This window comes from Methanosarcina spelaei (assembly GCF_002287235.1).
GTDB lineage: Archaea > Halobacteriota > Methanosarcinia > Methanosarcinales > Methanosarcinaceae > Methanosarcina > Methanosarcina spelaei.
Genome location: NZ_LMVP01000035.1, coordinates 1 through 49618, shown reverse-complemented (window position 1 = coordinate 49618; position 49618 = coordinate 1). Strand labels below are relative to the sequence as shown.

Annotated in this window: 37 protein-coding genes and 2 pseudogenes; 15 read left to right on the top strand and 24 right to left on the bottom strand. The window is 39.2% G+C overall.

From position 1 onward, the window contains the following. The 4 genes and pseudogenes from tnpC to ASJ81_RS03120 form a co-directional block, all read left to right on the top strand. Positions 1–709: IS66 family transposase (tnpC, locus tag ASJ81_RS03135; RefSeq protein WP_141241575.1), on the top strand; the 709-nt coding region annotated here is incomplete at its 5' end. A gap of 19 nt (positions 710–728) precedes the next feature. Continuing rightward, positions 729–1235: pseudogene (locus ASJ81_RS03130) on the top strand (ABC transporter substrate-binding protein); the annotation flags it as partial. A 16-nt stretch (positions 1236–1251) separates the two neighbouring features. Beyond that, the gene (locus ASJ81_RS03125; protein WP_095643204.1) at positions 1252–1980 is read left to right on the top strand and encodes a GTP-binding protein; all 729 of its coding nucleotides are present in this window, start codon (positions 1252–1254) and stop codon (positions 1978–1980) included. A 149-nt stretch (positions 1981–2129) separates the two neighbouring features. Beyond that, positions 2130–2960, top strand: a complete 831-nt coding sequence (locus tag ASJ81_RS03120; RefSeq protein ID WP_245859750.1) for an ATP-binding cassette domain-containing protein — start codon at positions 2130–2132, stop codon at positions 2958–2960. A gap of 315 nt (positions 2961–3275) precedes the next feature. On the opposite strand, the gene ASJ81_RS03115 is transcribed toward ASJ81_RS03120, so the two are convergent. From ASJ81_RS03115 to nifH, 11 genes are all read right to left on the bottom strand, one after another. Beyond that, complete coding sequence (locus tag ASJ81_RS03115; protein ID WP_095643205.1) at positions 3276–3821, bottom strand: LeuD/DmdB family oxidoreductase small subunit; 546 nt, start codon at positions 3819–3821, stop codon at positions 3276–3278. Positions 3822–4140: 319 nt separating this feature from the next. Further along, positions 4141–5280 (bottom strand): ABC transporter substrate-binding protein, encoded by a 1140-nt coding sequence (locus tag ASJ81_RS03110; RefSeq protein WP_095643203.1) that lies wholly within the window; start codon positions 5278–5280, stop codon positions 4141–4143. A gap of 184 nt (positions 5281–5464) precedes the next feature. Beyond that, positions 5465–5869: a NifB/NifX family molybdenum-iron cluster-binding protein gene (locus ASJ81_RS03105; protein WP_095643202.1), complete on the bottom strand. Its 405-nt coding sequence runs from the start codon at positions 5867–5869 to the stop codon at positions 5465–5467. Between the two features lies 1 nt (position 5870). Then, positions 5871–7235, bottom strand: a complete 1365-nt coding sequence (locus ASJ81_RS03100) for a nitrogenase component 1 (protein ID WP_095643201.1) — start codon at positions 7233–7235, stop codon at positions 5871–5873. Continuing rightward, positions 7220–8749 (bottom strand): nitrogenase component 1, encoded by a 1530-nt coding sequence (locus ASJ81_RS03095; RefSeq protein WP_095643200.1) that lies wholly within the window; start codon positions 8747–8749, stop codon positions 7220–7222. The genes ASJ81_RS03100 and ASJ81_RS03095 overlap by 16 nt, the downstream gene beginning before the upstream one ends. A 273-nt stretch (positions 8750–9022) precedes the next feature. Continuing rightward, positions 9023–10408, bottom strand: a complete 1386-nt coding sequence (vnfK, locus tag ASJ81_RS03090; protein ID WP_095643199.1) for a V-containing nitrogenase subunit beta — start codon at positions 10406–10408, stop codon at positions 9023–9025. A gap of 19 nt (positions 10409–10427) precedes the next feature. Beyond that, positions 10428–10766 carry a V-containing nitrogenase subunit delta gene (gene vnfG, locus ASJ81_RS03085; protein ID WP_095643198.1) on the bottom strand — a complete coding sequence of 113 codons (339 nt, stop codon included), beginning with the start codon at positions 10764–10766 and terminating at the stop codon, positions 10428–10430. Continuing rightward, positions 10763–12205 (bottom strand): nitrogenase vanadium-iron protein, alpha chain, encoded by a 1443-nt coding sequence (vnfD, locus tag ASJ81_RS03080; RefSeq protein WP_095643197.1) that lies wholly within the window; start codon positions 12203–12205, stop codon positions 10763–10765. Before vnfD ends, vnfG begins: the two co-directional genes overlap by 4 nt. A gap of 19 nt (positions 12206–12224) precedes the next feature. Continuing rightward, positions 12225–12596 carry a P-II family nitrogen regulator gene (locus ASJ81_RS03075; protein ID WP_095643196.1) on the bottom strand — a complete coding sequence of 124 codons (372 nt, stop codon included), beginning with the start codon at positions 12594–12596 and terminating at the stop codon, positions 12225–12227. A 47-nt stretch (positions 12597–12643) separates the two neighbouring features. Then, a complete protein-coding gene (locus ASJ81_RS03070) occupies positions 12644–12961 on the bottom strand; it encodes a P-II family nitrogen regulator (protein WP_095643195.1) in 318 nt (105 codons plus the stop codon). An 18-nt stretch (positions 12962–12979) separates the two neighbouring features. Continuing rightward, positions 12980–13807 (bottom strand): nitrogenase iron protein, encoded by an 828-nt coding sequence (gene nifH / locus ASJ81_RS03065; protein ID WP_095643194.1) that lies wholly within the window; start codon positions 13805–13807, stop codon positions 12980–12982. 938 nt (positions 13808–14745) lie between these two features. Here nifH and ASJ81_RS03060 point away from each other — a divergent pair. Next, the gene (locus ASJ81_RS03060; protein WP_095643193.1) at positions 14746–16650 is read left to right on the top strand and encodes a radical SAM protein; all 1905 of its coding nucleotides are present in this window, start codon (positions 14746–14748) and stop codon (positions 16648–16650) included. Between the two features lie 408 nt (positions 16651–17058). Here the strand turns inward: ASJ81_RS03060 and ASJ81_RS03055 are convergent, their stop codons facing one another. Continuing rightward, the gene (locus ASJ81_RS03055) at positions 17059–17610 is read right to left on the bottom strand and encodes a thioredoxin family protein (RefSeq protein WP_095643192.1); all 552 of its coding nucleotides are present in this window, start codon (positions 17608–17610) and stop codon (positions 17059–17061) included. Positions 17611–17943: 333 nt separating this feature from the next. Continuing rightward, a complete protein-coding gene (gene ilvD, locus ASJ81_RS03050; protein ID WP_095643191.1) occupies positions 17944–19605 on the bottom strand; it encodes a dihydroxy-acid dehydratase in 1662 nt (553 codons plus the stop codon). A 230-nt stretch (positions 19606–19835) separates the two neighbouring features. On the opposite strand from ilvD, the gene ASJ81_RS03045 reads away from it, so the two are divergent. The 4 genes from ASJ81_RS03045 to ASJ81_RS03025 all read left to right on the top strand — a co-directional run bounded on the left by ASJ81_RS03045 (position 19836) and on the right by ASJ81_RS03025 (position 23814). After that, the gene (locus tag ASJ81_RS03045; protein ID WP_095643190.1) at positions 19836–20117 is read left to right on the top strand and encodes a MarR family transcriptional regulator; all 282 of its coding nucleotides are present in this window, start codon (positions 19836–19838) and stop codon (positions 20115–20117) included. Between the two features lie 1003 nt (positions 20118–21120). After that, the gene (gene purS / locus ASJ81_RS03035) at positions 21121–21372 is read left to right on the top strand and encodes a phosphoribosylformylglycinamidine synthase subunit PurS (protein ID WP_048106981.1); all 252 of its coding nucleotides are present in this window, start codon (positions 21121–21123) and stop codon (positions 21370–21372) included. A gap of 64 nt (positions 21373–21436) precedes the next feature. Beyond that, positions 21437–22135, top strand: a complete 699-nt coding sequence (gene purQ / locus ASJ81_RS03030; protein ID WP_095643189.1) for a phosphoribosylformylglycinamidine synthase I — start codon at positions 21437–21439, stop codon at positions 22133–22135. 638 nt (positions 22136–22773) lie between these two features. Beyond that, positions 22774–23814 carry a right-handed parallel beta-helix repeat-containing protein gene (locus tag ASJ81_RS03025; RefSeq protein ID WP_095643188.1) on the top strand — a complete coding sequence of 347 codons (1041 nt, stop codon included), beginning with the start codon at positions 22774–22776 and terminating at the stop codon, positions 23812–23814. A 350-nt stretch (positions 23815–24164) separates the two neighbouring features. Here ASJ81_RS03025 and rnhB read toward each other — a convergent pair whose 3' ends face one another. Both rnhB and ASJ81_RS03015 read right to left on the bottom strand, forming a co-directional pair. Next, positions 24165–24836, bottom strand: a complete 672-nt coding sequence (gene rnhB, locus ASJ81_RS03020) for a ribonuclease HII (protein ID WP_095643187.1) — start codon at positions 24834–24836, stop codon at positions 24165–24167. Between the two features lie 398 nt (positions 24837–25234). After that, positions 25235–26455, bottom strand: a complete 1221-nt coding sequence (locus ASJ81_RS03015) for a DUF4214 domain-containing protein (protein WP_095643186.1) — start codon at positions 26453–26455, stop codon at positions 25235–25237. Between the two features lie 958 nt (positions 26456–27413). On the opposite strand from ASJ81_RS03015, the gene pheT reads away from it, so the two are divergent. Further along, positions 27414–29042 (top strand): phenylalanine--tRNA ligase subunit beta, encoded by a 1629-nt coding sequence (gene pheT, locus ASJ81_RS03010; RefSeq protein ID WP_095643185.1) that lies wholly within the window; start codon positions 27414–27416, stop codon positions 29040–29042. A gap of 386 nt (positions 29043–29428) precedes the next feature. Here the strand turns inward: pheT and ASJ81_RS03005 are convergent, their stop codons facing one another. Together ASJ81_RS03005 and ASJ81_RS03000 are read right to left on the bottom strand one after the other, a co-directional pair. Next, entirely contained in the window at positions 29429–30055 is a 627-nt protein-coding gene (locus tag ASJ81_RS03005) for a restriction endonuclease (RefSeq protein ID WP_095643184.1), read from the bottom strand. Between the two features lie 40 nt (positions 30056–30095). Beyond that, the gene (locus tag ASJ81_RS03000) at positions 30096–30893 is read right to left on the bottom strand and encodes a helix-turn-helix transcriptional regulator (RefSeq protein ID WP_095643183.1); all 798 of its coding nucleotides are present in this window, start codon (positions 30891–30893) and stop codon (positions 30096–30098) included. 360 nt (positions 30894–31253) lie between these two features. Between ASJ81_RS03000 and ASJ81_RS02995 the strand changes: the two genes are divergently transcribed. Beyond that, a complete protein-coding gene (locus tag ASJ81_RS02995) occupies positions 31254–32270 on the top strand; it encodes a formylglycine-generating enzyme family protein (RefSeq protein ID WP_095643182.1) in 1017 nt (338 codons plus the stop codon). Positions 32271–32497: 227 nt separating this feature from the next. Here ASJ81_RS02995 and ASJ81_RS02990 read toward each other — a convergent pair whose 3' ends face one another. The 4 genes from ASJ81_RS02990 to ASJ81_RS02975 form a co-directional block, all read right to left on the bottom strand. Beyond that, entirely contained in the window at positions 32498–34042 is a 1545-nt protein-coding gene (locus tag ASJ81_RS02990; protein ID WP_095643181.1) for an aminotransferase class V-fold PLP-dependent enzyme, read from the bottom strand. A gap of 160 nt (positions 34043–34202) precedes the next feature. After that, positions 34203–36662: an Orn/Lys/Arg family decarboxylase gene (locus tag ASJ81_RS02985; protein ID WP_095643180.1), complete on the bottom strand. Its 2460-nt coding sequence runs from the start codon at positions 36660–36662 to the stop codon at positions 34203–34205. A 93-nt stretch (positions 36663–36755) separates the two neighbouring features. After that, complete coding sequence (locus tag ASJ81_RS02980) at positions 36756–38162, bottom strand: glutamate decarboxylase (protein WP_095643179.1); 1407 nt, start codon at positions 38160–38162, stop codon at positions 36756–36758. 111 nt (positions 38163–38273) lie between these two features. Further along, a complete protein-coding gene (locus ASJ81_RS02975; protein WP_095643178.1) occupies positions 38274–39881 on the bottom strand; it encodes a M20/M25/M40 family metallo-hydrolase in 1608 nt (535 codons plus the stop codon). Between the two features lie 1362 nt (positions 39882–41243). Here ASJ81_RS02975 and ASJ81_RS22030 point away from each other — a divergent pair. After that, the gene (locus tag ASJ81_RS22030; RefSeq protein WP_170943167.1) at positions 41244–41585 is read left to right on the top strand and encodes a hypothetical protein; all 342 of its coding nucleotides are present in this window, start codon (positions 41244–41246) and stop codon (positions 41583–41585) included. Between the two features lie 143 nt (positions 41586–41728). On the opposite strand, the gene ASJ81_RS02960 is transcribed toward ASJ81_RS22030, so the two are convergent. Continuing rightward, complete coding sequence (locus ASJ81_RS02960) at positions 41729–42574, bottom strand: class I SAM-dependent methyltransferase (RefSeq protein ID WP_095643175.1); 846 nt, start codon at positions 42572–42574, stop codon at positions 41729–41731. Between the two features lie 503 nt (positions 42575–43077). Here ASJ81_RS02960 and ASJ81_RS23555 point away from each other — a divergent pair. Then, positions 43078–43707, top strand: a complete 630-nt coding sequence (locus ASJ81_RS23555; protein ID WP_245859749.1) for a tetratricopeptide repeat protein — start codon at positions 43078–43080, stop codon at positions 43705–43707. Positions 43708–43722: 15 nt separating this feature from the next. Further along, positions 43723–44337 (top strand): annotated as a pseudogene (locus ASJ81_RS23550) (tetratricopeptide repeat protein); the annotation flags it as partial. Positions 44338–44613: 276 nt separating this feature from the next. Here ASJ81_RS23550 and ASJ81_RS02950 read toward each other — a convergent pair. Beyond that, the gene (locus tag ASJ81_RS02950; RefSeq protein ID WP_095643174.1) at positions 44614–47436 is read right to left on the bottom strand and encodes a PAS domain S-box protein; all 2823 of its coding nucleotides are present in this window, start codon (positions 47434–47436) and stop codon (positions 44614–44616) included. A gap of 534 nt (positions 47437–47970) precedes the next feature. Here ASJ81_RS02950 and ASJ81_RS02945 point away from each other — a divergent pair. Beyond that, on the top strand, positions 47971–48189 hold the full coding sequence (locus tag ASJ81_RS02945) for an SHOCT domain-containing protein (protein WP_095643173.1): 219 nt from the start codon (positions 47971–47973) through the stop codon (positions 48187–48189). Between the two features lie 333 nt (positions 48190–48522). Here the strand turns inward: ASJ81_RS02945 and ASJ81_RS22025 are convergent, their stop codons facing one another. Beyond that, complete coding sequence (locus ASJ81_RS22025; RefSeq protein ID WP_141241572.1) at positions 48523–48708, bottom strand: hypothetical protein; 186 nt, start codon at positions 48706–48708, stop codon at positions 48523–48525. Positions 48709–49618: the final 910 nt, after the last annotated feature.

Sequence of the window (49618 nt, the reverse complement as noted above, 5' to 3'; positions counted from 1 at the left end):
AGGAAAAAGACATTGGCTTCATGTAGCTTCTACTGACAAATACACCTGTTATTTTACTCATGCAAAAAGAGGATCCGAAGCTATTGATGCTATGGGAATTCTTCCAGAGTTTAAAGGGGTAGCAGTTCACGATGGATGGAAACCTTACAACAGTTATAATTGTGATCATGCTCTTTGCAATGTTCATCTCCAGAGAGAACTTACTGGAATTGAAGAGAATTATAAACAGCAATGGGCTAAAGATATGAATGAGCTGTTGTCTGAAATGAAAAAGTATGCTGATGAGTGTAAAGAGCAGGTCAAAAATCTAGATTTTGAACAAGTTAAGGCATTAGAAAAAAGGTTCAATGCTGTAGTCGCGAAAGGAATTGAAGAAAATCCACCTTCTTTAAATCCTGAAAAACGAGGAAAACGTGGTAAGAATCCAAAAACCAAAGCAAGGAATCTGCTTGATAGGTTTATAGAACATAAAGACAAGATTCTGAGATTCCTGACAGACTTGAAAGTTCCGTTTGAGAATAATCAAGCAGAAAGAGATGTCAGGATGATGAAGCTACAGCAGAAAATATCAGGAACTTTCAGAACTGCACGAGGAGCGGAAGCTTTCTGCAGAATTAGAGCATATATTTCAACAATAAGAAAGAATGGTTTACCTGTTTTAGAGGGTATTCTCGCGGCGCTCAAAGGAGCGCCGCTAACTATACCCTGAATAGTTACTTTTATTTTTAACTTTATATAAGGACTATGGAATTCAGAGCCTAAAATATTTAGCGTATAATATAAAAAACATGCTGCATTATGTTCATATGTCGAGAATTGAAGGTTCTAATAGTGAGCTTGGCGCAGCCATATATGTTATCCCCTGGTTTCTGGCTGATATTTGTCCGAGGCGTGAAAATACTTCTGTAATATGGCCGGAAGATGGTGCTCTGGCGTTTCCGTTCTATATTTTAGCCAAGAAATCAAAGCTGGATAAATTGGACGTGTTGATAAAATACGCTACAGGCAGAGAGTTAGGATAGTATCTGGCTGATAATTGTTATCCCTCACTAAATCCCGAAGTTAACTACAGATATCCGGACAATGCAAAACTGAAATGGTTTGGGTGGGACTATGTGCGCTCCAATGATACCATGGAATTAATTCGGCTAACGTCAAAGATATTTTTTGAAATGTGGCAGGTCACTCCTTTACAAAAATCTGATATTTATGAGATAAACAGAGTACTAAAATAGGAAGGAGATACGTGAGATGAAATTAGTTACGGTGGCAGGGCCGCCTTCAGTTGGGAAGACTTCAGTCATACTGAAGACTGTTGAACACTTTGAAAAAGAATGTAAAAAAATAGGCATAATAAAATTTGATTCACTTTATACAAAAGACGACCTTGCCTATAAAAAAATAGGATTGCCGTTTATGGTTGGACTCTCGGGAAATTTATGCCCTGATCATTTCTTTGTGAGTAACATTGATGAATGCCTTACCTGGGGAAGAGAAAATAAACTGGATCTACTTATTACCAAGAGTGCCGGTTTATGCAGCAGATGTTCCCCGCACATCAAAGAAGTACTTGGGGTGTGTGTCATTGATAACCTTTCAGGAGTTTATACACCAAAAAAAATAGGCCCAATGTTGAAATTAGCTGATGTTATCGTCATTACAAAAAGCGATATCGTATCTCAAGCAGAAAGGGAGGTTTTTGCTTTCAATGTAAGATTGGCAAATCCGAAAGCCGAAATTATATTTGTCAATGGGTTTACTGGCCAGGGAGCTTTTGATCTAAGTTATTATTTGAGCAGGGCAGTAGAAGTAGGCGGACTTGAGGGGAAGAAATTACGCTTTTCCATGCCATCAGCGGTATGTCCTTACTGTGTGGGAGAAATGGTAATTAGTAAAGATTACCAGCGTGGAAATGCAAAAAAAATGGTTTTTAAGGAGGGGCATGAAAGTGGACGGTCATCTGTTAACTTCATCGATTAAAGATATTTTGAATTTTCATCCCTTTGTTGCAGACTTTTTTTACATCTCTCGGATTAAAAGAGCTTCCTTTATCCTTATCCTTGCAGGATTGGCTTTCAGGACTGACCGATGAATTCCTGAGGGATTCAGGAATGGATTGAAAACAGATATTGAACCATATCGAAGCAATAATCCAAATAAATATAATTCCCGAAAAGCAACATCAAATAAATTCCCTTACGGTAATTGGGGGAAAAGACAAGTCCGGGAATCCAGAGAATGCAGGCATTACTTTGAAACCCGGTGAGATAGTTTGTATTGTTGGTCCCACTGGTTCCGGAAAAAGCCGGCTGCTGGCAGATATTGAATGTATGGCACAGAAAGATACACCTACAGGAAGGCAGATTCTAATAAACGGACTTGTACCTGAAGCAAAGAAACGCTTTTCGATGGACCAAAAGATAGTGGCGCAGTTGTCTCAAAACATGAATTTCGTTGTAGACCTTACAGTAAAAGAATTCATTACTATGCATGCTGAATGCCGTATGATTTCCAAGAAGGATGAAACGGTTAATAATATAATTTATACTGCAAATGAACTGATAGGAGAGAAGTTTAGTGATGATATTTCAATTACCCAACTTAGTGGGGGTCAGACACGCTCACTAATGATTGCAGATACAGCTTTGTTGAGCTCTTCTCCTGTCGTCTTGATTGATGAGATCGAGAATGCAGGAGTTAACAGGAGAAAAGCGCTGGAACTTCTGGTTAATAAAGAAAAAATAGTGCTCATATCTACCCATGATCCACTGCTAGCTTTAATGGGTGATCGCAGGATAGTAATCAAGAATGGTGCAATGTCCAGTATTATTGAGACCAGTCAACAGGAAAGAAAGAATCTGATGTACATGGAATATCTGGATTGCAAAATGATGGAACTGCGTGACATGTTGAGAAATGGAGAGAGGATTGACACTGAGATCAATTGGTGTTCAGGATAATGAGTACTTGAAACAGACCTTCCGAACTTTTAGATATCTACCTTGTGAATTAACGCAGATTTTGTTTATTCACTTAATCAAATGCATTCCACTCCAACTGAAGTTAAATGTCGGGAGAAAAATTGAACTGAAGGAAAATCTCAAAATTTCGATTGTAAATTTACAATAAATGAGATATTACACCTTGGATTTAATGATCCTGAAAATTTTAAGTTTAATCCGTCTGTTTTGAAGAAATATTCACTGAATGTGGCAGATGTTTCTTTAAACAACTCAGAAATAAATATGACAAAGTAATATAAAAAATGACCATGTTTAGAACTGACGGCCTTTTATTCTTTCTTTTGATGGCTCTAGTAAAATTTTTTTGTTTTGCTCTCTAGTTACTTTTTTTCTATGAGCTACAAGTCCGCCATCATTAAGTATCTCAAGCAGAAAATCCGGCAATTTATTCCCGTTAAATATATCTCTCTCTGAAACTGTAACTTCACCTCTGGCCAGATCAACTTTAACTTTATCTCTTTCCTTACAATTAATATCAACCTCTATGAGAGGTAGCCCAATATTGATTGCATTTCTAAAAAAGATCCTGGCAAAAGACTTCGCTATAACACATGATACTCCTGCATATTTCAAAGCAAGAGGAGCCTGTTCTCTTGAAGACCCACAACCGAAATTGGTACCTGCAACAATGATATCTCCAATCCTGAACTTTTTTGTGAACTCTGGATCAATTCCTTCCATTGCATGAGCTGCAAAGATCTGCACATCTTTGCTCCGCAAATATTTACCAGGGATAATTTCATCAGTATTAACGTTGTCTCCGAATTTCCAGACTCGACCTACAATAAGACTCACAATCACACCTTACCTGAAAAGTAATTTTCTCTAAAAGTAATTTCCTTTAAAAGCAACTTTGTTTAAGTATAATTTCCCTCAATAGCACATAATTTTATACACACAATTTAGTAACTGTGCACTTGTTTTCTTATTCTGCTATTTCGAGTGAAAAGCTACTTAGAACTGTGTATTTATTTCTCAATTTTTCATTTACTATACAGGTACTGTCCTTTTTCCTTGATAGTTGTGTAAAAAAAGCTGCTGTCATTTTATTTATCTCAGCAGCCTCACAAAACAACATTCAATCTTTAAATACTAAAATTCTCAATGAAGTCTCTGATTAATCCGGCATCATCTGTGAATTCAAAATTTTTTGAACATCCTCATCTGTAAGCTCATAATCAAAAAAGGTTTTGTAGAACCATTTTGTTTCATTATTTATATCAATGGATTGAAACATGTCCGGGTTGATGGTTTTTGCAGCCCATTGGATCTGAAGCGCTTCTTCTGCTCCAGCCCTACTCCATATAAACGCTCCTTCAGGATTTAGATATACCCTGTTATTCTTAACTGCTTTAACTTTTTTCCAGGACTCGCTATTCATTATCTGTTCTTTCTCTTCGGATTTGGCGTTCACACTAAGAATAATCACGTCAGGATTCCACTTTAATATTTGTTCCATTGAGACTTCCTGCATAATGCCGCCTTTTACTTCTTCAGCTGCATTGACACCTCCTGCAGCTTCAATCCAATCACTGATGATATTTCCGCCGCCATCTACACACAAAGGTGATAGTGATACGAGATGGAGAACTTTTGGTCTTTCTTCGTAAGGTGTTTTGGATGAGATATTTCTTACCGATTCTAATTTGCTATCCAGATATGCATTATATTTCTGTGAACGTTCCAAAGCTTCTTCGTCTCCCAATACATTCGCAGTATCTGAAAAACATTTTTTCATAGAAGCAAAATCTGTAAAATTTACCTCTACAACAGGAACTCCAAGATTTGAAACTTTCTCGATATTTTTATCCCTGCTTGGCATGAAAACAACATCCGGCTTGGTGGCAAGCAAAGCTTCGACATCATATGTTGGGCTGAGTGTTACAGCGTTATAGTAGGCCGGACAAACTTTGTACGCCCATGGTCTTGTTTTTGGGCTGAACATTGTTGCAACAATCCTGTCATCAGCTCCAAGCATAGCCAGCACTTCATTATGTCCCATCCAGGTATCTGCAACTCTTTTCACCTTTAAAGGAACCTGAACTTGTCTACCTGCCGAATCAGTAACAACTCTGGTTTCCCCACTTTTATCGTTTGAAAATACGTTTGTCGTATTTTCCACATTATTATTGTTTGAAGTTGGTATGTTTGCCGTATTATCATGCGTTGTCGAATTGAGATTTTCTTCGATACAACCTGACAAAAATAATACTGACAGCATTGAGACAAATAGGATAACTATTGTTCTATTGTTCATCCAGATACCTCTTTTATGAGCTAGCATCCAGCATTATTTTTAGAACTAAATATTCTGGCAAGGGTACTCTTGACATAGCATCCGCTATCATCAAAAATATACTTCTAATAATATATGGCAACTTATTACTACTGTCTGGAATCAGAAAAAATTATTGATTCAAAATAATGCTACAGGATGTAAGCTAATTTTTTTCACTTTTTTTACTTCTCATTATTTGCAAATACTTTAGTCCCCTCTCAACGGTGTAACAATATTCAACGCAGTCGATTCCGAATTCTCCAAGCTTTTTTTGTGCACCCAACCCGATTTTCATAGAAAGTAAAGCATCACAGTCAGAGATCGTTTCTATTGCTTCTTTCCTCCTATGGTATCCATTGTTAAGCTCATTACCTCCATTGCAGTACTTCTTTGTCGAGCGTGTCTCGAGAAACTTGTAATCCCCACCAGTAATCTCAAAAATCATAAAATCGGTTGTTTGCCCAAAATGCTGGTCGACAAGTTTTCCATTTTTTGAAGTAACTGCCACCTTAAAGGTCTCAGAGCTCTGTTTTGCTACTTCATTTAAAATTGTGCATTCAGTGTCCATATTATAAGCTCCATTTTTGAGTCAGTTCCGAATACTCTTCCCAGTTAATCTGCTTTGAACGAAGAGCCCGTTCCCAGTCATTTGCAACATTTTCTAAAAAGTTCAGCATGCCTTCGTATCCGAAATATGCCCTATTCAGGTAGTTCTGCCGGTTTGTAGGGTTGAAAACATCAAACGCAAACTTTATCCCCAGTTCTTCAGCCAGATAATACTCCCACGAAGAACAGAATACAGCATCTATACAGCTTTCCATCAAAGATTTTTTTATCTGATATCCGTCAGCCGAAAAAACAACCTTCGGGGAAATTCCCATATTGTTAAGCTCATTTTCCAACAGCAACTGAGAATCAGACACGGAAGATCTGAACAGCAACAGATCCGGAATCATTTCCAGTTCTTCAAATAACATTCTGGTCAGCCCTATTCCCATGGTCGCATCCGCCGAAACAGCTACTCTGCAGTTGCGGTACCTGGGGATCATCATCAACCCTCTGCGTCTCAGAACATCAATGGCCATAGCTTCCCCGTCTTTTATCATTGCCTCAACTTTTTCTTCGACGCCAAAGTATTTTCCTATTGCACGAAGCCATCTTGCAGTATTTTTAAGTCCTATTGGGAGTGGAATGTCCGATAGTATAAGCGGTATATTATGTACTTCCTGCATTTTTAACCCAAATTGATACCCAGCATCGTGACTGAGAAGTATATTTGCCGATGCTAGCCCGGCATTATTTAGTTCTTCCAGAGACGTATCGTGAGGAAGCACAGCCTGAACTTTAATTCCTATTTTTTCAAGGGTTTCACGTATCCATTTCAAATCCGCCCACCATGTAGGGTTCAGGTTTGCTTGAGGCGCTATTAAGTTCACAGTGTTTGGAATTTTTTCCTTCTGCTTTTTTATAAACGGAAGCAATGCATTCAGTCCCAGTTCAATACCATCATAGAGGTTTCCTCGAAACCCTCCTGCCATCAAGGGAATAAGCTTTGCATCAGTTTGCGGCTGGATATTTCGGCATAAGCCCTCAATATCCTCACCAATGATATCAGCTGCACATGTACCAACTACGAATATCACCCTGGTTTTAAATTTCGAATCAGCTTCTTTGATTAAGTTTTTCAGCTTGCTTGAAGCTCCCATTATCACGTCTGTTTCAAAAAGCCTGGTGCATGCAACTTTTCTTTTCGTAAAATCGATTTCATGGATGTCATAGGCTGCCGAAACCGTTGAAGAACAGCCTTGAGGGGAATGTATGACAATACTAATGTCTTTGATTCCTGCCAGTACTCCGGTGGCACCTTCAAGAGCACATCCGACCATAGGGTCCCTGCTATGGTTGCAGTTATCGAATCTCAACTCATCATACATTTGTCTCTCTCCTTTCCTGCATAAACTGTGCAATCCGGCAAATCCTGAGCCAGCTTCGGTGTGAGGGACTGGGCTGAACACAACCCTGAGTTTTCAGAGAACACCATTTTTTTCATTACCCAGCTGCGAGGTCTGAAAGAATACTCAAGAGCAGTGCAAACGCATTTAGCTACCTTTAAAGCTCCCCTATAACCAAATCTGGGGCGGTTTAATATGGAATTTAAATCAACTACAGGAATATTCGGAAAACTCATTGATGACCCAAAATACACGGTTGTCTCAGGATTCAGATCTCCCAAATATTCCATAAGCTCATTTTCAGTCTGAACCATTGCCTCATATTTTCCAAAGGCAAGAGTACCCTTTGTGATCAGTATTTCAGGATCAATCCCGGTCTCTAAGAGGTAATCAATACTTGTTTCTCTTGCCTGCGTGCTCCAGGGATGAAAATTATATATAACCACCCTCATACCAAAATCACGTTCAAGCATGTGAGCGATTGACAGAGACTTTATCGCATCATGCCCTTCAACAATTGCCAGCTTTCCTGATAGGCATTTTTTCGCCTCTTCAAATTCGACGCTTATGGCTTCATATTCTCTTTTGATCAGCTCTTCAGCCTCAGTTTCGAGATGTAAATGCCTGGCTGCTCCTCTCAGCCACTTCTCGGTTGCGCTTATACCACACGGCAGAATCGTAGAGTTTAAAGGAGTGTCAAACCGGTCAAGCATCTCTCTTCCTATCGCATAGCCCATAACAAGGCATAGGGTACAATTTACCGCTACACTGGGAGCCTGTTTTATTTTTTCCAGTGAACAATTGCCTGCTATTACCGCATTCACACTTGCACCCATGCTTTCTATTAACCGCCTCAATTCTTTAACATCAGTTTCAATCTCCGTCCTTTCTGGACCCATTTTGCCCCCTACGATATTAACGGATTTTGCAAGCTTTGATCTGCTCTCTGGATCAGGCTTATCCATAAGCTGAACAATCTGCCTGAAGACCAGGTCAAACCCACTCCTGTACTCTCCCGCAAAACCTTCGCAATGAATGGCCATGATTTCGGCGTTAATTTTGGGCTTAACTTTGTTCACTATGGCATCTACATAATCCCCAATTATTCCGGTGGCACAGCTTGTTGCTACGAAAATAACGTCAGGCTTATATTTGTTATCTACCTCGAGTATGGCGCCCTTCAGTTCCTTTTCGCCACCGTATACAATGGCTTTTTCATCAATATTTGTAGTAATAATGGATTCGTATGGGGAACCGCTATTTCTGCAATTTGTTAGCTTATAAGCCTGTTTTACTCCAATCGCGCAGCCACTTGGACCATGAGCAATAACAACAGTATTTTTAATGCCGCTTAAGATTTTCATAGCCGTCCAGAATTTACAGGGACGGGTATGGCTGCCCTGTAGTTTTGTGTCAATTTTTCCTTCTTTCGCTAATTGATAAAGCTCGCTTAAATGTCCAAAAAACACTACACTTTCGTTAGCAATGCCGACCATATTACCCTCATTATTGAAACCGGTTACAATCAAAAAACAAAAACTTCTTGATTGCGTTTAGCTGCAGCTTTATGCTATCAAACAGGATACTCAGGCAGTTACGGCTCCGAAAACCGCTATAGAAGGTGATCTTATTATATAACCGCCATAGAAGATGATCTCGTTATGTAACCACCATAGAAGATGATCTCGTTATGTAACCGCCATAGAAGATGATCTCGTTATGTTCATCATGTACCTTTGGTTGTCATCGATTTTTTTGCCTCCTTTCATTTACCAGACATTAATTATCCATTCTCTGTCATGCTTGCTTTCCATGGATGCAAAAATCGTATTGGCAATTGTTTCAGCTAACCATTCCGCTCCTTTGTATCCGATTACAGGATATTTCCACAGCCCTGCTCTATCAAAGGTTGGGAACCCTACTCTGACCATGGGGATATCATTGTCTATAGCAATGTATCGGCCTTTTGAATGCCCCAAAATCAAATCGATGTCTATGGATTTGTCTTTGACACGACTTTCCAGCTCCCATAAATCAGCGTTCCAGATAGTTTTTATATCGCAGTTTGCCTTCTCTTCAAGTGCTTTGAGCCTTGGATCAATTTTATACAGTGTATTATCATCGCCCAAAAGTAAAAGCACAGGTTCAAGTTCACATTCCAGACAAAATTGCGCAAGACCGAAGACAAGATCCGGATTCCCGAATATGGCTACTTTCTTATTTGCGAAAAACATGTGAGCAAGGTCTACAATCGCATCTATCGCTTTTCCGCGTTCAATAATCAGTGATTCGGGTATGGGCTTGCCGGTAAGTTTGCTGATATTTTCAAGAAAGATATCGGTGTTGTTTATGCCTATAGGTGTTGGAGTAACAATTGAAGGCACGCCGAATTTATCTGTTAAATATTTTGCAGCATTTGCTCCCTCATAACGGCTTAATGCAATTGACCCAATAGCATTGGCAGAATCAACGATTTCCTCAATGGTTGTATTTCCGTATGCGAATGCCGATTTGTCAGGCATAATAGGGGCATCAAAAGTTTCGGTATCCATAAGTATATTTCCGTCAACCTGCATCTCAGATAACACATGCTTAATTTCAGAAACATCTCCTGGATTTACCCATCCGGTGAATATGTTTAACTTTTCAGAAGGTTCATCTTTTTTTGCAAGAGCTTTTACAATCGCGCTAATTGCATTATCGTAGCCTGTTACCTGGCTACCGCTGTAGCTTGGCGTATGCACAGCTATAAGCTTCACATCTCTGTCAGGATGCTTTTCTTCAATTTTCTTATTTACTTTCCGGATTATACCTTCAATATCGTCACCAATAGTTTCAGTTGAACAGGTCGTTATAATAGGTATAATCCTCAGGTGAGGATATCTAACAATAAGAGTCTCAACAGCTTCTTCTACCCTTATTGAGCCGCCGAAAACAGCAGCGCTTTCATGCAGAGATGAAGACGCAATGTCAAAATTTTCTTTGAAATGCTGAGCAAACAACAATCTAACAAACATGCTGCAACCCTGACCGCCATGTACAAGCGGAATGCAATCCTTTATACCAATTCCTGCAAATTGGGCACCTGCAGGCTGACATGTATAAATCGGATTAATTATTCCTGTTCGCTCTTTCAACACCAGCTCACACGACATCTTTTTTACCGCCTTTTATTCAGTAATTTGACAAGTTCAGTTCGCAGTTACGTGACTTTTTTACAGTAATATAGAGCAATCTATTTTTGACGCCTTCAACTAATTCTAATATTCCTGATTTGTCGAGTTCAGAGATCCAGGGCATTTTTTTCTGAATATCAGCAGCCAGGAATTTTGCGTCGGAATAAAACGCTTTATCTACCGGCGTTACAAGATTTATTTTATCTCCATTGAGAATTTTACCGGTCATTGTCATAATACCTTCAATGTTTTCCTCTCTATCCCAGCTTCTTGAAAAGAACTGCCACAAACACTGTTCCTGGATAAGAGCCGTAACTTCCTCTATTTTTTCTTTCATAACTCCTGCACCACACTAGGATCTTTTCCAGCTAAACTCCACATCGGAGAATCCACCACTCTCGGATCTTTTCCAGCTAAACTCCACATCGGAGAATAAATCGCGTTATACATATCTCTAGCCATGTTCACTGCGCCTTCAAAGCCCATGTATGGACCGTTGTGATATGCATGTCCGTTAATGTATGGAATGTGCAGTTTTTTGACCAGGTCTCCAACTCTTGGTCCGGTTAAAATCAGATCCGTATGGATACTTTCCAGTACTTCGAAAAACTCAAGTTCATTTCCATCATCAATATAAATCGTCCCGACCCGCCCCCTGGCGATAACCTTCTCAAAGTCCTCCTGATGGCCGAACTTAGATGACATGGCGACAACTTCCATGCCCAGATCGTCTTCAAGGGCCTTTGTCCAGTGCCACAGTCTTGGTCCCCCAGTCCAGATACAGATCTGTTTTCCTTTGAGCCGCTCCTTATACCAGGCAAGCTTTCCTTCGTATTTTGCAACCTCTTCTGAAATCACTTCTTCAGCTTTATCCTCCAGTCCAAAAAAAGCTCCTATCTTTCTCAATGCTACCTTAACGTACTCAAAACCCCAGGTATCGACATCCATTCTTGGAATATCATATACTCTCTTAAGTTCGTTGGCTATATATCCTGCAGAACGGGCACAGTTGACCACATTCAGCTTTGCCCTATGCATGCAACGCAATTGATCATAGGTTACGTTTCCGGTAAAATGAGCAATGACCTGTATGCCCATTTTATCTAAATATTTTTGTAATACGTAAGTATCTCCCTGAATATTGTAGTCACCGATGACATTAATTGTATATTTGCTCGTAATTTCAGGTTCAAGCGTTCCGACTTTATCCCTCATCCAGCCGATATTCAGTTCATGATGTCCTTTTGACTGGCTTACCCCAGCAAATCCTGGACATTCGACAACGAATATATCGACATCTCCAAGTTCTTCCTCAATCTCACGACATACTGCTTTGGGGTTATCTCCTATCAGTGCGGTTGTACAGGTCGTGTAGACAAACATTCTCTTGATTTCTGGAAATTCTTTGAAGGCTTCCTTAATCGCTTTTTTGAGCTGTTTTTCAGCGCCGAAAATAATATGCTTTTCTTTTGTGTCCGAAGACCAGATATATTTCAATTGAAAGTTGTCATTATCACTGGGATACCTTTTCGTGTGCCAGGTATCATACGCACATCCTACCGGTCCATGTATCATTTGAATACAGTCTTTAATTACTCCACCAATAACGAGTTTTGCTCCGCAATAGCTGCAACCCCTTTCTGATAATGACCCGGGTATTGTTTCTATATTTGAGAGTGGGAGAAACTGAGTTGTGTCTTCCCCTTCTTCTTTTACGTAAACATGGTTTTGGCGCTCCGGTATGCATTCATCGCAACAGAATAGTTTTAATGGCATTTACAGGCCTCGTATCTGTTTATTTTAAAGCTAGTTCTCCTTTTTCGCCAGTCCTTATCCGAATAACCTCGTCAATGGACTCAACAAAAATCTTTCCATCACCAATCTGAGCAGTCTGATTAACTGAGATAATGGTTTTAACTACCAGATCCACATCTTCATCATTTACAATTACACTCAGAAGTCTTTTGGGTATGTACTTCATGCCTGTACTGTATCTTTTTGCAAGCAGTCTTGGTTGTATGTAAAAGTTAAGCTCCCCTGAGATGCCTCTTTGCTTGCCTTTCCCTAATACCGGAATTGCTGTCATGGCAGAAAAGCCAATTTTATCCAATGCGTCTTTAGTAGCAGACATTTTGTTAGGTCTGACAATCGCAGTAATTTCTTTCATGTGGAAACATCTCGGTTTTCAAAATATTATGCCTTTTAGATTGTTTCTCATAATCCCCTTTCACCCGAGCTAATTGTGTATGCATCTTCAATCGTGTTCACAAAGATTTTCCCGTCTCCCATGTTACCAGTGTATGCTTTTCCGGAAATTATTTTTATTATCTCGTCAACAGCCTCGTCTTCTACAGCCATCATGATCATTGTTTTTGCGAGCTCATCATAATGCATATCACCAACAGTGATACCTTTTTGTTTGCCTCTTCCAAAGACGTTTATTTTTGTAAGGGAATAATAACCGGCTTCTGAAAGGCCATCGGTTACTTCTTCAGTCCATTCAGGACGTAGTATGGCACGGATCATTTTCATTGCTGATATCTCCTTTAATTAATCCATAAGACCATATTTTTCAACCATTTTTTCCAGCTGATTCATACTTAATGGTTTAGGGATCACGAACATATCATTCTCCAGGATTTTCTTGGCGAGTGTTTTGTATTCAAGAGCTTGATTGCATTTCGGGTCGTACTCTATAACCGTCTTTTTATTGAACTCCGCTTTTTGAACAATATTGTCACGCGGTACAAAATGTATCAGCTGCGTTCCCAGTGCAGAAACAAATTCTTCCATCATTTCAAGCTCATTATCGACCTTACGGCTATTGCAAATAATTCCCCCCAGCCTGACACCACTTTGTTCGGCATATTTCAACAGGCCCTTACAGATGTTATTTGCTGCATAAGTAGCCATCATTTCTCCAGATGCAACTATGTATACTTCCTGGGCTTTTCCTTCTCGAATAGGCATTGCGAAACCGCCGCAGACAACATCACCCAGTACGTCAAAGTGAATAAAATCCAGATCATCAGAATAAGCTCCCATTTCCTCCATGAGATTAATTGCAGTGATAACTCCCCGACCAGCACAGCCAACGCCAGGCTCTGGACCACCGGACTCAACGCATTTGATTCCATCAAAGCCGGCACTGATGACAGTTTCAGCTGTCACGGCCTCCTCACCAAGTTCTCTTAGAGTATCCATTATCGTAGTTTGAGCTACCCCACCGAGTATCAGACGAGTACAATCCGCTTTTGGGTCACAACCGTGAATAAAAATTTTTTTGCCATGATAATATGCCATAGCAGCTGCAGTATTTTGTTGAGTGGTAGACTTTCCGATTCCACCTTTTCCATAAAAAGCAATTTTTCTTGTCATTTTACACCCCTTCAGTGTTTACGCAAACTTTGCCCAGAAACCCATTCGCTTCTTTGAACTTCGTATCTTGAACATCCCTTTGAATTTTTAAGCAAAATTACTGGATTTCTTATGTTGTCTGTCCCAATTCATACATTACCTATTATTTTGATATGAAATATGTTTTCTTTTGCATATCACTCCTTTTTCTCCAGTTTTCTTGTATTGTTTACTCCACCTCATACATTCCATAATATTTTTACACTCATTATGTTTATCTGGACATAACGGTCTCTTGTGTGGCGGAATACAGATGCTTACTTCCTATCTAATACTATATATAAGTATTCATTCCCCGAATATTTAGTACATTGATTGAGAAATACACTTGTTTATAAATTATTAAAAAGGTTATTATTGTAAAAACAATATCATTTACCATTCATTTTTCATCCAATGGAAAAAAAGTTTCAATTTAAAGGCAAAATAAGGTTATCTCTATGAATGTTTAGTACTGTCTTATACCCATATTTTGTTAGGTTTGAGAAGTCACGTATAACAATAGAAAACTCTGAACCGTTATGTATAAATAGGCATAACGGTCAAACCATTAAATCATAGAAACATAGTGTTTTAACATGAAAAATGAAAGAACACTAAGTTGTTAAGTTTCGGTACACAACCATCTTGATAAAAATATATTATGCCAATATGTATGAATATACATAACGCTTAAAACTTAAAAACGGATAGCAATGGTGTTTTGAGTACAAAAGAAACTAACGTATGAAATTTATAATTAAATAAATACAGTTATTCCAGAACGGAGTGTTAACTCAAAAAAGCCTGAGTTAGAAAAACTTCAAATTATACGCGAAACTGGAAAACGAAAAGATATTTCCTGCCATATAATTCAGGATGACTCCGGCTTCATTGTGGTATTATTTGGGGGAGGTTAAATGCGATGCAATGTATGCGAAGTCAGATGCGAAATCAATAAGCATGGTATGGGCAGATGTGGTACTTATGTAAATGCTGGCAATACTATAATCCAGTACCCGGGCATGGGATATCTTGGGGCACATCCGGTTTCAATAGAAGCAGTTCCTTTACTTCATTTCCATCCTTCAGGTAAGTTCCTGCAAATTTTCAGTACAGGATGTAATTTCCAGTGTCCCGGTTGTATGGCACGGATGCCAGCATCAAGCAGGCCTTCTACCCAGCAAGCTTCACTCAGCCCGTCCGAGGTAGTGAAAAGAGCCTTAAAGCAGGAGTGTCTGGGTGTAGTTTCAGCAATAAACGATCCTGTTGCTAATTACTATCTTTTTAGGGATCTTGCAGCTCAGGCACGGGAAAAAAGTTTACTTGTAGGTTGTTCAACCAACTGCTATTTCACGAGCGAGACTTTAGAAGAATTTGGACAGTTCGTGAACTTTGTGAATGTAGGAATCAAAGGTTATTCTGGCAGAAGTTACAAAAATTGTGGGGCAAAGTCATCAGCTCCTGTTTTTCGCAATATTTCCAGGCTTTATGACATGGGAGTACATATTGAAACTTCAGTCGTTTATTCAAAGGGAAATGAGGATGATGTTATAAAGGTCGCAGAGAAAGTGTCTGACATCTCTTCTACTATTCCATTGCATGTCATGAGGTTCCTTCCCTTAGGCTATGCTCCGATAGAACTGGAACCATCAGTAGGAGAAGCGGAAAAAATATGTTCTGCCTTGCGCAGATATTTGGATTTTGTTTACCTCTTTAATTCTCCAGGCACGGAACTATTAAACACATACTGTCCTGAATGTGGAAGTCTCCTAATAGAACGGGAATTTCACATGCCTTTTGGCTCCAGACTTGTAAAACCATGGGTAAGTCAAAAATGTAGTTGCGGTAGCAGCATTCCAGTGCAGGGGAGAGCTACCAATGAAGGTTTTAGTGAAGCAGGTTTCATGGACAGTTATAGTATTATAAGTCAGGATTTCAGTATGGTTCATGCAGTACTTACATGTTTGGGAGTGCTGGACGATTATAAACTAATGGATATCTGGGGTGAGGATAAATTAATGGATGTCTGGAGTAAGGTATCAGATCCTAAAACCCTTACGCAAATACATAACATGATACGGCAGCCATACTCTTATCTGGAGTTTATCAAATTTATTGCTGAAAAAGCTAATATGTCGGAAAAAGGAGAAGAACTTGTTTCTTTCATTCATAAACGTTTAAAAATTGTCCAGAACCTTGCAGCAGGAAAAAGTAGTTATAATGTGTATTATTGCATGGGATCTCCTCTCTTTGCTCTGAATGCCGGGAGAATGGAAAATAACCTTGTGACATTCTCCGGAGGTGTTAGTATCAATAAGCAGCTTCAAAAGGAAGGTAAACTGGGTGTAAGTGTTTCTCCTTCCTTCATCAATGAGCACGACCCTGGGGTTATCTTCGTCTCCGGTTTCCTTTCTCGTCCTCTTGATGAGTTCTATACCCTGTGTCAAAAATATGGGATACATGCCAGGGCTGTGACACAACAGCAGGTCTATGAAATTCCACCTTCCTGGGATTTCGGAAGTCCCCGCTGGATATTGGGGCTATTGTATATAGCAGACAAACTGCATCCAGGAAAACTTGGAGTTGACCTGAGAAAGGAAGCAGATGATTTTTATTTGAAGTTTTATGGTATGCGGTTTAAGGAAGCCAGACCCAACAGATCTTTCCACAGGCCTTCATCCGGTATTTGGCCACACAAGCAAACATTCTATAATTACGTCGAAATGGAGGTGCCAAAGCAGGGTTCTACTAAAAATTTCGGCAGTGAGATTACTCAACCTTTTAACATGCTACCGGCTTGTAAACTCAAGTTCAAAGGATGATAGGAGAGGACAAAGTATTACAGGAATTCTTCGTCTTCCAGCTTATTTATAACAAAGAAGTAGTCAGCGAAATCATGAGACTAAACAGATGTTAAACAGAAAGTCACTAAAACGAGGTGAAGGGCCAAGCCACAGTAACAGTAAAAATTTAAAAAGTAATTACTATACCTGACTCAACAAGAAGTCTGGCTCAGATTATTATTTTGAGTTAATTCCAAACCTCTATATTACTTTCGGAATGTCGGAATCCAAGCGAGTTTTTGATAATGAAATGAGAGTTCCAAAGCTTTGTGAGTTTGGGAGCAAAAATTATACTAGAATACTAACAGATGACGTTTCTGAAATTAGTTTTGATCCTCTACGCTATGTTTAAAAAGGAAAGAAGAATGTATTTTTGGCTGTAAAATCTTAATTAGATTTGACTTTTTCTTTCTGGAGAGCTAGATCCAGAACATTTTCGTATACTTCTTTACCCTCTATTTTTAGAATCTTAGCCGTTGATCTTTCAGTGGTAACGTTTCCATCCTCCTGCATATAAACATATTTTCCATTTTCAATTCCTACGATTACAGACGAGTCAGGAATTACGTATATTCCAAAATAATCAGCAAGTTTCGGACTCTTATCTATATCTACAGTCACAACCGTGGCTCTACCTGCATAATCTGTTGCAACCTGAGTTAAAACAGGGTTTAACTCCTGACACTCTTCACACCACTCAGCTCCGAGTTTCAAAAGAACAGGTCCTTTTTTGAGAGATGTGTTTATCTGATCCAGTTGGGTAATCTCTATAACACTGCTGTTTTCCTGTATTTTCTGAGGATTTTCCTGGGTTTCCTGAGAATTTATAGAGTTTTCCTGGGTTTCCTGAGAATTTGTGAGAGTTGTTTTGCTATTAATACAGCCAGCTGTTAAGATCACAGCTGCAAAGAGAATCAATAGTATAACCAATTTACTCATATTTGTCGTCTACTATATTACCGATTTTTTTAAGGCCCTGAAAATGATATAAGTATACTATTCACACTGTTACATATGTATTTATATCAATTGTTTATTTAAACTATTTGGGTTACCGTTATCTGTGCATCCTAAAATATGTATTAAATAAGAACCTTGACATTTATTGCGTATTTCAAATAACTAAAGTTCACGCCATAGACTCAGCGGTTGAATGACAAAGGAAAATATTAAAATATATCTCAAAAACATTTGAAATAACAAACGATTAAAGAAAGTAATGGAGAAAAAAGCTCTCCAAACATATAATAATTCAAAACATAACTGGACAATTTAGTCAACTATTCCACCTGTGTTTGCGGAATGAACGGAACGCTGATACCTGGCAAGGTAACCTGTAATTTCTGTTTTTGGTGGCACAAAGGCAGCTTTCCGCTGTTTAAGCTCTTCTTCTGAAATCTTAATATTTAGAGTTCTTTCAGGAATATTGATTTCGATCATCTCTCCATCTTTTACAAGAGCGATTGGCCCTCCTTCCGTGGCTTCAGGTGAGACATGCCCTATGCAGGGTCCACGAGTACCTCCAGAAAAGCGTCCGTCAGTTATCAAAGCAACCGACTCTAAAAGGCCCATACCTCCGAGTGCAGCTGTCACTGCAAGCATTTCCCTCATCCCAGGACCGCCTTTAGGACCTTCATATCGTATAATTACAACGTCTCCAGGTTTCACATTGCCTGCAAGGATACTTTCCATAGCAGCTTTTTCACCGTCATAAACGCGCGCAGGGCCTGTATGAACATGCATTCCTGGATCAACTGCTGCCTGTTTTATAACCGCGCCTTCAGGAGCAAGGCTACCTTTAAGGACTGCAATTCCTCCCTGAGCATGAATTGGATTTTCAAGAGTTCCTATAATCTCTTTATTAAGCTTGGGATTAACAATGTCCAGTTCTTTCAGGTTTTCCCCGATAGTCTTGCCGTTAACAGTACGTTGTTCCAGATATAGTTTAGGGGAAAGCCTCTGCATAATTGCCTGAACTCCACCTGCTCTGTCAAAGTGCAACATAACATTTGACCCTCCCGGACGAAGCGAGATCAAATGAGGGGTTGTTCTGCTCAGTTCGTCAAATTTCTCAAGAGAGAGATGCAGCCCGAATTCATGAGCAAGGGCAGGAAGATGCAGGGTGGTATTTGTGCTTCCCCCAACTGCCATGTCTACCATTATGGCGTTCTCAAAAGATTTATAAGTGACAATTTTTAGGGGAGTCAGGTTCTCTTTAACCATTTCGACGATACGCTCACCGGATTCCTTGGCAATTCGAGTCTTTTTTGCATCCACTGCGTGAGCAGTTGCACAGCCTGGAAGGCTCAGACCAAGCGCTTCGGTCATACAGGCCATAGTATTTGCGGTATACATCCCTGCGCAGGATCCGGCTCCATTACACGCAAAATTTTCAAGTTCTTTGAGGTCATCGTCTGAAATTTTGCCTATTCTATGAGCTCCGACTCCTTCAGAAACTGAGATGAAATCCTTGTAACTGTCATCAACGTATCCAGGGAGCATGGGCCCTCCGGTTACAACAATTGCAGGAATGTCAAGTCTGCCTGCTGCCATAAGGTGACCTGGCACAATCTTGTCACATGTTGGAATAAGAACCATACCGTCAAACTGATGAGCTTTAACCATCAGTTCAATTGTATCTTCAATAATTTCTCTACTGGGAAGGGAATATTTCATACCCTCATGTCCCATTGCGATTCCGTCGCAGACTCCGATGGTATGGAATTCAAAAGGAACTCCTCCGGCATTCCTGATTCCGGCTTTTACGGCGTCAGCGAGTTTGTTAAGGTACATGTGACCAGGAATTATGTCGTTCCAGGAATTGACAACTGCGATAAACGGCTTTCTCATTTCGGAATCTGTAACTCCGGTCGCTTTAAGAAGTGAGCGATTGGGAGCCCTTTCCGGTCCTTCTTTAATAATATCGCTTCTCATGTTAAATCTCCATAAAGTTTCGTGGTGAGGATAAAAGTTATAATATATATACGACTTACGCGCTTGCTAAGTTAGAGACATTAGACATTTTCAATAGTAAAATATCAAAATATTAAGAGTATTTATACAGATCTCTAACATATTAAATTAGAAGATAAGTTTATTAACCGTCAACAGTTATTGGAACTGGAAATCACTTATAGAGAATAGCCACCTCTGAGATGATATCAATGGATTCAATGGAAAAAATATTTGGAAAAACCGCACAGATGACAGTTCTTAAGAATCTGATCGAAAACCAGAATGAACCAACCTATCTTTCAGGGATAGCTGAAGAAACTGGCCTGTCTCATTCCAGTGTATCAAGGGTTATCACACCTCTGGTTCTTTCAGGCATTGTTCAGGAAAAACCCCTGGGTAAGCAAATCCGGACTTTCCAGCTGAACATGGATAATGAGGCAACAACTCTTATTATAGATTTTTACAGCAAAATTAATCAGATTATGAACTAAGTTTGAATAATAAGAAGCAAGGGAAGTTGAAGCTTCCCAAAATTATTTTTTATTTTTATCTCCTTAAAACTCACACAAAACTTCCATAATTGGCTGAAATGCCTTCATGTAAGTTGTCATTTGGTTTTATCCTTGGTTTTATCCTTGGTTTTATCCTTGGTTTTATCCTTAGTTTTATCCTTGGTTTTATCCTTAGTTTTATCCTTGGTTTTATCCTTAGTTTTATCCTTAGTTTTATCCTTAGTTTTATCCTTGGTTTTATCCTTAGTTTTATCCTTAGTTTTATCCTTAGTTTTATCCTTGGTTTTATCTTAGTTTATATCTTTAGTTTATATCTTTAGTATATATCTTAGTTTATCTTTAGTATATATCTTTGGTTTATATCTTTAGTTTTATCACTTTATAGACAAAGCTCCAACAATTCTATTTTTTCTCCTTTAACTTTAAGCCTGATGTAGTCATTGATGTCTTTTTAAGTTAAGGCTTGTTGCCCTATAGACCAATAAAAATATTAGTTTTTAGAATAGGTTTAGATTTTTAGAGTAATATTTAGATTTTAAGATGACTTTTGGATCTTACATGGGGTTTTGGATTTTGGAAAGGAGCGAGAAATGACCAGTTCAGTAATATTTAGAGGAGAGCCTGTAAGTATCCAGGATTTTATCAAAGCTTCTATTTTTGTACCGGCCAGCTGGTAGCCAAAACAAATTGATACCCATAAGATTAAATATGTTTTATCCTTATTTCCCTTGAAATCGGCGCTGGTAAGTCGAGTTAAAACCAGCTAACGCCCAAAAATAAACAAAAGGTACATTAGGGAAATGGTACATTAGGGAAATCAAATACTTTATATTATCGCCAAAAATGAATCAAATACTTTATACTTATTAATGCAAACTGAGAACAAACTGAGAATTATTTACTTATCTTATTTAATCCCACATTCGGGTCCCGAAAAGCGGGACATTCGGTTAATTTCAAAATTTAAAATTGAGGCTTATAAATGCAGTACCAGGCAACAGTTAGAATTGAACAGAAAGCAGGTATGCTTGACCCTGAAGGCACTACCGCAAAAAGGGCTCTCGGACAACTTGGCTACCAGGTCAGCAGTGTAAAGACCGCAAAGTTGTATGAAATCATGCTTGAGGCCGAATCTGCCGAGATTGCAAACCAGAAAGTTGATGAGATGTGCCAGAAACTTATTGCAAACCCAATTATCCATAATTACACAATCGAGCTCAAGGAACTTAACTGAGTTGTGTGGATAAGCGATTGAGGCGTAAAGAAAAAGCCAAAGCTTTGAAAATTGAGGGAATAAAATGAAAATTGCCATACTTCAGTTCGGAGGCACAAACTGCGACCAGGACGTCCTTCATATCCTTAAAGACGTTGTGGGTGTGGACGCCGAGACTGTCTGGTACAAACAGGAAGATCTGACAGGTTTTGACGGCGTCGTCGTTCCTGGGGGTTTCTCCTACGGAGACTATCTCAGGGCAGGAGCAATTGCAGCTCGCACTCCAATAATGAACTCAGTAAAAAAACTCGCAGCCGAAGGCAAGCCTGTGCTTGGAATCTGCAACGGCTTCCAAATTCTTACTGAAGCTCGGGTGCTTGAGGGAGCTCTGACTACTAACGAATATCCGAAGTTCCGGTGCCACTGGACCAATCTCAGGGTAGAGACCGTTGATACACCTTTTACCTCGAAGTTCAGGAAGGGTGAGGTTATCAGGTTGCCTATTGCCCATATGGAAGGTCAGTTCTATGCCGAAGAAAAAACCCTGGCCGAGCTTGATGAAAACGAGCAGATTGTCTTCCGTTATGTCGATGAAAACGGAAAAGTAACGGATGCAGCCAATCCTAACGGCTCTCTCGAAAATATTGCAGGAATTGTAAACACCTCAAGAAACATTTTCGGTCTCATGCCCCATCCTGAAAGAGCCTCCGAGTCAATCCTGGGCTCAGACGATGGTCTACGGGTTTTCGAGTCCATGGTGGATTATATTACTGATAATTTCTGATCAGTTGGTTTTTATTTATTTGTTTATTTATTTTTGATTCATTTAGAACTTTTACTATTTTTATAATTTTTCTATTTTTATTTATTTATTTATTTCAAGGGTAGAGAGTCTCTTATAACCTAACTATAGGAGTCCGTTTACTTGTTATTCCAGGGAGTGAAGTGTCAGCTTCCGACATCTCACTGATTTACAACTCCTATTATTTCATTTCCTTTGTCTGTTACCGGAAATAAAAATTGCTAAAAATCCATTTCAAAACATCTGTGTTTCATAAGTAGAAAGATTTCTATATAACTAAAAACTTTATACTGAACCACTTTTTGGAATATTTGACTTCCAGGATATATTAGAACTCAGATCAATCTCTTTTTATCTGTCTTGAATTCCTTATCATGACCTCTGTTTTTTCCTGAGACAATCACGCTGGACTCAATATTTGAGATTTTTAAGGTAGTATTCAATTTCCAGCATCAAATGGGTCTATTAAATATACAGATAAAAATAAGTTCAGGCTTATTTTTCAGAAAATATATTTCAAAATCTTTTTATTATCCAAAATTATTATTCATACGAATTATTATAAAAACAATAATTGTCTTTCTGTATATATAATTTATAATTAATGGGGGTAATAATTTATGAAAAGAAAATCAATCCAAAATACTTGCATAATCTTCCTCCTTGTACTTGGGGCAACGATTACTCAGGCAGAGGCTGCTGTTTTTACCGTAGGCATTAATGGGGGAGAAAATTATACTTTTATTCAGGAAGCTGTTAATAATGCACAGAATGGGGATACAATTATTGTAAGTCCTGGCATATACATAGAAAATGTAAACGTGACTAAAGAAGTTGCAATTGTCTCGAAAACTGATATTTCTGGAGACAGGACGAACCGTACCTATGTGATAGGCGCAGTTCCGGCAAATGATGTCTTCGGTGTTAAGTCAAATAACGTAAAAATAACCGGTTTCCATATTATGGGAGGTCCGTCGGGGATTGATGCTTATCAGGAAGTCGGGCTTTTCCTTGAAGGTGTGCAGAACTGTACCTTAAGTAACAATACCCTGATGTTGAACGATGTTGGCATTGGCCTCAATAATTCCCAAGGAAATTTCCTTGACAATAATAAGATAACTCTTGGCTCTGCCGGAATCATTCTTTCAGGATCAAACGAAAACAAGTTGTCAAACAACCTGGTAGAGGCAAATGACGAGGGAATCCGGCTGGATAATTCTACTAATAACACTCTCATGAATAACACTGCAGAATCAAACGATGTAGGAATCCGCCTTGACACTTCAAAAACTAATACGCTTGCAGACAACTCCATTTCAAGAAACAGTTATGGAGTAGTCTTTAAGAATATGGCAGAATCTAATGTTCTGACCAATAACAGCCTGTACATGAATGGTCTTGGAATGTACCTTGGAGGACCTACCGGTAATAATATTTCCCTCAATAAGTTCTTCAATTTCATCAATGCCGTGGATGAAGGAACAAACTCCTGGAACAGCAGTTCAGCAGGCAATAAGTGGAATGATTATAATGGGACAGATGCTGATGGAAACGGTATAGGGGACACCCCTTATGTTGTTAACCAGACAACCGGAAGCATAGATTACATGCCTCTGGCAAATAACGTTTCCTCAGGTGATCAACAATCAGGTAACCAATAAAATATAAGTAGTAATTACATAGGAGATCTTAAAGAGTAATTCAGTAAAGAGATCTGCTAAATTTTGCTGTAGGATCTTAAAAAGAAAAACGACTTTTTTCTTTTTCCAATCTTTTTTCACTTTTAATATCTCTTCAATCTTTTTTCACTTTTAATATCTCTCTTCAATTTTTTTCACTTATAATATATCTCTTCAATTTTTTTTCACCCTGGCTTTTTAATTTTATTCATTTAATTTTCTCTTTTGGATGTTATTTTTTTGTTAACCTATTCTTTTCATAAAGTGATATCTTTAAAAAAATACTCTCTGTAATCTTTTTTTCAGCTCTTCTTTTGTAGTTTTCCGAACACTCATTTCGGTTCGGTCTTTTTCAGTTCTTCCCTGATATTTTCTACAGTCTGCCAGGACTGCCTGACTATTCCGGGAAACTTTCCTGAGTGCTCTTTTCCCCAGTTTAACAGGAACTCTTTTGTCTTCGGGTCTGAGGGGTAACCGCTTCCAAAGTCGAGGCCCCATTCTTTCTTGAGTTCCTCTATCAGCTCATCCCTGCGCACCTTTGCAATAATAGAAGCTGCCGAGACTGTGGGATAAATAGCATCGGCCTGATGCATGGAAACGATCTCTATTTCCTTTGCGTGGTCAGGGCTGGTTTTTGCGTACTGCCTTCGGAGATTGACTGCAAAACGTTCGGCTTTGACATCAGCGGCATCGACATATACGATGTCAGGCTTTAGCTGTTCAAGTACTTTTGAAAAACAGACTACCATGATTTCGTTCATTGTCATAATCTTCCGAAGCTCGTCAATCTGGGAAGGGCTGACCTCAAGAATGAAAAAGCTGTCGGCGTGCTTTTTAATCTGGGATGAAAGCTGCTCTCGCTTTTTTGGCGTCAGTTTCTTGGAGTCCGCAACCCCGAGCACTTTGAGGACATGGGCTCTGGATTCCTCAATTTTTACGCCTCCTATGCACATGGGCCCGATTACAGGGCCTTTTCCGGCTTCATCAATTCCTGCGATCATCATTTTTCGGCTGTCTCCTTATTTGAAGGAAGAGAACTTTTACTATTTATAAAGGTAGGTAAAAGTATAGTTTACTCTACAAAACCTGTGAAAAATGAAAATTCACTTACAAAAGTGTTCACAGGGCCGAAACTTAACCCGTTTCTAAATTGAGTAATTAGTATTGTTGACTGTTAAAAGTGTTTACCGTAAATTATTCTGAAACGTATATACTTACTTTGAAGTCGAGTTTTCTAACCCATTCGTATAATTAAATGTAGTTTTGAGACAGCCTGAAGAGATATAAATCTTAGAACTGTCAACAATTTATATAAATTGTTGCGTTACATACTTATTCAAACAACAGAAGATTAAGACCCAAAGAAGATTAAGACTTAAAGAAGATTAAGACTTAAAGAAGATTAAGACTCAAGTTTCTTTAACCAGATTCCGCAACCAAAATTTTTCAATGCGAGCGGCATATATTCCTTCAACAGATCGTAATACACTTGTCCCATATAATCATTAAAATATAATATTTCATAATTTTTATTTATAAGCAATGCTTTTAAAAAGTATGCCTCATTCCATGCAAAACCCTGTTCTAGCCATTCAAGAGGGTATTCAAACGGCCAGAAAATGTCGTGAAAATGGATAATTACACCGGGTTTCAGACGTGGAAGTACTTCGGTAAGAATAAAAAGAACATCACTTCCGAACTTCACAACATGTGAACTATCTATAAATAGAATGTCTCCGCTGTTCAGACCTTCAAAAAGAGATAAATTCACTGTTTGAACCTCTTTTCTTAAAAGAAGATTTTCAGGGTCGTCTCGGTCAGACAATATACTTAAAAGCAGATCTGGATAAGGCTCTATAAAGGTTATTCTGGTTTTAAGATTTAACAATTCGCAGGTGTCCAGAGTAACAAGTGATGAATAACCTGATCCTACTTCGATAAGTCGTTCTGGTTTAAAGTAATTGATCATGCAAAATAAAACGATTGCATCACCGTAACTATACCATTCATTGCCGTTAAAAAAGTATCTGGTATTATTCTGCTTGAAACCATCCCCAAACGGGATTACGGAAATATATTTCTGAAACTTTTTTAGTAATTCTATCTGCCTATCACCATTAATCTCAATTCCAGTCGGGTTCCGTGATTTGTCGATTTTTTGATATAAATTCAAAATGTTATCCGGATCTGGTAATGGAGAGTAAAAATGCCCTGGAGGAGCGAATTTGATCGCTGGACTCATAATATACTTTACGCGTTCAGCATATTCATCAGAATTCAAAAGAGATATTAAGATCTTGTGTTTTGGTACACCTTTATTCAATAGTTTGTTATAGTGTTCTCTTCCTTCATAATCAGGAAATCTATCTAAAATCTTGCTATAGCAATAATCAAGGAATTCGTCAAAAGTCTGCTCTATTTTCAGACTTTCTGGCTCCTCTACTGCAAGATTTTTTATGCGTTCGGCATATTCGTCAGAGTTCAAAAAAGAGATTAAGATTTCGTGTTTTGGTATGCCTTTATTCAGTAATTTGATATAATGTTCTTTTCCTTCAGGATCAGGAAATCTACCTAAAATCTTGCTATAGCAATAATCAAGGAATTCGTCAAAAGTCTGTTCCATCCTCAACTCACCCAGTGCATCCGCTTACCTTGCCTTAAGACTCTGCAGTTAACTGAAAAATTATAGCATTATACTTTCTTTAGCCGTCGATTATTGAAATTGAAATCACAGTGTTTGTGACTTGACTACATATATCAAGCGAATAATTCCTCAAGTGAATAGTTCCTCAAGTGAATAGTTCCTCAAGTGAATAGTTCCTCAAGTGAATAGTTCCTCAAGTGAATAGTTCCTCAAGTGAATAGTTCCTCAAGTGAATAGTTCCTCAAGTGAATAGTTCCTCAAGTGAATAGTTCCTCAAGTGAATAGTTCCTATTCAAGTATTTCACTATTTTTTATATTTGGTTAGTTTATTGACTTGTTATAATAATATTAAAAACATTTTAACACATTTATAAACATATTTCAATACATATCATTATATTGGACTTTTAATATTGAATTAAACTAAAAAGTATAAAAAGTAACTGTTTTGATCTAACAATCAAGACAGCAATATTAATACCCAGAACGTTGATGTTCCAGATATTTCGAGTTAATTTCTTACAATTTTCAGACCTGCAAAGTTAGTTCTGGCATGTGGGCTCAAAAATATGTTTAATTTATAGCTGGAATAAGTATTGGCTATAAGGATGATTCACACCTGAATTTCGGAAGAGTTGCCTATCTGGATTATAAAGTAAAAACTACTTATTTTTAGTTACAAAACTGTTTTAGTTACAAAACTGTTACAGAACTCTGGTTGACTATTAAGATATTCTACTGTCCTGTTTTATGAAGAAATCTGGAACAGATTCGACCTCATACTTGTGAACTCATTCGAATTTTCAGCCTGCAGGCTTTCCAGAGTTTCAGGACCTACACTGAAGTTCTATAAACACCGCCTCAAACAAAAACATTAAATCTGAAGTTGAGTATGTTTTGGGTTAAGTTAGCGAGCAAAAGATGAGATGAACCACCAATGCCAGTAATTACCTTACAGTACGACGACCTCGAGAAACTCACAGGAACCGATAAGGAGACCATCATAAAAAGGGTGCCAATGATAGGGGCAGATGTCGAAAGGGTTGAAGCCGAATATATCGATATCGAGTTCTTCCCTGACAGGCCTGACCTTTACAGTGTGGAAGGAGCAGCCAGGGCAATGAGAGGTTTTCTTGACCTTGAGACCGGACTGTCCGAATATGAGGTGAAGCCGCCCAGGGTTTCCATCTCAGTTAGTGAGGAGATCCTGAAAATCAGGCCTTTTCTTGGGTGTGCGGTTGTAAGGAACGTAAAATTCACATCCTCGTCCATAAAATCCCTTATGGACCTCCAGGAAGACCTGCACTGGGGGCTTGGAAGAAACAGGAAAAAAGTGTCCATAGGCGTACATGACCTCTCAAACGTCAGGCCGCCTTTCAGGTATATGGCTGTCGATCCGAGTTTCGAGTTCGTGCCTCTGGACTACACTGAAAAAATGAGTATGACCGAGATCCTGGAAAAACACCCAAAGGGCACGAGGTTTGCCCATCTTGTAAGGGACTTTGAAAAATACCCTATAATCCTGGACTCAGACGATAATGTACTGTCCTTCCCGCCTATCATTAACGGGACACTTACAAGTGTGACCGAGCGCACAACCGACCTCTTTATCGATGTTACCGGACTTGGAGAAGCCGTGTATACAGCCCTGAATATCGTTGTTACCGCTCTTGCGGAAAGGGGCGCCCAGATAGAATTCGTAAAGGTTTCCAGACCCGATTCCGGAGAACTCATCCTGCCAGATCTTGAACCGAAGACCAGGTTCCTTACAAAGACTGAAGTAAAAGACCTTTTAGGCATGGAACTCTCCTTAGAAGAGATCGTTAAACAGCTTGAGAGAATGCGTTTTGGAGCAAAAGCCCTTGATGAAGAAACCATTGAGGTAAATGTCCCGGCTTACAGGGCCGATATTCTTCATAACTACGACCTTGTAGAGGATATTGCCAAGGGTTATGGGTATGAAAATATCAAAGTAAGTATCCCTGAAACTTATACCCCAGGAAAATCTCACCCTATTTCTTTGCTTCGCGCTCCCGTTAACGAGATAATGGTAGGGCTCGGCTACTATGAGGTCATGCCGTTTACGCTTACCAGCGAAAAAATTAACTTCGAGAACATGCGCAGGCAAAAAACGGATGATGTAACCTATGTGCTTCACCCGATCAGCGAAGACCAGACAATTATCAGGACAACCCTGCTTCCGAACCTCCTTGAGATTCTTGCCTTAAACCAGCACAGGGAATTGCCTCAGAAGATTTTTGAGTTTGGAGAGGTCGTAAACAACGAAATAACCGGCCAGCACATAGCTGCAGTTTCGATTCACCCACAGGCCAACTTTACTGAGGTCTATGAAGTTGTAGACGCTCTGATGAGGGAAATGATGCTTCCCTACGAGGTAAAAGAGTCCGAAGATCCCGCATTCCTGGAAGGTAGGCGGGCCGATGTCTATGTAAGGGGCAAAAAACTCGGAGTCTTTGGAGAACTTCATCCGGAGGTCATAAATAATTTTGCCCTCGGATACGCAGTTGTCGGGTTTGAACTTGACCTCAATGACCTTATTGGTTAATATTGTTAATTAGATTCTCTGTTAAGAGGAGAATCTTCTCTTTTTTCTTCCCTTTCCCCTTTTCTATCTTTCTTTTCCCCCCTCTCCCCTCTTTTTCTTTTCTCTTCTTTTTTACCTACCTTTTTTCATTCCTTTCCTCTTTTCTACCTTTCTTTTCTCCCCTCTCCCCTCTTTTTCCTTTTTTCTTGGCTCTTCGTTGTTTTGTGTGGATATTCTCATAATATTCTCATAAAAACCAATGCGATCTTGAATTGAAAATCATCTTATCCATAGGAAATGACGAAGAGCCTTTTTCTTTTATCCTCTCTTCTACTTTCTTCTCCTTCTTCTCTTTTTTTCGTTTCCCCTTCTCCCCTTTTTCTTTTCTCTTATTCTCGTTCTTTCCTTCACTTTTCTGTCAGTATTTTCTCCATTTCGGCCGCGATTTCTCGGACTTCTGAGATCTCTTCAGTCTCAGCTAGCCTGTAAGTAAGTTCAAGCAGCCTTTCTTTCAGGGAGCCAAGTTCATCAAGGGTAAAATTAAGCTCTTCAAGAAGGACTCCCAGGGTTTTTACCTTAGTTATGTCTGAAAACTTTTCAGGCCCTGCTTCTATAAGGGAAAGTGTCTCAGGAGAACTGAGGTCAACACCATACTCTCCCTCGAAATCCTCTTTCGGGAGGGTTTTAAGCCAGCTCACACTCCTGATATGCCTGACAAAGTCGCTGATCTGCCGATACTCATATTCTCCGGTAACCTTTCCAATCAGCATCTCATTCCTGGTTTTGAGTGGGACCGCCACAAGGTCTCCTTTCTTTATTTTTGTGATAAACGAGTAAATCTCTCCTGCCCAGGCAGAACTACGCTCGTCCTGCATTCCGGGATATTTCTCGAGCATTATTCTCTTTATCTGTGCCTCATTTCTAATACTTGACAAATCTGCGAATTCAGCCCACCCTATTGTAATCACGCTGTATTCCAGAATCAGCTCTTCATCTTCCAGGGTACCTGCAGCTTTGAGTAACCAGAATCTCATAATCTGTCTCCTTTTCATTTTAATTTAACATTTCCAGGTGCTACTGAAGGAACAGTTTCTCATTCAGAGGTTCGGCTGCTTCCAGATAGTGCCTGAAAAATTCTTTTCCCCAGCATAGGGCTCTTTCCCCAAAAGACAAAACTAGCTGGTCCCTTAACTTTCCATTGGTTTCAAAGAGCTTGAATGCAACGAGCTTATCCGTTACAATCAAGGATGGAATTGTTGCCGGCTCTCGTGATATAAAAAGCCTGCAGTTGCCGGCTCTGGACAATTTCTCCGCTTCTATACGATTGTTTAAAAATAAACGCTGTGCAACGCTTTCGGTCATACAGAGTACAATTTCAGATCCATTCTCCGCAAGCTCTGTATAAATCGAAGGAGCTTGAGGGTGAAAATAAGTTACAAAGGTCAGGATCTCTCTTGAGTTTAGAATACTATCCCGGAGTACTTTTGGGGTTTCAAAAAGGTGTTCAGCGTCAGGTTCCAGTAGCTTGCAATACCCGAGTTCGTCGATTCTCTCCAGAAGGAACTCAGGAATCGAGCTTAAATCGTGGCTCATCCAGTATTCGGTATTTTCTCCTAAAAGTTCAGCCATGCTGAGCATAGGCTGCATATTTTCAACTATTATCTCTCCAATCTCAGATAAACTGTAAATTTTGTTTTTTTGAGTTATCAGGCCAGATTCTTTTATTTTCTTCATATGAAGCTGGATCGAATTGGCGTTCACGTTAAGTAATTCTTTTATCTCATCTATATCTCTTGGTTTTTCTTCAAGAAGTAATAAAATCTCTTTTCTCCTGCCCGAAAAAAGAATCAGGTTAAGAAGGCAGTGTTTCATTTTTGCTCACTTCCAGTCTCTACCTTTGCCTCTATACCAATGTCATAAAAACTTTTTGATTATGGGCTCTTAGTTTTTAAATATTTTATTCCGTTTTGTTTTGTACACAGAGCTTGGTTAGCACAGTTTTATTGGTTCAAGAAGCAGTAACAACAAAAAAGATAAATCTTATGGTATATTCCTGGTTTTTGGAATATATTTTTGGTTATTAAATCAACATGGTGAGAACACTGATTCCTGAAAAAAATTCTCTTTACAATAAGAGGTTCAGAAGAAATTGAACTTCTTAGATCTGGCGATTTAGTTGATAGCTTAATCAGTAATTCAATCCACAGTTATAGTGTTCCGGTGAAAAAACCAATGGACAAAACAACCCTTACCTCACTGAATGACGCAATAAATAACCAGGTAATAGTAGGTAACTCACTGAATAACTCACTGAATAACTCACTGAATAACTCACTGAATAACTCACTGAATGACTCACTGGATAACTCATTAAATAACTCACGAGATAACTCACGAGATAACTCACTAAATAAATCAATTGACAATCCCGTCAGTAACTCAATGGACAACTCGATAAATAACTCAATCAAGAGTTTATCTGGTAGTCTAACAATTAACTCTGTTGGAATGGAGTTCATTCTAATTCCTGCCGGAGAATTTAATATGGGCTCTCCAATGCGTGAAAAAAGGAGGAAGCTCTGGGAAAGCCCTGTGCATAAAGTAACAATCAAAGAACCTTTTTACCTTGGCAGGTACCCGGTCACACAGGAGCAATGGCATAAAGTCATGAGGAACAATCCTGCATATTTCAAGGGTGAAAAACACCCGATTGAAAACGTTTCCTGGAATGAGATTCAGGTCTTTTTCCGGAAACTCAATGCTCTGGAAAATCCAGACAGAGTTTCCCGAATCTACCGCCTTCCAACTGAAGCTGAATGGGAATACTCAGCCAGGGCAGGAACTGAAACCGCTTATTTTTTTGGAGATGACGAATCGAAACTTACGGAATATGCCTGGTTTCTGGAAAATTCCGGGTTTGAAACCCATCCGGTCGGCCTGAAAAAGCCAAATCCCTGGGGACTTTACGATATTTATGGAAATGCAGGGGAATGGGTACAGGACGAGTACCATATAAGTTACAAAGGAGCCCCAACAGACGGGAGGGCCTGGGAAAACTCTTTCCCAAGCGTATCTACTCCAGTGAGGATAAGGAGAGGCGGAGGCTGGAATGGAAACGCAGGGTGCTGCCGATCGGCTGAAAGACTTTTTGCAGCCCAGGATAAAAAGTTAAATAGACTGGGATTCAGGGTGGTTAAGGAAGTTCAATTCCAGTCAAATCATCTTCCGGATCAGGATTCTCCAGCGTGATTATTGATTTGTAACAACCGTTGCGCCGGTTGATCACGCCGATAGGGTTAGGGGATGAGATTTCCAAATCCAAACACAACCGTTGAGTCAGTTGATCACGCCGTTATGACTGTTTAGATTTAGCAGTTGTTTTCGCTCAAGCCTTTTTTGAAAAGGCTTGCGGTCAAGCAGTTTTCTTAAAAGGCTTGATACCAGAACCCAGGATGAGTTTATCTTACTTTTCTTACTTATGGCCCTTTATTCAGGAACGCTCTGTGTTTTACTTTTTCTGCTGTAGAGACTTGGATTTCGGGCTCACACATCAGTCCGTGGAGGAAGTTCATAAATAAGTAGACGTCTGAGAAGTTTGTTACAAGGCCAAGTGATACACGTATGCTTACCATTTTAGTTTTTACGACAAGACAGGATTCATGGTTCTTGCAGTCTGAGCCGTAAGGATACATGCTAGAAGGCTTCAGATTCTCAAAACATGAAGCCATTTCATTTCTGGTAATATTATGGCTTACTTCACCGTCTCCGGGATTGCAGAAGCAGCCGGTTCGTAAAGAGATCTTTGCCTTATTTGCTGCATCCTGTACCACCTGGCAATCAAAAGGTGTTCCGTCTGCATGATAGAGATTAAAAGCAATCGTTCCTCCCCGTTTCTCAAGATCGGACGGGCCATGGATTTTTACAAAAATCTGGCCATTGGTATATTTTAGAGCCTGCATATTATCCAGCAGCCAGCCTGTAAGGCACATAACTCTTTTATGAATAATATCCATTCCAATCCGTTCTATGTATTTCAGTCCTATTTCAATAGCAGGTACGCTGAGATAATTAATAGTTCCGTCTTCAAAGGCTTCAAAGGCTTCATCGCCCTGTTGCAGGCAATACCAGTTTTCTTTCTGGACAGAATCTATGCTAATGGTACCTCCGGAAAACCAGGGCCTTTTCAGTTTATTTAAAGCAGCTTTTCGAGCAAGGAGACAGCCAAGACCAGTTGGGTAACCAAACATCTTGTAAAATGAGATTGAGATAAAATCAGGGTTCCACTGGCTTAAGTCAAGACGGTTGGTAGGTACGAAAGCAGCACAATCCAGCAAGACGTCCCAGCCTTTTTTCCTGGCTTTTTCAATCAAGTCCAGAGGATGCTGTACTCCCGAAAAATTGGATTGGGCAGGATAAGCAAACAGGTTGTTTCCCTTAGGCTTGGCTTTACCAAGATAAATTTCCAGCTTTTTTTCGTCCACTCTCAACTCAGAAGGTTTTACAGGAATGTAGTTTACGGAAGCTCCTTTACTTTCTGCAAAAACTCTAATCCCATTAACTGAGTTATGATTATCTACGGTCAGCAAAAACTGCCCTCCTTTCTCAAATGGATAGGCTTCTCCTATCAGCCTGAGGGCACCTGTTGCATTGGGAGTAAAAATAATTACATATTCATCAGGAGACGCATTAAAAAAGCTTAATATTTTGTTCCTGGCTCGCTCCACAAGTTTTGTCATAGCCATTGAAGTAAGGTTTTCCGAGTGAGGATTGCCAAAAACATTGCACTGAAGCAGTTCCATATGTTTGATAAGCTGACTATTGGCATATAGCCCTCCACCAGTATAATCCAGATAGATCTGGTCCTGCCAGTCCAGGCGTGCGTACTCAAGTTCCCTCAGCTCATCGAGAATGTGTGTTGTCTCAAATTCCGGATAATTTTGTTTGAATTCCGCAAAAGAGCTATTCATTTTTTCCGGACTGAAATCGGAGTTAACTTCTAGATCTTTTTCTATTGCATTCATTTATCCTCCAAAAAGTCATTAAAATTCAAAATTTTTAGCTTTCTTTATATGTTTCAGATTTCTTTACATGTTTCAGATTTCTTTACAGCTTTCAGCCGTCTTTACAGTTTTCAGCCGTCTTTACAGTTTTCAGCTCCCCTTTAATCCTTTTCTTTACCAATTAGGAGCGGCCCTTTTTGAATGATCTCATAGCCGAACGCGGACGGGTCATTTGCCTGTGGATCAGAGTAGAAGTAAAAGTTCTCTTTTCTTTCTTTTCCCTGATTATTTCTTCAGTTTCCCGGATTTCTTTCTTCACACAGCGCATCCAGAAAACACCTTCCTCATCAACCTCGATTCCGTGAATCTCATGCCCAAAACCTGGAAATCTCTGGCTGAATTCCTGAAGATTGAGTAAAAACTTGATGTGAGGGCTATCCTTGTTTCCAAGGCGTTCTCCTGGCATAAGGATTGGTATTCCGGGAGGATAAGGTACCAGCAGATGTCCGGAAACCCTGTTTTCGACATCCTCGACTTTGAGTTTTTCTGTTTTCCCACGGACGAGTTTCTGATATGTTTCGGCGGAAGAAAGAACCGTATCCGGGATAGTATCACAGGCTTTGTTCAGCAAGCCAGGCAGATCAAGTCTTCTCATTTCTTCGTGCATCGTCTGACAGAGGTACTTAAGAGTCATGGGTTCATCGCTGTTCAGACCATTGCCTTTCAGACTATATCTTTCCGGGTATTCGGCGACCAGATCAGGAAGGACTTCAGAGACAGCCGCTCCGTTGTCATAGAGGCGTTTGAACTCAATCAGGGCTTCAAGAAGAGTACCCCATTTGCCTTTACTTGACCCTACTGAGAAGAGTACGAGCACAGTGTAGTCCCCTGTCCTTGCAATCTCAATGCGGCATGAGTCCAGAAAACGTGTCAGGATAGCTCCTGGAATTCCCCAATCCGACATTTGACCTTCTGGATTAATACCAGGGCATGTGATTGTCACTTTTGTCGGATCGAGCATACAATAATTCTCATCAAGGCAATCATCTTCGAATCCGTGCCATCTGTCTCCTGGCTTTAGCATCCAGCAGGAGGACTCATTTGCAAGCAGCTCATCAGGTGAATCCACAAAGTTAAACTGTTCTCCTGTTCTCGGATCTGAGACTTTTTCGGGTTGATAACAGGAGAAAAACCAGTTATCCTGTCCGCCTTCTACCGCAAGTTTTCTGGCTACCGAGGCAATTGCTTTACGCAAGTTTATGGCGTCCAGAACGGTCTCCTGCATCATTGTCGGGCCGGCAGGTTCGTCCATCATTGAAGTGGCCACGTCGATAGAAGCAATCATCGGATAGAAAGGTGAAGTGGTCCCGTGCATCATGAATGCTTCATTGAACTGATCAAACTCCAGAGGAGCTCTTTTCGGATTGACCTTCAGGTGAATCATCGAGGCCATTGAAAAAGCAGGCAGCATTTTATGAGTTGACTGTACAGCAAAGAGGGTAGGCAGATTATCATTCTCCGGAACACCCATTGAAAAGCGGCCTCTATAAAGAGGATGGAATTTGGCATAGGCATACCAGGCCTCATCGAAATGAATCCTGGGAACACTTTTGCCCAGTAGTTCGACTACGCGATCTACATCATAGCAAAACCCATCATAAGTACAGTTGGTCACAACTGCATAAGAAGGGTCGCCGGATACTGCATCACTTGCTAATGGGCTCTCTTTGATCAGGTTTCTTATATATTCTGGCTCGAACCAGCCTGGGGGTATGAGTCCTATCATGCCGTAAACGTTGCGTGTGGGTTTCAGGTAAACTGCTCTTGCCCAACTGATTGTCAGCCCATGGTTGAGAGATTTGAGGCAAATTCGATCTACGACTACAATTTCTTCCGCACCTATAGCCCCCTGGCAGACTATCCTGTTCGATGTAGAGGAACCCCCGAGAACATAAAAAGTATATTCCGCCCCAAAGATGCGCGCTGCATTACATTCGGATTCATATGGAGGACCAATGTGCTCAAGCCAGTCACCGAGTTCCACAGTTGAGATGCCGATATCGGCACGCATAATATTCTCTCCGAAGAACTTATGAAATTCCATTCCTACGGGATGTTTCAGATAGGCTACACCTCCCATATGTCCGGGTGCATCCCAGCTGTAAGCTGCATCTTCTGTGAAGTTCTTTAACTCGCGGAAGTATGGTGGGAGAAGAGTTTCATAGTAGCGCCGAATCGCGAAATCCACTCTGCCTGCAATGAAAGCTGCTGTATCCTGGTACATGTAGACGTATTCATGTACTTCCTTGATCACTTCGGTAGGCAGGTCACCTACGAGTGTTTTTTCCGCAATAAGAAAGATAGGAAGATTTTCATTTCTGGCACGGATGGATTTTATAATGTCCTCTGCTGCATGCTCACTGAAGTGAGATTCTCCTGGAAGATCCCAGTCCAGAAAGACACATCCGAATCCCGGTTCTGAAACGACAAGAGACAAACCGTCTTCAGGGGTTGTGGTCATTGTTGTCTCATAGCCCAGTTCATGAAGTGCTTCTATAAGACGTTTCATTGCCTGGTCGGAAACAGATCCATTTCCATACTTTTCGCTGGCAATGATTAAAACAGGAAGCTTTCGTGACATATTAATGGCACCTCTGACTTCTGATTTTTAAGTTCATGATCAAGTTAGGAGATCGGTTTTTTCTAAAAAATAAGTTTGCTGAAGTGTAAATTTTCAGCAAATATGAGCCATGTCATTTTCAGACGGGCAGGATTTTTTTGTTCCGGATTTGTTACCATTTTCAAAAAATTGGCATGCATTTTCGATATCTTTGACAAGAATTGTCGCCATGTCCGAAGTGAAATTTTCTCTTACGACAATACGCATTATCTCGATATCTGCCGCATTTTCCGGAAGACAGTAGGCGGGAATTATCCAGCCTTTCTCTCTTAGCTTATATGAGAGCTGCTGCAGGGAATAACCAGTTTCCTTTTTTTGTTTGAAAGCAATTATAGGAAGCCTTTCTCCTTTGTTCAGCATTTCGAAACGGCCCAAGTTGTTAACTTTCCTGGCAAGGTCCTGGGAAACCTCAAGGATATTCGTCATTATTCCGGTGTAGCCAGCTCTTCCGAATCTTAAAATATTATAATATTGAGCCACAACCATTGCACTGCCTCCTGAAAAGTTCAGGGTGTAAGAGTCTTCCATTTCTCCAAGGTAGTTTACATGGAAAATCAGCTCTTCGGGAAGGTCACTTTCGTCACGGAAAATCAGCCAGCCGAGGCCAGGATAAGTCAATCCGTATTTATGCCCTGAAACGTTTATCGATTTTACTCTTTCCAGCCTGAAGTCCCACTTAAAATCAGGCTCAGTAAATGGCAATATGAAGCCGCCACTTGCAGCGTCTATGTGGATTGGTATGTCCCAGCCTTTTTCGTTCCTGTATTTCAGAAGCAAATCGTTAATGTCCTTTACAGGATCGATTTCTCCTGTAAAAGTTGTTCCCAGAACACAACCAATACAGATAGTGTTCTCATCAATCTTCTTTGAGACAGCATCTGCCGTAATAGTACGTACATCTTTGTCTATAGGAATTTTTCTAGCCTCAACGTCAAAGTATTTGGCAAACTTATCCCAGCAAACGTGAGCGTCATTTCCGAAAATTATGTTTGGCTTGCCTGTGCCTCGCCCTGAGTTTTTCCAGCTCCATTTGTGAGCCAGCAAACCCAGCATTATGGCTTCAGAGGATCCTGCTGTTGCCGTGCCCATGAATTCGGTATGATGCCCATTAAAAAGACGCCCAAGCATATTTACAATATTCCTGTGAATAACTTTGTCAGTTTGAGGATACTCGAAAATATCTATGATATTTTTATTGATGTTTTCCATGACAAGCTTGTCTGCTTCCGGTTCCATCCATGTATTAACAAAACTTGCCAGGTTCAGGAAGGGATTGCCGTCGAGACTCTGCTCGTCATGTACCAGTTGATAAGCAGCTCTCGGACTCATCCCTTCTTCAGGGAACTCATACTTTGGAATTCCTTTTTCTTTGACTTTTGCGATATATCTGGCACTGTATGCGCCGACACGATACTTTTTAGATTCATCCAGAGTTTCCAGATTTACTTTTCTAGAAATCATAACTTTAACCCCTCACATAGAGTTACAAATTAATTTTCCTTATCCAGCTTACTTTGAATAATAAAAAAATAAGAAAAAATTGGATGCGGGCTTATGCTTCCAATTAATGTATTATGCGTTTTTCTGGAAAAGTTCCTGAATAAGACTGGTTACTGCACTATAAAAAGTTTCCACTGTGTCCGCCTTAAGGCATTCACTCCCTGTATGAGGGTTCAATATAGTAGGCCCTATAGAAATGCAGTCTATTTTACCATCATATTTTTGCACAACGTAACTACATTCAAGGCCTGCATGGATTACGGTGGCTGCATCTTCTTTATGATAGATCTCTTTGTATACATTCTGTGCTTTATCAAGTAAGTCAGAATTACTTGGTTCCCATGGAGGATAGGAATCACTTGTCCCTACCGAGTACTTGAAGAGTTCACCTATTGATTTTTGAATTTGAATTAGGGCGTTCATGGAATTTGCATCCGAGCTGCGATTTGAAGCGTTGATTAGCATATTTTGCAGGGCGATATTTGCCAGGTTGCTTGAGGTCTCTACCAAACTAGTTTTTCCCGGAATCATGTGGATGACTCCGTGGGGTATCTGCTGAAGTAAGCACAGAAGTGCATCTGTCGATGCTTCATCAAGAGAGTTTTGAGTTATTTCTTTAATCTCATAAACTAAATTCTCCTCTGGCTGAGACTGTACTTTTAAAGCTTCACAGTAAACTGTGAAATCATTTACAAATTCTTCCTTATCGCCGCCAGGAATAGCTATTATGGCGCTGGCACAGCTTGGAATTTTGTTTGAGATCGGATCTTCGTCCCTTTGCAATGAAATAAGACGCAGATCATAACTCTTAATACCTTCACCTTCAACATCAAGATTTGTGAGCCGCTTATTAAATCGAATGAGAATTTCAGTGAGGACCTTGATCGCATTGAGCCTCCCACTATTGATATTGATGCCGGAATGTCCTCCAAGAAGCCCTGAAATCGATAATTTCAGATTGGTATAACCACATGGAACACTTGATAAAGCAAGGTTTCCTTCATACTGGACATTGCACCCTCCTGCACTGCCGTAAATAATAGTGTCTACAACTTCAGCATCAACATTTATGTACTTTCTACCGATCAGGAGGCTTTTATCAAAGTTTGCAGCTCCCCCCATGTCGGTTTCTTCCTGGACAGTTAAAAAACACTCAATTGGGTAGTCTTTGAGATTATTATCTTCCAGGATGGCAAGGATAGTTGCTACTCCAATTCCATCGTCTGCACCCAGGGTAGTACCTTTTTTTGGGTCAGTAATGCTGTCAGTATCTCCGGCTTTTATCCATTTTGCACCTTCGTTATCAAGATAACCAAAGACTTTTAATGGAAAAATATTCTTGTCAGGAGAACACACCATATCCATGTGCGCCTGTAAAGTGACATAAGGATCACTGGCATGATCCCCTGAGCCCTTTCTACGAAGAACAATCACTCTTTCTCCGGGATCTTTAGCTTCTGAATCGTAGTGAATGACTTCTACGCCTTCTATCTTTCTGGCACATTCCATAACATACTCACGAACTTGATTCTCCTCACCAGACGGGTGGTATCTTGTTGTTAGTTCCATAAAATGGTCATGTACTGCCTTTGGCTCAAAAGAGTCGTCAAGTATTTTGAGTTCAGGCTCCTCTGTCTTACTTATAAGTAAAAGTTCACTTGCTACTTCGGTTCCTGGCATGTAGATCTAACTCCTGAATATTTATCACATAAGCTCTTTTGCTGTATTGATCATTCAGAAGTACATCTCAAAGAAACCGGCATTTGATCTTCTTTAATCCGGAAAGAAAAGCAGTTCAACTTTTACATAATTGTTTATGGATAATGATTCCCCTGATATGTTATCCAATTGAACAAACAGCATTGTTTTATTTTTTTGAGAGCATTTTCTATGAGAACATTTTCTATGTCTCTGCTGTTCTTATTTCAGTACTATTTAAGTAAGTTTTTAATAAGAACCTTGTAAGTATTATTAAAAACGTTTGACCGAGTATAAAATACTTTCCTCCTTTATTAATCACTAATAACTTCATTCCAAAAAGGGAAAATTAGTAAAAGAAATTTGATCAAAAGCTTTAATCAGACTTTAGAGAATTTAAACCTCTGGTTTCTGTCCAAGTTATAGAGTCGAATATAAGGTTATCGATCGTGGAAACAATTTAATGTGGCATGGTTTCAACTCAGTATACATAACTGGACAATTGAAAATTTATATGCAGAAAAACATAAAAAATGTGTCATTAAAAAGAATACTTGGATTTAAGTGTTTCTATCTAATAAAGAAGCAGTACGCAGAGAATATATTCCTGGCTTATGGACAGGTAAAACGCCTCAAATTCAATTTCTTTTTTTTCAGCACCCTGACCCCTGTCTGTTTTTCTTTGCAGGCAGGGGCAAAAAGAAATCCAGGTGCTTTCGACAATCTAGGAGGCGATTTAGATTTCGTGTCTGTTCGGAGAGACACTTCATTATGCTATTCGTGTCTGTTTGGTAGAGACAATTAACTATACTACAAACTAATATTTAATACTTTTGATATCTTTTTTGCTACTTTATATTACCTATTATAGATTTTGTTTTACATATATGAGAGAACTATTTAAGGGACACTTTTAAGCAATTTTAACTAAATTTGATATGCGCGGTTGACAGAAAATCACGTGACCTGAGATTTAAATCGATTATTGACAAATTTTGGAAAATGTTTACAGAATGAAAGGTGTACCCTGCTTGTAAAATCCAGGTAGTCTGTGAAGACTGTGCGAAAAATGTAATGTGAAAAGGAGTCTTCCTCAGTTCAACTCTGGAAAAAGTCCGAAATATGCAGTTGGAACTAATCTAAAAAGAATAAAGAAGACAGCTTCAGAATCAGAGACGTGAATAGTATTCCTTATTAGAGGTCAGAATGAATTCATGCAATATCGTTAATTAAAGTACTTGGTTAAGACTGTCCAGTGCAACTGCGGACTCTAGAATGATGTTTGCAACTGCGATAAAAAAATTTTTAAACAATGTATTCTTAATAAGTTATGGTGTTATGCAGTTGACAGATTCTAAAACTGATATTCAACATAGCAACAATAGTTCTAAATTTCCTTCTATAAATAAAAGAATTATTCTCCGAACTTATATTGTTATAATCTGGCTTATGATTGCGCAAATATTATTGATTGTCACTGAAAGAGTATCTTATGAAGACATCAAGTACTTATTCTGGACAGAATCGGTTTTAGTGCCATTACTTTATGTGCTGTACACAAAGGGAGTACCGGACCAACTATCCAGAGAACAGGAAAAAGAACAGAAAAAGGAAATCTTTGTGCTTGTCTTTTCTTTTGCATGTATGATAATGGTGATTTTTATGGCTATGTTAAACGGATACTAAGATTTGTCCGAAGGATGAAACCTGTGTACTCAATTCTTCAAATTATGATGCCTTATAAGAGATTCTGTTAATTTCGATTAAATACATAAGTTATGCCGACCGTATTGAGCCGGAATTTTTCTGGAATTGCTTCTGCAAACCGGTTATGCTTTTCTTGCAGCTATCGCTATCCAGTCCCCGCCTTTCCGGTATAACTCTCCGGATAAACTATTCCATGCCTGTTCAACTTTAAACCCACTCTTTTCAAGAGTCTTGCTTATAGTTTCAAAGGAATAGTCATGCAGCCATAGCCTGTAAACCTTTACAGTCCCATCTTCATCCACGATTATATACTGATTTAGCCAGGTGTCATTTTCCGGATAATCAAAGCCTTTTTCCAGCAAAAGGTGCCTGCCTGGTCTCCAGAACCCACCTTCTGAGAAATACCACATGTTCTTAAGTCCTTCCCGCATGCGTAATTCTCTTGTGGACACATCAAAGACGAAAACTCCGTTGTCTTTAAGTGCCCTGTGGACAAGGCTCAGCAGCAGGTCACGTTTTTCATCGGAAAAGGTGCAGATTTCCCCATAGACCTGAAGAACGGCATCAAAGGTCCCTTCATAATCGATGTTGAAAAAGTCTGCACAGATATAATCGATATTATGACAACTTTTTTTAGCCTGAGCCCGTGCATAGTCTATAGATCTTTGGGATAAGTCGATACCGGTTACTTTCATGCCTTCAAAACACAGCTTGCTGCTGTACAGCCCTGGCCCGCAGCCTAGATCAAGTACCCGGTCTCCGGTTTTCAGGAACCCTGAATTTACGAGATGGCAAACTGTTTTTTCGATCTCAGCATTTCTTCGGCTTGCTCCATCATGGGTCTGGTTAAGGTGGGCTTCAAGCATGCTTTTCGAAATGTATGGGTCGTCCCAGAAGCGAAGCTCGCCAGGTTCGAAAAGAGGAGGTTTTAAGGGTTGAGAGAATATGTGGAAAAGATTATGGAGCATTTACATGATTATTTGAGTTCTGACATATAAAGTAAAGTAAAGTAAAGCAAAAGTTTTTGTAAATACAGTAAGAGTTTTTGTAAATTTAAAGTAAGAGTTTTTGTAAATCTGCAGTAAGAATTTTTGTAAATCTCAAAATAATTTTGCTGATCTGTCTGCTGAGTCACAATACACTTTTCTACATCTAAGGTTTATGTTCCTACGTTTATCATTACAATGACTATCTTGTTGATAAGTATCTTATTGTAGCAAATATTATTCAAATGAAAAAGATATGAAAAGCTAAATTTCCACTTACGGACGAGTTATTTCCGTTCTGCAGAGCAATCCAGCACCCTGAATTTAAAATATAACAGGATCAGATTGAAATAAGAGAACTGAGTTTGAAATAAATTTCCCGGAAAATTAACCACTCTTCCGGGGAGTTGGGGTAATACCGAACTGTACCGAATTCTTTTTACAAAGAATAATCACTCTAAACCGAACCACATGGGACTGACACTATGGCAAACAATTTTAAAGAAAATAGAAACGAACGACAGGGAAAACAGGGTAGAACAAACAAGACCGGTAAAACAGATGGAGCAGGCAAAATAAATGGGTCAGGTAAAACAGAAGGAGCCGGCAAAATAAACGGGTCAGGCAAAACAGATAGAACAGGTAAAATAAAAGGGGTAGGCAAAACAGGTAAAAGTGACAGGATAGGCAGGACAGGCAGGGGAATAAGTAGGAAAAGTACAGGCAGAACCGATAAAGCTGAGACATTTTATGACCGTCTGAGTAAAGCTCTCAAACCTTATGAAAAAGCCCTTGAGAAAAAACCTGAGGATCCTGCGGCCTGGGCTGGTAAGGCAGCAGTGTTTCTAAAGTACAGAAGGTACAGTGACTCCCTAAAGGCAATTAAAAAAGCTCTTGAAATCGAGCCTGAAAACCCTCATTACCTTTACGAAAAAGCTTTTGTGCTCCTGCAGCTCAACAGGGAAGGAGATGCGTTACAGGTCTTTGACAGGTTGCTCGAAATAAAACCTGACAGTGATAAATCCTGGAATCTCAAAACTTCAGTCCTTTGCAGGCTAAATCAGCACGAAAAAGCCCTGGCAGATTCTGAAAAAGCTCTTTCTGCCAATACTTAGCTTGCAGGAGCCTGGCATGCAAAAGGTTCTGTGCTTGCGGACCTGGGCCGATATGAAGAAGCTATAGAAGCCTATGACGCCACACTTAAGCTTAACCCGAACCTTGCAAGAGCCCTGATGGATAAAGGTTTCGCCCTATATAACCTGAACAGGCCTGTGGAAGCCATGATGGCTTATGACGCTGCCCTCAAAATAAACCCTGACAATGCAAAAACCTGGGTAGGGAAAGGACTTGTCCACCTCAAACTCGGCAAATATAAAAGAGCACTTGCAGCCTGTAACAAAGCGATTTCAATAAAGCCAGATTCTTCCGACGCCTGGTACTGTAAAGGCATGGTCCTTTCCGGCCTGGATAAAAATGAAGAAGCTCTCAGAGCCCTTGACAGGACTCTCAGGCTCAATCCGGACCATACCGAGGCTAGAAACGCCCTTGCTTCCGTAAATTCCAAGCTAGGGATAGCTCTCGATGAAGACGAAGAAGAAAGAATGGAAAACGAGAAGCTGAAAGTGAAGCGAAACGTGTGGACAAGAAAAAAGCCAACAAGCGAAATTATAAAGAAAAGTCTGAATCAGGAAAAAGAGAAAAGAGGAAAAACTAGCAGGAAGAACTTACGAGCAAAGAAAAAGTAAAAAACCGGTGAACCTGATAAAAGCGTAACTATACAAGGAGAGAGAAAAAGAAATAATTTATCTTCTTTCTCCTTTAGAATGAGGAATTAAAAGATATCTCTAATTTGAGGGATGAGCAGGTTTTTTCATATACTTGTAAACTAATTTGGCAGCTAGCTTAATTGCATTTTTCAACCCTAGCTTAATCGCGTTTTTCAACCTATTTTAAAGTTTTAAACCCTGGTTTCGGAGATCATCATTTCTGAAAGACAAGATAAGTAAGAGCGTGCCTGCAAATTAACTGAACTTTATGGTAAATTCCGTTCCACCATCTCTTTTCAGTTCAAGTTCGCCATCTAATTGATCTACCAGAGAAGTTACCAGCTGCATTCCAAGACTATCAAGGTCTTCAATATTGAGATTTTCAGGAATTCCTACACCGTTATCGGAAATGGTCAGAATGAAATTTGTACTGGTACTTTCGCGGTTTTCTATTTCAAGTTCTGTGGTTTTTTCCCTATGAAGTTTGATTCGAATTTCTCCTCTCTCCCTGTCGGGAAATGCATGTTTGAGGGAATTGGAGACAAGTTCATTGACAATTATTCCTAACGGGACTGCAGTATCGATATCAAAGAAAAGGTTCTCTTCCAGATCCATACTTAAACTGATACTGGTATTCCCAAGTCTGTATGTCTGGAAAAGCGTACTGGTGAGTTCTTCAATGTACGGCGAAAAGTTAAGATTATCAAGCTCTTTACCTCTATATAATTCTTCATGAATAAGAGCCATAGATATGACTCTGTCCTGGCTTTCTCTAAAGGCTTCGAGAACTTCGGAATTCCCAATACATTCTCTGTTTTTGAATTGTTCAGCCTGCAGATCCAGCAAAGAGGAGATTACCTGAAGGTTATTCTTAATTCTATGGTGAATTTCCTTTTTACGGGCAGTTTCAAGATTTGCCAGAAATTCTTCAGCTTTCTTGCGTTCAGTAATGTCAGTTAACATACCCAGATAGCCTATGAATTTGCCTTCCTTATTAAACAGGGATTTGGCACTTATAAGTCCCCATATAAATGAACCGTCCTTACGCACTAACTTCAATTCATAACTATCATCGATACCCTTCCGCCTCTCTTCAAAACTCCTTTTGGCAACAGGCTTGCTTTCCTCACTAATAAAGTCCCATATAGGTCTACCGATCATCTCCTCCAGAGTGTATCCTGAAGTTTCCATTATTTTATTAGCGTAGGTAATCTTAGCTTCATTATCTACTAAGTATATACCTTCGTTAGAAGTTTCAACAATGTTACGGTATTTTTCCTCACTTTCTCTCAGTTTTTCTTCTGCTTCTTTTCTTCCAGTTATGTCCGTAGCAATGACCGAGACAGCAGTTATCTTTCCCTGGTTATCAAGAACCGGAAAAATAGTAAGTGAAACATTTATTAGCTTCCCGTCCTTTCTCAATCTTAAGGTCTCATATTGCCGGATCTTTTCTCCCTGTTGAACTATTTTACATAATTTTTCTGTTTCTCCGGTTAATGTAGGTGGCTCTAAGATTAATATGGACTTTCCTATAACTTCTTTCACCGAATAACCATAAACCTGTTCTGCTCCTTTGTTCCAGCTTGTGATAATACCGTCAAAAGACTCAGTTATAATGGCTTCAGCTGATGATTCGACAACATTAGCTAAATTCTGAATTTTTTCTTCAGCTTTCCTATGCTTGGTTATATCTTGAATTGTTCCAATAATTCGAGCAGGATTTTTTCTCTCATCAAAAACAACTTCAGCTTTCTCATGGACTATGCGCTCTTCCCCATTAGCTGTGATAATTCTGTAATAAATATCAAAGGGCTTTCCTTTTAATGCCTCTTTAACGGCATTTTCTATGAGGTCTCGATCTTCTGGACGCACATAACTTAAGAAGGTATTGTAATCTACTTGTGACTCCTGTGGTTTAAGTCCAAAAATACGATATGTTTCATCAGACCAGTGAAGTTCATTATTTGCAAAGTCTCGTTCCCAACTTCCAATATGAGCCATTTCTTGAGCTTCAGCAAGATTTCTTTCACTTTTTTTCAATGAATCATAAGCTTTTTGAAGCTCCGCTGTACGTTCTTTAACCAATTTATCTAAGTTATCAAGTGTCTCTTTCAACTTAGCTTCTGCTTCTTTGCGCTTGGTAACATCTCTGATGATCAGGACTCCTTTAGTGAGACCATTCTTATCTTTGAAAAACGAACTCGATATCTCACCTGGAAAGGTTGTTCCATCTTTTCGTTTGTGGTCAAGTTCCCCTTTGAATCTGCCTGTCCTGGCTCTTTCCTCCAGGAAATATTTAAGCTCTGGATTAGATGCACCGACAGTTCCATTTCTTCCGGCTTGAATAAGTTCTTTTTCTGTCATCCCAAACATCTGGCAGGCAGCTGCGTTGGCTGCAAGAATAGTTCCGTCCGGAATTGTAATAAAAATGCCATCGAGGCTACTATCGAATACTGCCTTATATTTATCCTCACTTTCTTGAAGTATTTTTTCGGTTTGCCAGCAGTTATTAATGTTCTCCCCTGAACTTTCTATTTTCTCCCACTTACCTTCTTTCTTAGTCAAAGTAAACCGGTGGTTTGCAATAAGATCCAGTATCTCAACTGCACTACACCTGTCAACTGGATAGGTGCAAAGAGCCATTATCGGGTATTTGCCTATGACAGAGTCCAGTAATTTTTCATGGCTCATAAAGTCATTTCCACTATACCTCAAACCATCGTATCCACTGGCTAGAGCTTTACCGGTTTTTTCAATCAAGTAGTTTGATATCGTTTGTGGATCTAAAGCATTCTCTTCTATGCGCCAGTAAGTATAGGAAATAATCTCGATTTGCCCATTTCGTAGATAAGCGTCAATATTCGGAATATCTAGTTTTAAAGCTTCTTTTGCTTCATCTTCATCTATAAGTTCTGATACGATCCACAAACAAAACTCGTTATTTTCCAGTCCTGCTTTAAAATAGGGAACAGTTATGTCAATTAAGTCTTCTTTTGTCTGGCAGAACTGGCAGAAATGTATTCCCCAAGGTACGTCCTCAATAATATTAATACCAGAAAGTCGGTTGCGGTTTCTCATATTGCTCTCTGATCTGATGTCAGTCAAAAGTTTCTTTTTTCAAATGTGATTTATCTAACCGTTTTACGTATATTGAAATTCTTTTTGCAGGAAAGATTTTTTAATTCGGTAGTTATATAAAGATTTGCTTCTATAAACTTTTTATTATAAAATGATCTTTATCATAATACATTTAGAAATCGGTGTTATACTTTTCTCACAAATTAAATATTCTTGAGCATGAGTAGGTCACCAGGCAATGGGCCAAAAATTTTGTAAACTGTCCAACTCTATATTCTTTTCCTTCCTCACGAAAAATCAGGATGTAGAGCCGGGTTAATATGATCTCATTTATAAAAATGGCTCTACGCTGTTTTGTGTGAGCTAAAACAACTGCTCAGTTGAAACTTGACTATCCTGAAGACTCAAAGCCCGACAATTCCCGTTATCTTGTGCAAGTCATAAAATTCCGATAATTCCAGCCGTTTTAGCACGTCAGTAAGCATAAATACAATAACCACTTAAATTTATTTAAAAGTTAACGGAGGTTAATGATTGATAGGTACAAGTGAAATTATATTGATCTTTGGAATTGTCATATTTTGGATTCCTGTTATTCTACTAATTTATCTGTCAATCAGATATCTTATTAACCGAAGCAAGAAAGTACATGAAGAAAAAACTGCACTGGATATAGTAAAGGAAAGATACACAAAAGGTGAAATTACTAAAGAAGAGTTTGAGGAAATAAAGAAAACTCTCGATTCTGCGTGACTTCGTATAATATTTATATCCAGCCTGAAATCTCTCTGACAATACATGCTGTCACATAACATGGGAAAAAGTATTTCGTTTAAATACGCCATTTATCCGTCCTGGCATGTCATTTGAGAGGCACCTATCTGGCAGGTATACTTATACTTCCTGCCTTTATACCTCTAGAAGTTAAGTCAATTCCTTTGATTTCCTGTCTTCGTTTTCAAATAAACATCTGTTTTTTTTGGAAAATATTAATAGGGATAAAACAAAAGAGTAAGAATTAAGCTGAGATCACTGAACACATAAGATCACTAAACTTCCATAAAATCAGTGAACTTCCATAAAGTATTACGCAATTATTGATTTACTATTTTGACCTTGTGAGCTGCAGACGAGAGCGATCTGCAGCTCGTAAGGAGATCTGTCTGGAAGTACAAGTGCATCGATTGAGAAAGAGGTTACTTTCGAGACGAAGTATTTTTGTTGAAAATAAGAGTTGTATGGATCCTGGGTTATTTGTTTGAATCGAACCACTTGATACCTCCAAAATATAAAGAAACTTAGTTTCTTATATATTTATTGGATGTATTCTATATAGTTAGACGTTTGCTATTGAGAAAAATAATAGCACTGATACAATAATTGTGTGAGTTTGCTCATAAAATGAACAGGGATCACCTATAAGCGGTTCAAAGTGTAATAGAGTTAAATGGTCAGAAGAAGCCAAATATACTCATAGTTTGCGGAACGAGTAGGCTTTTAACCCAATCATCAACATATGCAGAAATTCAGACGCTCATGATGAAAGCGCCATTGTATTAGTGTCAAATTGCTTATTTTAGTGAGTATTTTTAGTGAGTATTTTTAGTGAGTATTTTTAGTGAGTATTTTTAGTGAATTTACTCAAAGGAATTTTACAGACTCTGTAAATTTATTCTAAATATTTACTCGGAAAATGAGATATAATAAACGGAGAGACAGAACCTACCAATGGACTTGAGATAAAATAGACCTGACCGATTATCCGTGTAATAACATCAGTTTTAACATTACTAGTTTTCTTATTATTTAACTTTTATTTCAAATCTTAAATATCTCTCGTGTAAGGAATAAACCAGTTCAAGTATTGTTCTCTTAATATCATTTTTTCCAACAGAGTTTTGCATGTTTTCTCTTTTTCTCCCTATTCTTTTCATGTTCCCTAAAATTTTTATATTCCTAATGTTATCTGTTTTTTGGATGTCGGAATTTTTTATGAAACAAACTGAGAGATATGGACAAAGTTTATTCCCTATAGGCACACATATGAGTAATTTTTACATTTTTACTTTTTTTTTAAATTTGATATCTTTGGGCTCAAACATTAATTTATTATCTTTATCTTCGTTGGAGTAAACTGATAAACTTTAGACTATGTTTTGACAATTTTGAGCGAAACATGATC

What these genes read in the sequence shown, in the direction of transcription:
- ASJ81_RS03125 (WP_095643204.1), top strand. Translation starts at nt 1,252, where the DNA reads ATGAAATTAGTTACGGTGGCAGGGCCGCCTTCAGTTGGGAAGACTTCA.
- ASJ81_RS03110 (WP_095643203.1), bottom strand. Translation starts at nt 5,280, where the DNA reads ATGAACAATAGAACAATAGTTATCCTATTTGTCTCAATGCTGTCAGTA.
- ASJ81_RS03105 (WP_095643202.1), bottom strand. Translation starts at nt 5,869, where the DNA reads ATGGACACTGAATGCACAATTTTAAATGAAGTAGCAAAACAGAGCTCT.
- ASJ81_RS03100 (WP_095643201.1), bottom strand. Translation starts at nt 7,235, where the DNA reads ATGTATGATGAGTTGAGATTCGATAACTGCAACCATAGCAGGGACCCT.
- ASJ81_RS03095 (WP_095643200.1), bottom strand. Translation starts at nt 8,749, where the DNA reads ATGGTCGGCATTGCTAACGAAAGTGTAGTGTTTTTTGGACATTTAAGC.
- vnfK (WP_095643199.1), bottom strand. Translation starts at nt 10,408, where the DNA reads ATGTCGTGTGAGCTGGTGTTGAAAGAGCGAACAGGAATAATTAATCCG.
- vnfG (WP_095643198.1), bottom strand. Translation starts at nt 10,766, where the DNA reads ATGAAAGAAAAAATAGAGGAAGTTACGGCTCTTATCCAGGAACAGTGT.
- vnfD (WP_095643197.1), bottom strand. Translation starts at nt 12,205, where the DNA reads ATGCCATTAAAACTATTCTGTTGCGATGAATGCATACCGGAGCGCCAA.
- ASJ81_RS03075 (WP_095643196.1), bottom strand. Translation starts at nt 12,596, where the DNA reads ATGAAAGAAATTACTGCGATTGTCAGACCTAACAAAATGTCTGCTACT.
- ASJ81_RS03070 (WP_095643195.1), bottom strand. Translation starts at nt 12,961, where the DNA reads ATGAAAATGATCCGTGCCATACTACGTCCTGAATGGACTGAAGAAGTA.
- nifH (WP_095643194.1), bottom strand. Translation starts at nt 13,807, where the DNA reads ATGACAAGAAAAATTGCTTTTTATGGAAAAGGTGGAATCGGAAAGTCT.
- ASJ81_RS03060 (WP_095643193.1), top strand. Translation starts at nt 14,746, where the DNA reads ATGCGATGCAATGTATGCGAAGTCAGATGCGAAATCAATAAGCATGGT.
- ASJ81_RS03055 (WP_095643192.1), bottom strand. Translation starts at nt 17,610, where the DNA reads ATGAGTAAATTGGTTATACTATTGATTCTCTTTGCAGCTGTGATCTTA.
- ilvD (WP_095643191.1), bottom strand. Translation starts at nt 19,605, where the DNA reads ATGAGAAGCGATATTATTAAAGAAGGACCGGAAAGGGCTCCCAATCGC.
- ASJ81_RS03045 (WP_095643190.1), top strand. Translation starts at nt 19,836, where the DNA reads ATGGATTCAATGGAAAAAATATTTGGAAAAACCGCACAGATGACAGTT.
- purS (WP_048106981.1), top strand. Translation starts at nt 21,121, where the DNA reads ATGCAGTACCAGGCAACAGTTAGAATTGAACAGAAAGCAGGTATGCTT.
- purQ (WP_095643189.1), top strand. Translation starts at nt 21,437, where the DNA reads ATGAAAATTGCCATACTTCAGTTCGGAGGCACAAACTGCGACCAGGAC.
- ASJ81_RS03025 (WP_095643188.1), top strand. Translation starts at nt 22,774, where the DNA reads ATGAAAAGAAAATCAATCCAAAATACTTGCATAATCTTCCTCCTTGTA.
- rnhB (WP_095643187.1), bottom strand. Translation starts at nt 24,836, where the DNA reads ATGATGATCGCAGGAATTGATGAAGCCGGAAAAGGCCCTGTAATCGGG.
- ASJ81_RS03015 (WP_095643186.1), bottom strand. Translation starts at nt 26,455, where the DNA reads ATGGAACAGACTTTTGACGAATTCCTTGATTATTGCTATAGCAAGATT.
- pheT (WP_095643185.1), top strand. Translation starts at nt 27,414, where the DNA reads ATGCCAGTAATTACCTTACAGTACGACGACCTCGAGAAACTCACAGGA.
- ASJ81_RS03005 (WP_095643184.1), bottom strand. Translation starts at nt 30,055, where the DNA reads ATGAGATTCTGGTTACTCAAAGCTGCAGGTACCCTGGAAGATGAAGAG.
- ASJ81_RS03000 (WP_095643183.1), bottom strand. Translation starts at nt 30,893, where the DNA reads ATGAAACACTGCCTTCTTAACCTGATTCTTTTTTCGGGCAGGAGAAAA.
- ASJ81_RS02995 (WP_095643182.1), top strand. Translation starts at nt 31,254, where the DNA reads ATGGACAAAACAACCCTTACCTCACTGAATGACGCAATAAATAACCAG.
- ASJ81_RS02990 (WP_095643181.1), bottom strand. Translation starts at nt 34,042, where the DNA reads ATGAATGCAATAGAAAAAGATCTAGAAGTTAACTCCGATTTCAGTCCG.
- ASJ81_RS02985 (WP_095643180.1), bottom strand. Translation starts at nt 36,662, where the DNA reads ATGTCACGAAAGCTTCCTGTTTTAATCATTGCCAGCGAAAAGTATGGA.
- ASJ81_RS02980 (WP_095643179.1), bottom strand. Translation starts at nt 38,162, where the DNA reads ATGATTTCTAGAAAAGTAAATCTGGAAACTCTGGATGAATCTAAAAAG.
- ASJ81_RS02975 (WP_095643178.1), bottom strand. Translation starts at nt 39,881, where the DNA reads ATGCCAGGAACCGAAGTAGCAAGTGAACTTTTACTTATAAGTAAGACA.
- ASJ81_RS02960 (WP_095643175.1), bottom strand. Translation starts at nt 42,574, where the DNA reads ATGCTCCATAATCTTTTCCACATATTCTCTCAACCCTTAAAACCTCCT.
- ASJ81_RS23555 (WP_245859749.1), top strand. Translation starts at nt 43,078, where the DNA reads ATGGCAAACAATTTTAAAGAAAATAGAAACGAACGACAGGGAAAACAG.
- ASJ81_RS02950 (WP_095643174.1), bottom strand. Translation starts at nt 47,436, where the DNA reads ATGAGAAACCGCAACCGACTTTCTGGTATTAATATTATTGAGGACGTA.